This is a genomic window from Nocardia sp. NPDC050718 (assembly GCF_040654235.1).
Taxonomy (GTDB): Bacteria; Actinomycetota; Actinomycetes; order Mycobacteriales; family Mycobacteriaceae; genus Nocardia.
The window spans coordinates 127758-183173 of the sequence record NZ_JBFAHQ010000007.1 but is presented as its reverse complement, the minus strand read 5'-3'; the positions used below and the strand labels follow the sequence as shown (position 1 = coordinate 183173).

The window sequence follows — 55416 nt, the reverse complement described above, 5'->3', positions numbered from 1 at the left end:
TTCGTCGACGCCGTGCACGCGAAGCTACCGGGGATCCGGGTGCAGTCCTGGCTCGGTGACATCGTGCGGCCCGAGTTCGACGGGCTGGACGTGGAATCGGCGCCGTCGCGCGAGCGCGTGGTCGCCTCGGCGCAACGGGTGCTGGACTACGGCTTCGACGGCATCCACTACGACCTGGAGCCGATCCGGTCCGGCTCACCGGGTTTCCTCGCGCTGCTCGACGCGACCAGAGCGGTGACCTCCGCCGCGCGAGTGCCGCTGTCGGTGTCGGCGCCCGTCATCGATCCGCTGCCGGGCCTGCACGCGGTGGGTATCGCGCTCGTCGACCACGGGAAGTGGTGGAGCCAAGCCTATTTCGCCGAGGTCGCGCGCCGCGTCGATCAGGTGGCGGTGATGTCGTACGACACCGCGATGCCCACGCAGGCGCTCTACAGCGGATACCTCGCCCAGCAGACCGAACTGGCCGCGGAAGTCACTCCGTCCGAGGTCGACCTGCTGATGGGCGCGCCCGCATTCTGGGCCGACGATCCCGGCCACGACGGATCCTCGGAGACGGTCGCCGCCGCGATCCGCGGCATCCGCCTGGGCCTCACCCGAACCGACGTCGGCCGCCCCAACTTCGGCGTGGCCCTGTACGTGGATTTCGCCGCCAGACCCCAGGATTGGATCGACTACCGCCAGGGCTGGTGCCGCCTGCCCGAGTGACGCGGCTGTCCCGATCGGTCAGGCCGCGGTCCGGCTCAGCCACGGATGGTCGGGATGGACCATTTCCAGCCACGCGGACAGGCGGGCGCGGCGTTCCTCGGAGAGCAGGGGGAGGGCGCGGTGGAAGTCGGCGTCGTCCTTGGGGCGGTTGGCTTTTGCCTTGAACAGCAGGACTACTTCGGGGATGAGGTAGGGGATGCCGGTGGGGGTGGTGCGGATCAGGTCGGGGTAGGGGAGGGTGATCGTCGGGTCGCGGCGGCAGATCCAGGTGTCGCCGTCGTGGGGTTCGCGGAAGACGTCGAGGTGGAACGCGCCGGTGTAGGGGTCGCGGAGCCAGGTCTGGTGCAGGTCCTCGCGGTGGGCGGCGCGGGCGTAGGGCCAGAGGTGGCCGTCGCCGACGATGTCCCACTCGTATTCGGGGAAGGCGGCGGCGATCTCGGGGAAATCCGCTCGGGGGACGGTGATCTCGATGTCCTCGTGGGCGCGGGAGATCCCGCCCGCGAACAGGTCGACGGCCCAGCCGCCGGCGACGGCCCAGGGCACGGGGCAGGACGCGAGACGGGCGGCGACGACGCTCGGGGTCCACGGGTCCCAGCGGCGGGTGGCTTCGGTGTCGGTGATCGGACGGGCGCCGTCCGGTGAGCTCATCGACCCATCATGTCCACAGGTGCGGGTACCCGCGCAAGGCTGTTGTGGCCGATGGTGATCGAGGTGAGACGGGTTCGTGAGGAAATCAGCGGCGGCGGTCGGTGAGCCAGGCCAGCGGGCGCCGATGGTGCGGCCGCGCCCGGTTCTCCCAGCGCGGGTTGTCCTCGTCGCGCCGGTAGACCGGGATGCGGCCCGCGACGGTGAAACGCAGATCGCGTGCCGTGCCGACGACTTCACCGTCGGCGGCCACCGGGACGGGGAAGTGCAGGGCGATCGACAGCTCGTGCATCTGCCGTTCGCCGTAGACCCGGCTGTGCCCGATCGCGGCCAGCATCAGCGCGATGACGGCCCTGGTGCGGGAGAAGCGGACGTCGGCACGCAGCCAGCGGACGTCGAGCAGGCCCTCGTCGAGCCGGGAGCGGAAGGCGGGGACGGCCCCGTGCGGGTGATACGGACCGTTGCCGACGAACAGGAACCACAGATCGTGCCAGCGGTCGTCGATCCGGATGCGGGTCGGCTCGGCCCGGCGCAGCATGACGATCAGCGCCGCCGCGAACGCGGGCCACTTGCCCCAGCGGTCCTCCCACTTCTCGCGCAGGCGGACCAGATCGGGGTAGGCGCCGACGCTGGCCGTGTTGATCAGGTAGTGGGTGCGCGGACCGTCGGCGGTCTCGAATTCCACTGCGGCGATATCGACTTCGACCGCCTCACCCGCGCCGGTCGCGTCCACGACCTCGCGCAGGTCGTAGACGCCGAGGTCGCGGGCGAAGTGATTGAGCGTGCCCGCCGGGACGACGACGAGCGGCAGCTTGTTGCGCAGGGCGACGGCCGCCGCGGCGGCGATGGTGCCGTCACCGCCCGCCGCGCCCACGGCGACGATCGACGAGTCGATGGCTTCCTGGAGCAGCTCGACGGCGTCGCGGCCGGGCTCGGTGTGCAGCAGGGTGGCCGCGGGCAGTGCCTCGGCGATATCGGCGGTGGGGTCGTAAGTGGAGTCGCCGGAGCGCGGATTGATCAGCAGCAGCAGACCTTTGCCGTCGACCAGCACGGGCACGTCGCGCACCACGTGCGCCTCGGCTTCGTCGGATTCGCGGATCGGCCACCAGCGGCGGGTGGCCAGCGCGACGCCGGTGCCGACCGCTGCGCCGACGAGCACGTCGGACGGCCAGTGCGCGCCGGTGTGGACGCGCGAGTAGGCGACGGCCGCGGCCACCGGCGCGACGGCGAGCGCGGTCCGCGGGCTCTCCAGGGCGACCGCGGTGGCGAAGGCCGCCGCGTTGGCGCTGTGCCCCGACGGGAACGACGACGACACCGGCGCGTCGATCAGGCGCCTGCCGTGCGGCATGAGCTCGGCCGGTGGCCTGCGGCGCGGGATCAGCGACTTCAGCACCAGATTCACCACGAAGCTCGACCCGGCCAGCGCGATCACCCCGCGCATGGCGGCCCGCCGGGGCTGGCCGGGCTTCAGCGCCAGCACCGCCGCCGTGGCCAGCCACAGGCCGCCGGTATTGGCCGACTTGGTCAGCCGCAGCATGCCGCGGTCCACCGGGGACTCCGGGATCCTGGACACCGTCTGGCTCAGCGTCCGGTCCATCCGGGAGACTCTGCGGAACCTGCGGCCGGGCATCTCACTCACGGCCACGACCTTACCGCCGTTGCCCGGCATCGGCTTTCGCCGAAGCCGGAGCCGACCGCCCCGATCGCGACGCCGGGACCGGCGCGGATGCCGGTGCTCGCGCCCGTGCGCGGAGGTTCGCGCGGTTCCGGCCGGGACCGATAAGCTCTCGCCCATGACCGACAACGCGCTGCTCGAGGGCCCCATCCACTCTGTTCACGTCGAGCTCGGAGCCACCTTCGCGCCGTTCGGCGGGTGGGAGATGCCCGTGCAGTACGGCGGCACCGTCGGCGAGCACACCGCCGTGCGCACCACGGTCGGGCTGTTCGATGTCAGCCACCTCGGCAAGGCGACGGTCGCGGGCCCGGGCGCGGCGGCGTTCGTGAACTCGGCGCTGACCAACGACCTGGCCCGGATCCGCCCCGGCAAGGCCCAGTACACGCTGTGCTGCGCGGCCGACGGCGGCGTGATCGACGATCTGATCGCCTACTACGTCAGCGACGACGAGGTGTTCCTCGTGCCCAACGCCGCGAACACCGCGGCCGTCGTCGCCGAACTGCGCAAGGTGGCGCCCGAGGGCGTCACCGTCACCGACGAACACCGCGACTACGCGGTCTTCGCCGTGCAGGGCCCCAAGTCGACCGAGGTACTGGCCGCGCTCGGCCTGCCCACCGACATGGAGTACATGGCCTACGCCGACGCCGATTGGGACGGCCGCCCGGTGCGGGTCTGCCGGACCGGCTACACCGGCGAGCACGGCTTCGAACTGCTGCCCCGCTGGGCCGACGCCGAGGCCGTGTTCCGCGCCCTCACCGCGCAGGTCGTCGCGGCGGGCGGACAGCCGGCCGGGCTGGGCGCGCGCGACACCCTGCGCACCGAGATGGGCTACCCGCTGCACGGCCACGAACTGTCCCTCGACATCACCCCGAACCAGGCCCGCACCGGCTGGGCCGTCGGCTGGAAGAAGCCGGAGTTCTGGGGCAAGGCGGCGCTGGAGCAGGAGAAGGCCGACGGCCCGCGCCGCACTCTGATGGGGCTGAAGGCGCTCGATCGCGGCGTGCTGCGGCAGGGCCAGACCGTGCTGCGCGACGGCGAGCCGGTCGGGGAGACCACCTCGGGGACGTTCTCGCCGTCGCTGAAGGTCGGCATCGCGCTGGCCCTGCTCGACACCACCGCGAAGCTGGAGCCCGGCGACGAGGTGGAGGTCGACGTGCGCGGGCGCAGGCTGCGCTGCGAGGTGGTCAAGCCGCCGTTCGTCGACACCAAAACCAAGTAATTCCGCGCAATGGATAGGATCGCATCATGACAGTCGCTGCACAGTTCACTCGTATTCCGCATCCGGCGCCCGTTTCGGCGCAGCAGCGGGAAGAGGTACTGGCGGCCCCCGGTTTCGGGCGGTTCTTCACCGATCACATGGTGTCGATCGACTACGCCGACGGCGCGTGGGGCAACGCGCGCGTCGAGCCCTACGGCCCGCTCTCGATGGACCCGGCGACCATGGTGTTCCACTACGGGCAGGCGATCTTCGAAGGACTCAAGGCCTACCGGCAGCCCGACGGCAGCATCGCCACCTTCCGGATCGACGCCAACGCGGCGCGCTTCCGTCGCTCGGCCGCCCGGATGGCGATGGCCGAACTGCCGGAGGAGCTGTTCGTCGAGTCCGTGCGTCAGCTGCTCGACGTGGACGCCGACTGGGTGCCCGCCGCCGGCGGCGAGGACTCGCTGTACCTGCGTCCGTTCATGTTCTCCACCGAGGCGGGGCTGGGCGTCAAGCCCGCGGCGGCCTACAAGTACCTGCTGCTGGCCTCGCCGGCGGGCGCGTACTTCCCGCGCGGGGTGAAGCCGGTGCGGGTGTGGCTGTCCACCGAGTACGTGCGCGCGGCTCCCGGCGGCACCGGCGAGGCGAAGGTGGCGGGCAACTACGCCGCCTCGCTGCTGGCCCAGGCGCAGGCCACCGAGAAGGGCTGCGACCAGGTCGTGTGGCTCGACGCCTGCGAGCGCCGCTACGTCGAGGAGATGGGCACCAACAACCTGTTCTTCGTCTACGGCACCGGTTCCGAGGCCCGCCTGGTGACCCCGGAGCTGTCCGGCTCGCTGCTGCCCGGCATCACCCGCGACTCGCTGCTCACCCTGGCCGCCGACTCCGGCTACCCGGTCGAGGAGCGCAAGGTCTCGGTCGAGGAATGGCGTAAGGGCGCCGAATCCGGCGAGATCAGCGAGGTCTTCGCGTGCGGAACCGCCGCCGTGATCACCCCGGTCGGCTGGGTGCGCTCGGCCGACGGCGAGTTCAGCATCGGCGGCGGTGAGCCCGGCGAGGTGACCATGGCGCTGCGCGACACGCTGACCGGCATCCAGCGCGGTACCTTCGCCGACACCCACGGGTGGATGCGCACGGTCTAGGCACTCTCGACATACAAGGAGCGGGTCCCCGAGGGGACCCGCTCTTTTGTTCTGCCGGTCAGCCCGGCATCAACGCTTGCCACTGCTGGAGGGTCTGCGGGCGCAGGACGTAGTTGTTGTCGCGGATCGAGGACAGCTCGGCGCTGGGCTCCTCGGAGTACCAGTGGCCGGGGTAGACGACCGGGTTGCCGTCGAGGGCGGCCAGGTGGCGCAGGCTGCGGAACATCTCGTCGGAGTCGCCGCCGGGGAAGTCGGTGCGGCCGCAGCCGTCGACGAACAGGGTGTCGCCGGAGATCAGGCGGCCGTCGAACAGGAAACACTGGCTGCCCGGGGTGTGGCCGGGGGTGTGCAGTAATTCGATCTCGAGCGCGCCGACCTTCACCTTGTCGCCGTTGTCGTGGCCGGTCAGCTCGCTCGGGGCGATCCCGGTGGTCTGGGCGACCCAGTCCAGTTCGTGCTTGTTCACATGCACCGCGACGCTGGTCTTCTCCAGCAGCTCACGCACGCCGCCGAGGGTGAAGCCGAGCATGGTGCCGCCGACATGGTCGGGGTGGTGGTGGGTGGCGAGGACGCCGGTGACGGTCATGCCGTCGGCGGTCGCGACGTCGACCAGGTCCGATGCCTGGTAGGCGGGATCGATCACGACGGTCTCGCCGGTCTCCCGGTCGCCGATCAGATACGCGAAATTGCGCATCTGCGTGGCGATCGGATCGCCGACGGCGTAATCCCGGCCGGACAGCAGCTGGCGGAAGTAGAGGCGCTCGGAAGACATGTCAACACTGTATTGCCACCGGTGTGCTGGGGGAGCACCCGAGTACCGATGAGCGGACGGTCTGTGCGACCACACAACGGCCGCCGCCCCGAGGTTGTGACCAATGTAGGTTTCACATCCTCGGGCACTGGACTAACCCACGAGCGAGAACCCAACGGCCGCAAGTGAAACAGTGATCTCGACGACAGCGCCGAGCACATCGCCGGACAGCCCGCCGAAGCGGCGGACGCAATGCCGGGTGAGCGGGACCGTCAGCGCGAGCACCGCGACGGCCACCAGCGGGCCGAGCCAGAGGTTGGCTGGGACCGCGAACACCGACACCGCGACCGCCAGGATCGGCCAGCTCAGCACCGGCGCGAGCGGCTGGGTACCCGCTACCAGCGTGCCGAAGCCGGAGTCGGGTGCCGCCGCGATGCCGCGACGGCAGGCGAGCACGACCGCGACCCGGCCCAGGGCCACGGCCAGCACGATCGCGAACCACCGGTGCTCGTCGGCCAGTGCGGCGAAGGCGACGGCCTGAATCGCGATGGCGAAGATCAGCGCCGCCACCCCGAACGGTCCCGCGCCGCCGGACTTCATGATCTGCCTGGCCCGCTCGGGCGGGCCGTAGCTGCCCAGGCCGTCGACGGTGTCGGCGAGCCCGTCCAGATGCATGCCCCGGGTGAGCAGGGCCAGCAGCCCGACGGTGAGCAGACCGGCCAGCAGCGTGGTGAGCCCGGCCGCCACCGACAGGCGCATCGCCGCGGCGGCCAGCCCGCCGAGCAGCAGGCCGACCAGCGGGGCGAGCGCGATGGCGTGCCCCGCCGCGCGGCGGTCGACGGTGTCCGGCCCGGTGATCGGAAGGACGGTGAGCCAGGAGACGGCCAGGCGCACGCTGTTCACGATGTGCCGAGCGGCCGGAGCGAACGGGTGGCCGCCGGGAGTCCGGCTCGGCGATCGCCCGGCGCGCCGGTGCGAGTCGCGAGCCGGTACCCAGCGCGATGGCACGACCGGCTCGGCAGGGACGCCGTCGACGCCGGGTTCACTTGCTCAGGTCGACGGAGTCCGGCTCGTCGGCGGTGCTGACGCCCGCGTCGGCGAAGGTCGACATCTCCGCGAGGGTGGCGACGGCGGCGCGCAGGATCGGCAGCGCGGTGAGCGCCCCCGAACCCTCGCCGAGGCGCATGTCCAGATCCACCAGCGGCTCCAGGCGCAGGTGCTTCAGCGCCAGGTCGTGGGCGGGTTCGGTGGAGCGGTGCCCGGGCAGCCACCATTCCTTGGCGCCCGCGGCGAGGTCCTCGGCGACCAGGGCGGCCGCGGTGACGACGACACCGTCGAGCACGACCGGCGTCCGGCGGTTCGCGGCCTGGGCCAGGAACCCGGCCATGGCGGCGAAGTCGGCGCCCGCGGCGACCCGCAGCAGGTCGACCGGATCGGTGGCGACCGGCCGGGCCCGGCGCATGCCGTCGCGGATGGCGGCGACCTTGCGGATCCAGCCCGCGTCGTCGACGCCGGTGCCGCGGCCGACGGCGGCGACCGGCTCGGTGCCGGTCAGGGTGGCGATCAGGACGGTGGCCGGGGTGGTGTTGCCGATGCCCATGTCACCGGCGATCAGCAGGTCGGCGCCCGCGTCGATCTCCTGGTCGGCGATCGCGCGGCCCGCGGCCAGGGCGGCGGCGACCTCGTCGTCGGTGAGCGCGTCTTCGCGGTCGATCGCGCCGCTGCCGCGGCGCACCTTGTGCTGGGACACCGACGGATCGGTGTCACCGGCGACGGCGATGTCGGCCACCCGGACCGTGGCCCCCGCGACGGCGGCGAGCGCGTTGACGGCGGCACCGCCCGCCAGGAAGTTCGCCACCATCTGCGCGGTGACCTCGCTCGGATACGCCGAGACGCCGTGCTGGGCGACGCCGTGATCCCCGGCGAACACCACGACCCTGGCCCGCTCGAACTGCCGGGGCGGGCACACGCCCTGGCAGGCCGCGATCCAGTTGCCGAGGGTCTCGAGCCGTCCCAGCGATCCGGCCGGTTTCGTGAGCTGCGTCTGACGCTGCTCGGCCGCCGCGCGGACCTGCGCGTCCGGGGCCGCGACCGGTCCGAATCCGTGTGTCACTTGCAAGCCTTTCGACAGGGGTGCCGGGTGTTCGACGCTCATCTTGCCCGGATCACGGTGTGTCGCGCCGACCGACCCGGCTCATTTCAGCCGGACCGGCAGCCCGGCCACGATCAGGAACGCCTCGTCGCAGACCCGCGCCAGGTGCTGGTTGAGCGTGCCGATCTCGTCGCGGAACAGCCGGCCCGAGCGGGTCGCCGGGATGACACCCATCCCGACCTCGGGCGACACGATCACCAGCCGCTGCCGGTAGGACGCCACGGCCGCGACGAGCGCGTCGCAGTCGGGGGCGACGGTGCCGCGCGGTGCGTCCCAGGCGGCGCGGGCGTCGAGGCGGGCGGTGAGCCAGGTGCCGATGTCGTCGAGCAGCGTCGCGGGCGCGGCGGTGGTGAGAACCGTTGCGGGATCGGCGTTCTCGACGGTCGTCCAGTGCGCGGGCCGTCGGTCGCGGTGCCCGGCGATCCGGGCGGCGAAGTCCGCGTCGGCCGGATCGAGCACGGCCGTGGCCAGGTAGCGCACCGTGTCCGCGTCGGCCAGCAGGTTCTCGGCGAAGGCGGACTTGCCGGAGCGGGCGCCGCCGAGGACGAGGGTGCGGACGGGCGCGGCGCTGGCTGACATGCCAGCACGGTAGCAATCAGTGGGCGCCGAGCGCGTCGAGGATCAGTGGGCGGGCGGTGGTGATCGACTGCTGCCAGTACGGCCAGGTGTGGGTGCCGGTGCCGAAATCGACCCGCGCAGCCACGCCGAGCGCGGCGGCGCGTTCGCGGAAGACACTGGCCGCGATCAGCGCGAACGCCTCGATGCCCGCCGCGTTGATCGTGTTGCCGACGCCGTTGGACATGTCCAGCGGGCCGGGGACGCCGTTGCCCGCGGTGACGTAGATCGGCAGCCCGCGCAGCCGCTCGACCTGGACGGTGGCGTCGTTGCGGCTCCACGCGGGATCGCCCGCGGCGCCCCACATGTCGTCGATGTTGTACCCGCCCTCGTCGAGCATGGCGGCGCGCATGGCCTGGTCCCACATCGGGGAGGCGGGGTTGAGGAAGCCGGAGAACGCTCCGGCGAAGCGGAACTGGTCGCGATGATGGGCGGCCAGGGTCAGCGCGGCATTGCCGCCCATGGAGACCCCGACGATCCCGTTGTTCGTGCGCGAGACGCCGTAGCCGGCCAGGAAATCGGGGAGCTCGCGGGTGAGGAAGGTTTCCCATTTGTAGGTCGTGGCTTGCCGATTGGTGCTGCTCGGGCGGTACCAATCGGTGTAGAAGCTGGAGTGCCCGCCGACCGGGAACACCAATGTCACGTCGTCACCGGCGAATCGGCGCAGCACATCGGTGTCGGTGGTCCACTGGCTGTGATCGGCGGGCGCGCGCAGCCCGTCGAGCAGATACAGCGCCGAACTGCCGCCCCGCGCGGCCCACTGCACCTGTACCCGGACCGGTCCCATGCTCGACGGCACCACCAGCTCTTCGAAACCCCCTGCGGGAGCGCGCGTCACCGGCGCGGTGCGCGGTCCGGCGGCGGCCGTGGCCGTGCCGATCGACGACAGGACCACGGCCGCCGTGACGACCGCGAGCGCTCTTCTCAACACCGACCAAGCTGACCAGCCGCACGATCCCGGGGTCAAGCCGATTCCGCAGGTCGACGACTGCGCGGTGCCCGGGACTGTGCGGCCTCACAGCCGCCGGATCAGCCGGTCCGGCGGGCCGAGTGATACGGGCGGCAGCCGGTGATGGTCCGGCCGTCGTCGCTGAATTCGAGGAATACCCGCCAGAGTTGACGCACCCGATGATCGGCCCACAGCCCCCGGGTCGGGGTGATGCGGTAGAACACCTGCTGGCCCTCGTCGGGGAGTTTGACGTTGTCGTAGAGGGACAGGTCGGCCAGCCACGGGAACTGCTCGAAGCTCAGGGTGACCGCCCGCTGGATCTCGGCGGGATCGGTGACCAGGGTCGCCCGGCCCTGGATCTGCACCGAGCGGATCTCGCCGCGCCCGGCGAACCCGCCGGGCGGCAGATGGCTCACGACATAGCCGACATTCGGATTGTGCTGCATCTGCGCGTGTTTGCGATTGAACTGGAAGGTGTGCATGTAGGCGATGAGGCCGTCGGCGGCGATGTGCATGGCGGAGGTCGACGGTGCGCCGTCGGCGTCGACGGTGGCCAGCGCGGCGAGTTCCTCCGTGCGGAGCAGGTCGGTGATGGCGTCCTGGACGGCGGCGACATCGGGTTCGTCGCGGCTCACGGCGCACCGATCCCGAGATCGGCCAGCACGGCGAGGGCGGCGGCCCTGGCCCCGCCGGTGACGCCCTGGCCGGGATGGGTGGACGGCCCGACGAGGTAGAACCCCTCGGCGGGCAGCCGGTAGCCCATGTTCGGCAGCGGCCGGAAGCCCATGAACTGGAACAGCTGGCAGCCGAAGTGGCCGGGATCGCCGTCCACCCACGCCTCGTTGTAGCGGGCCATGTCGAGCGGGCTGTGCACCACCCGGGCCAGGACCTGGTCGGGGCCGATATTGGTGGTCATCGCCGCGAAGGTGGCGAAGACCTCGTCGAAGATCTCCTCCTTGCGGCTGTCCCACTCGCCCTCGGCCAGCTCCATCGGGGCGTAGCCGAGCAGGTAGAGCGTGTGATGGGGAGCGGGCGCCCTGGTCGGGTCCCAGCGGGTGGCGGCCGAGATCGTCGGGATGGTGTGCACCGGCTCGCCGTATTTGAGCTGGTCGAAGGTGCGCAACAGGTCGGGCAGGTCCAGCGCGACCTCCTGGAAGCCGGCGTCGGTGACCTCGGGCCCGGCATGGAACTCGGGCGCCTCGCTCAGTACCAGGTGACCGGCGACGAGGCGGAAGCTCGCCGGCTTGATCCGGTCGACCTTGCGTTCCCACTCGGCGCCGAAGCGGTGCTCGACCAGCGCGGGCAGCTGCTTGATGTTGAGGTCGGCCAGCACGGCGCGGCGCGCGGTGTACTCGCTGCCGTCGGCGCAGCGCACCCCGGTGACGCGGTCGCCGTCGAAGCGGAACCGCTCGACCTTCGCGCCGGTCCGGACGCTGCCGCCGTACTCGCGCAGCGCCGCGGCCAGCGCGTCGGACAGCGACTGCGAGCCGCCGACCGCGAAGCCCATCCCGTAGCGGTGGATGAACGGCACCATCAGCAGCAGGAACGCGCCGGTGCCGCCCTCGTCCGGCGCGATCAGCAGCTCCGAGACCCACCGGCACAGCGCCGCTTTGACTTTCGGATGCTCGAACCATTCGTGGCAGACGTCGAGATAGCTCATCATCAGCACCCGCATCGTCTCCTGCCCGATCTCGGACTGCTCCAGCTGCGCGAACAGCGCGCCCAGCGGTGCGGGTGGGGTGAACATCGCGGGCAGCAGCTGGTCGAGCAGCGGGCTGGCGAATTCGTAGAACCGCACGTAGTTCTCGGCGTCGGCGGGGGAGATCCGCGCGATCGTCTCGGCGGTCTTGTGCACGTCGTGGTGGAAGGCGATGTAGTCGCCGTCGGGGAACACCACCGACATGCTGGGGTCGGGGTAGACGTAGCTCAGGCCGTGCCGGGCGAGCAGGCCCAGTTCGTCGTCGCGGATCATCGGGTTGCCGTGGATGAAGATGTGCGCGGCGGCGTGCAGGTCGTGCCGGTGCCCCGGCAGGGTCACCGCCTCGCTGACGACGCCGCCGCCGATCTCCGGCTTCGCCTCCAGCACAACGACATCCAGACCGGCCTTGGCGAGGTAGGCGGCCGCGGTCAGGCCGTTGTGGCCTGCCCCGACCACGATCACATCGTGTTCAGGCATGCTGGGCCCCCAGTCCGAAGCCGCCGTCGATGTCCCAGATCGAGCCGGTGACGAAACCGGCCCCGGCGGAGTCGAGCAGGGTGAGCACCGGCGCGGCCACCTCGTCGGCGGTCGCGATGCGCTTGATCACGTTCGTGGCGACGACGCCTTGCTCGAGCCCGGGAATCGCCGCGGCGCCCGCCCGGAAGCCAGGCGTCTCGGTGATCCCGGCGCACACGCCGTTGACCCGGATTCCCATCGGGCCCAGCTCACTCGCCCACGTCGGCACCAGATATTGCAGGGCCGCCTTGGTGGCGCCGTAGACGCCGGTGCCCGGCCCCGGCTTGCGGCCGATGGACGACGAGATCACCGCGATCGCGGCCCCGGACTGCTTGGCCAGCGCCGGTGCCGCCGCGGCGACCGTGGCGATGGTGCCGCGCAGGTTGACATCGATGACGCGGTTCACCTCGTCCATGGGCTGGGCGAACACCACCCCGGGAATCAGGATCCCGGCATTGCACACCAGCAGGTCCAGCCCGCCGAATTGCCGCTCGGCGTGGTCGACGGCCCGGTGCGCGGTCGCCGGGTCGGCGATGTCGCCGCTGATCCACGCCGCGGCGGGGCCGAGCGCGCCGGCGGCCTCGGCCAGCGCCTTCTCCCGGCGCCCGGTGAGCACCACCTGCGCGCCCTCGGCGACCAGTGCCGCCGCGATCGCGTAGCCGATGCCTTCGCTCGATCCGGTGATCAGAGCGGTCCTACTGTCGAATCGCATGGTTCTCCTGTGCTGAGCCGGTCCGGCGCCACTGCACGACGCGGCCGTTGTCGGGGGAGGTTCGGAGGGTGAGCAGGCCGTCGGCCAGCTCGGCGAGGCGGACTTGTTCCGCGCCGACCCAGTCGGCGCGCGAGCTGACCAGGATGTGGTGGCGCAGCACGCCGTCGTCGATGCGCCAGCGGCCCGCGTAGCCCATGTAGCCGGGCTCGCCCGGACCGGTGCGCATCATGGCGACCGAGAGATGGCCGCACGCGGTATAGGTCAGGAAGCCGGCGGGTTCGGGGCCGAGCGGGCCCGCGATCGGCGCGCCGCCCGCGTCGGTGTCGTGGAAGGACGCCAGCCGCCAGGTGCCGATCAGGTCGGCGGAGCTGGGCACGGTCTACCGCCAGCCGCGGGGGTCGCGAAATCTGCTGTAGGGCAGCTCGGCCGGCCGCGCCGAGAGCGGCTCGTCCGGCTCGTCACCGGCCAGGAAGGCGACGGCGACGGCCGCGATCACGTCTTCGCTCAACTCGAACCCGGCCTCGGCCGGCGCTGCGTACTCGGACATCGGTGTGCTCCTGAACTACTGGGGTGGGTTGCCGTGTTTGCGGACGGGGGGTTCGGCGTGCTTGGCGCGCAACATGATCAGCGATCGGATGAGGACCGCCCTGGTGTCGGCCGGGTCGATCACGTCGTCGACCAGGCCGCGCTCGGCCGCGTAATAGGGGTGCATGAGCTCGCGCGCGTAGCGGGCGACGAGCTCGGCTCTGGCCGCGGCGGGATCGTCGGCGGCGGCGATCTGCTTGCGGAAGACCACGTTCGCCGCGCCCTGGGCGCCCATCACCGCGATCTCGTTGGTCGGCCAGGCCAGGGCCAGATCGGCGCCGACACTGCGTGAATCCAGCACGATGTAGGCGCCGCCGTAGGCCTTGCGCAGCACGATCGAGATCCGCGGCACGGTCGCGTTGCAGTACGCGTAGAGCAGCTTGGCGCCGTGCCGGATGATGCCGCCGTGCTCCTGCCCGACCCCGGGCAGGAACCCGGGGACATCGAGCAGGGTGATCAGCGGGATGTTCATCGCGTCGCACATCTGGACGAACCGCGCGGCCTTCTCGCTGGCGGCGATGTCGAGCGTGCCCGCCAGGCACTGCGGCTGGTTGGCCACGAAACCGACGGTGTGGCCGTCCATCCGCGCCAGCGCGATGACGACATTGGCCGCCCAGCGCTCCTGGATCTCCAGATACGCGCCGTCGTCGGCGATCTCGGCGATCACCGCGCGGACGTCGTAGGGCGTGGTCCCGGTCTCGGGGACGAGCTCGGCCAGCGCCGGGCAGCGCCGCTCGACCGGGTCGTCGGTCGGCACCACCGGGGGCAGCTCCCGGTTGTTCTGCGGCAGGAACGACAGCAGGTAGCGGACATCGGCCAGGCAGCTCGCCTCGTCGTCGTGCACGAAGTGCGCGACCCCCGAGCGTTCGGCGTGCACGTCGGCACCGCCGAGGCCGTCGCGGGTCACCGTCTCCCCGGTGACGGCGGTGACGACATCGGGACCGGTGATGAACATCTGCGCGGTGCCGCGCACCATCAGCACGAAATCGGTCAGCGCGGGCGAGTAGGCGGCCCCGCCCGCACACGGCCCGAGCATGACGCTGATCTGCGGAATGACCCCCGAGGCCGCGGTATTGCGCCGGAAGATGCCGCCGTAACCCGCCAGCGCGGCGACCCCCTCCTGGATCCGCGCGCCCGCTCCGTCGTTCAGCGAGACCAGCGGCGCGCCCGCGCTGATCGCCAGATCCATCACCTTGTGGATCTTCTCGGCGTGCGCTTCGCCGAGGGCGCCGCCGAAGATCCGGAAGTCGTGGGCGTAGACGAACACGATCCGCCCGTCCACGGTGCCCCAGCCCGCGACCACCCCGTCGGTGTAGGGCCTGCTGTGCTCGAGGCCGAACCCGGTGGCCCGATGCCTGCGCAACGGCTCGAGTTCGGTGAACGAATCCGGATCGAGCAACAGCGCGAGGCGTTCGCGCGCGGTGAGTTTCCCCCTGGCGTGCTGTCGCTCGGTGGCGGTGGGATCCGGGCCGGTCGCGGCCAGCTCCTTGCGTAGGCGCAGTTCGTCGAGCCGGGGGATGTCGCCGTCGCCGGCGGGCAGGAACGGGAGCGTGTATTCCTCGGTCACAGCGGTGTCCTCTCTCCGTCAGGCCGCGGCCCGGTCGAGCAGGCAGGTTTCGAAGAAGGCCAGCGCGCTGGTGTGATACGCGCGGGCCGCCCAGCCCAGGCTGATGTTGTGGCCGGCGCGCGGCACCCTGGTCAGGCCGCGTCGGGGCGCCCCGCGCAGCATCGCGACCAGGTCGGCGAGCGCGGCGTCGTCGGTGCGCCACCACCGTTCCTGCTCGGCGAAGCTGAACCGCACCGGGATCCGGATGCGATCGGCCAGCTCGGCGAAGGTCTGCGGCCAGGCCGCCGCGTCGACCAGTTCCTGGATCGGCGGCGAGTCGACCGTCGCGCCCGCCCGGGCGAAGGTGCCGGGCGGGTAGAGCTGCAGGTCGCCCCAATTGCGTTGCCAGGCCTTCGATTCCAGCGAGTCCTCGGCGTAGAGGTGACCGCAGCCGGAGACGTCGACACCGAGGAAGGTGGTGTCGTCGGTGGCCAGGGTGAGGGCCAGCTTCCCGCCGAAGGAGTGCCCGAGCAGGAAGACGCCGGCCCCGATCTCGTTGCCCGCGGTGAAATCGGCCAGCCCCGCGCGGATCGTCTCGGCCTGCTCGGCCAGCGACTGCCCGTCCGGCAGGGCGTCGGCGGAGTCGCCGTAGCCGGGCCGGTCCAGCGCCAGTACCGCGTAGCCGAGCCGGGTGGCGGTGCTGAGCAGCGAGACGTCCGGATGGGCGCGCCCGTGGAAGTAGCCCGCCGACATCCCCGCCCCGTGCAGGGCGAGGACGGTCGCCCTCGGCAGGGCCAGGGCGGGCGTGCTGAGCAGCCCGGACAGCGGAATCCCGGCCGCGTCCACGGTGATCCGGTGCACGCCGGGGGTCAGGACCGCCGAGCGCGCCTCGGCGGAGCTCATGACCGGTCCTCGGCGAAGGTCTTCGCGTGCCGCAGCGTCGCCAGGCTGTTGGTGCTCAGCGCCCGCTGCACGTACGCCCGCGCGGCGGCGACATCGGCGTCGGGACCGAGCACGGCGGCGATGTTGTCGGTGTTGAGCACCACGCTGTGCTGGGACGACACCGCAACGCCGTCGGCGTGCGGCCGCACGGTCCAGTAGCCGGTGTGCAGCGTCATCAGCGCGGGCATGGTGATCTGCTTGTAGGCGATCGTGTGGTGCGGCAGGACGATCCGGTACGACATGGTGCGGTGCTGGGAACCGTCCACCGCCACGGTGTCCATCGCCAGCGACTGCATGCCGGGCCCCGGCTCGATCAGCTCGACCCCGGCCACGTGCGGCAGCCGCTCCGGCCACAGATGCGCGTCGCTGATGAACCCGAACACGTCCTCGGCGGTGCCGGCGACCGCCACCGTGTCCTCGAACGAGAACGCGGCGTCGGCGCCCGCGTCGCCGAGCTCGATGCTGCGTTTGAGCGCGGCCAGCTCGGTGCGCGAATTGCGGTCGACCACCTGATCGATCCAGCCGAGCTGATCGGCCGAGACCGCCTCGTAGTCGTGCAGCAGCCGCACGTGGCTGTAGTTCTCGGTGAGGGTGTCGACGATCCAGGTGCCGCCCATCGCCGCGATCGGCGGGCTGCTGACCTCCTGCCGGAAGTCGATGCGCCGGTGCTCGGGATCGAGCACCCGCCGCGACACCCAGTGCTTGACGCTGTCGGCCGCGGTGGCCCAGATCCGGATGCGCTGGTCGCGCTCGTCGTTGTCCAGGTAGTCGGCGAAGATGGTGGGCGGGAACAACTGCGGCCAGTTCTGCACGTCGGCCAGCAGGCGGTAGACGGTGTCGGCGGGCGCCGCGATCTCGATCGAGTGCTCGGCGCGGCCGGTGCCGGAGGTGGTCATGATCGTTGCCTCTCAGTAGTTCCCGAGTCCGCCGCAGACGTTCATCGCCTGGGCGGTGATCGACGCGGCGGTGTCGGAGGCCAGGTAGCCGACCAGGCCGGCCACCTCCTCCGGGGTGCAGTAGCGGCCGAGCGGGATCTTGGCGGTGAACTTCGTCATCACCGCGTCCTCCGAGGTCTGCTGCAGCGCGGCGTAGTTGCGCCGGACCTGCTGGGCCATCGGCGTTTCCACATAGCCGGGGCACACCGCGTTGACGGTGATCCCGGTCGGCGCGAGCTCGTTGCCCAGGGCCTTGGTGAAGCCGACGACGCCGTGCTTGGACGCCGAGTACGGCGCGCCGAGGACCACCCCCTGCTTGCCCGCGGTGGAGGCGATGTTGATGATCCGGCCGCGGCTGCGGTGCCGCATCCCGCCGGTGTTGAGCACCTCGCGCGTCATCCGGAAGACGCTGTTGAGGTTGGTGTCGATGACGTTGTCCCAGATCTCGTCGAGCAGATCGGCGGTGACCCCGCCACCGCTGATGCCCGCGTTGTTGACCAGCACGTCGACCGGGCCGAACCGGGTGGTGGCGGCCTCCACGAACTTGCGCACCGAGTCCCCGGAGCGCACGTCGACGGCGCTGCCCGCCACCTCGAGACCGGCTTCGTGCAGCTGCTTGACGGTGGTGGTGACGTTCTCGGCGGTCCGGGCGCCGAGGTAGACCCGGTGCCCGTTCGCGGCGAGCAGCCGGGCGACGGCCAGCCCGATCCCGCTGGTCGCGCCGGTGACCACTGCGTGCGATTGCGACATGACGACTCCTGCTCAGGGGGTGCGGACGGGGACGAGGGCGTTCACCGCGGCCAGGAAGGCGCGCGGCGTGGTGGCTTCGATGACGGTCGAATCGTCGAGCGTCACCCCGAATTCGCGTTCGACGCGGCTTGCGGTCTCGAGCATCGCGAGCGAGTCGTAGCCGAGGTCGTCGAAGGTCAGGTCGAGGATGCCCGTGTCCAGGTCGACGTTCTCGGGCTCGCCGGAGCCTTCGAGCAGGATCCGGGTCAGGTCGTCGAGGGTGAATGTCATGGGAGTGCCCTTCCTTCGGGAGCGGTGAGAACCATGGCGGCGTTGAAGCCGCCGTAGCCGCGGGCCAGGACGAGTGCGGCACGCATCGTCGCGTGCCGCGCCCCTCCGACCACCAGGTCCAGCGGTGTGCCGGAGTTTTGTGCGACGTTGATGGTCGGCGGGATCGTGCCCGCCTCGATGGCGAGCAGCGCGGTGGCGACGTCGAGCGGTCCCGCGCCGGAATACAGCCGTCCGGTCATGGTTTTCGGCGCCGTGACCGGGACGCCGCGGTGGCCGAAGACGGCGGTGATCGCCTCGGCCTCGATCCGGTCGGGCTCGGGCAGGCCCGCGGCGTCGGCGAACACCACGTCGATGTCGTCCGGGCCGAGCCCGGCGTCGGCGAGCGCGCGCTCGATCGCGGCGCGCAGGCCGGGCTCGCGCCCGGTGTGCGGGGCCGGGTCGAAGGTGGCCGCGTACCCGGCGATCTCGCCGTAGCTGCGGGCCCCGCGCGCCGAGGCCGCGTCGGCGGATTCGAGGATCAGGATCGCTCCGCCCTCACCGGGGACGTGCCCGGCGGCCCGCTCGTCGAACGGGAGGTAGGCGGCGGCGGGGTCGGTGCCGGTGTGCAACTGCCCGCTGGTCCACAGCGCCGCCCAGCCCCACGGGCACAGCGTGGCGTCCATCGCGCCCGACACCATCAGCGCGGTCCCGCGCCGAATCTGCCTGCGGGCGTGCGCGATCGCGTCGAGCCCGCCCGCCTGGTCGCTGACCACCACGCCGCTGGGCCCTTTCATCCCGTGCCGAATGGAGATCTGCCCGCTGTTGACCGCGTAGAACCAGGCGAAGGACTGGTAGGCGCTGACGAAGCCGCTGCCCTTGCTCCACAGATTGCCGAGTTCCTTCTGGGCGAACTCGAAGCCGCCCGAGGACGCGGCGGTCAGCACACCCATGTCGAAGTCGGCCAGCGCGGCGGTGTCGACCCCGGCGTCGGCCAGGGCCCACTCCGCGGCGACCAGGGCCAGCCGGGTCACCTGATCGGTCTGCGGCAGTAGCCGATTCGGCAGGTGCGCCTTGGGATCGAAGTCGTCGATCTCGCCCGCCAGGGTGGCCGGATAGCCCGCCGGGTCGAACCGGGTGAGCCGGCCGATACCGCTGTGGCCCGCCCGCACCGCGTCCCAATACGGGCGCGTGCCAAGGCCGTTCGGCGCGGTGATGCCGAGGCCGGTGACGACGGTCCTGGTGTCCTCGCGTACCGCGCCGCTCATGCCGGGTCTCCCGTCGGGGTGGTGAGCACCATGGCGCTCTGGAAGCCGCCGAAACCGCTGCCGACGGTGAGCACCGTGTCGGTGCGGTGCTCACGGGCGGTGAGTGGCACGTAGTCCAGATCGCATTCGGGATCGGGGGTGCGCAGATTCGCCGTCGGCGGCACCACGTCGGCGCCGATCGCCAGCACCGAGGCGGCGATCTCGATGGAGCCGATCGCGCCGAGCGAATGCCCGACCATGGATTTGATCGAGCTCACCGGGGTCGCGTAGGCGTGCGCGCCCAGGCTGCGCTTGAATGCCGCGGTCTCGTGCCGGTCGTTCTGCTTGGTCCCCGAGCCGTGCGCGTTGATGTAGTCGATCGCGTCGCCGGGCAGTCGCGCCTCGCGCAGGGCCACGCGGATGGCCTCGGCCATCTCCACGCCGTCCGGCCGCAGCCCGGTCATGTGATAGGCGTTGGCGCGGGTGGCGTAGCCGGCGATCTCGGCGTAGATGTGCGCGCCGCGCCGCCGGGCGGCCGAGAGTTCCTCGAGCACGAACAGGGCGGCGCCCTCGCCGAGCACGAAGCCGTTGCGCGAGCCGTCGAACGGGCGCGAGGCGGACTCGGGCTCGTCGTGGCGCGGGGTGGTCGCCTTGATGGCGTCGAAGCAGGCCATGGTGATCGGCGAGATCGGCGCGTCCGAGGCGCCGGTGATCATGACGTCCACCGACCCCTCGGCGATGAGCTGGGCGGCGTAGCCGACCGAGTCGAGCCCGGAGGTGCAGCCGGAGGACACCACCGTGGCCGGGCCCTGCGCGCCGACGGCGTGGGCCACCTCGGCGGCGAACGAACCGGGCGACAGATGGTGGTAGAGGTGCTGGTCGGCGTACTTCTGGTCGACCAGGTGCAGCCGTCCGCCGTTGCTGATCACCCGGTAGTCCTGCTCCAGGCGCATGGTCGCGCCGACCGCGCTGCCCAGCGCCACCCCGATCGCGTACGGGTCGATCGCGTCGAGCTCGAGCCCGCTGTCGGCGACGGCGCCGCGCGCGCCGACCACGGCGAACTGCGCCGCCCGATCGAGCCGGTGCACCTCGTGCGGGGTCAGGCCGTGCTGCTCGGGATCGAAGTCGACCTCTGCAGCGACCCGGGACCGGAACTGGTCGGGATCGAAGAAGCTGATCCGCCGGGTGGCGGTGCGGCCCGCGGTGAGCAGTTCCCAGAACTGCTTGGTGCCGACTCCGCCGGGGGCGATCACCTCCATGCCGGTGATGACGACGCGCCGGGTGTTCATCGTGCCTCCCAGTGGTAGAAGCGGTGCGCGACCGCGTCGGCCGGCTTGCGCCAGGTGGCCGGGTCGTATTTGTCGATCAGGGGGTCGAGGTCGTCGCAGATCTGGATGAAGCGCGGGTCGGCCTGCTTCCAGGCCTGCGCGATCACTTCGCCGCCGTCCGGGGTCTCGAAGTCCTGCAGGTGGAAATAGACGCCGCCGCAGGCGAACAACTGCCTGCGCCGGGTGCCCATCCGGTGCGGCACCTCGGTGGTGTCGAAGTCGGCGAACAGCCGGGCGACCCGCGGACGGCGCGCCGGGACGAGCCGGTTCACCACGAGCGTGCTGTACATCGCCGGGTGCACCGGGCCGGGCAGCCAGTGGTAGTACCGCTCGGCCGTCGGCACGGCGGCGTCGAAGACGGTGACCTCGGTGCCGAGATCCGGGCCGTCGGGGATACCGGCCAGCGGTGCGTCGCTGTCGACGACGTGCACGAGCAGGTCGGTGTGATAGTGGAACAGCTGGCGCCGCACGATTTTCGCGTCCGGGGCGGGCGCCGCCGCGTCGTAGTCGGCGTAGGCGGCGGCCAGCCGGTCCCGCGCCGCGGTGGTGGTCGTCCGGGCGACCGTGACTGTCGTATGCATCCGGTGTCGGCTCCTCTGCGTCAGCTGTTCTGGATGCGGCACAGCACGGCGCCGGTGCCGATGCTGCGGCCGATGTCGGTGATCAGGCCGACCACGGTGCCCGCCTTGTGCGCGGTCACCGGCTGCTCCATCTTCATGGCCTCGATCACCGCGATGAGCTGGCCGGAGGTGACCGAATCACCCTCCGCGGCGGCTACTTTCACCAGCGTTCCGGCCATCGGAGCGGTCAGGGAATCGCCGGACGGCGCCGTCGCCGCCGCCCGGGCGACGCGGGCGGCGGGGCGGGTGACGGCCCTGCGGCCGCGCACGGGCAGGGTGACTTCCACGCGCCTGCCCCTGACCTCGAGCACCACCGTCTCGCGCGGCGCCGGGTCCTGGGGCGCCACACCGACACCGTCGAACGGCGCGAGGGTGTTGTCGAAATCGGTCTCGATCCAGCGGGTGTGCACCCGGAACGGCGCGTCGGTGAACGCCGGGTCGGTGACCAGGGCGCGATGCAGCGGCAGCACGGTCGCGATGCCGTCGATGCCGAACTCGTCGAGCGCGCGAGCGGCGCGCTGCAGGGCCTGGGTCCGGTCCTCGCCGGTGACGATGAGCTTGGCCAGCAGCGAATCCCAGTTCGCGCCGACCACGCTGCCCGCCTCGACCCCGGAATCGACCCGGACCCCCGGCCCGCTCGGGGTCCGGTAGCCGGTGATCGTGCCCGGCATCGGCAGGAAGCCGCGCCCGGGGTCCTCGCAGTTGATCCGGAACTCGATCGAGTGACCCCGGCTCGGCGGGTCGGGGTAGTCGAGCAGGCCGCCCGCGGCCAGGCGCAGTTGTTCACGCACCAGGTCGATGCCGGTGACCTCCTCCGAGACCGGGTGCTCGACCTGCAGGCGGGTGTTGACCTCGAGAAACGACAGGGTGCCGTCCGCGCCGACCAGGAACTCACACGTCCCGGCGCCCCGGTAACCGGCCGCGCGCAGGATGGCCTTGGACGCCGTGGCGAGCGCGTCGCGCTGGTCGGGGGACAGAAAGGGCGCCGGCGCCTCCTCGACGAGCTTCTGGTGCCGCCGCTGCAGGGAGCAGTCCCTGGTCGACACCACGACCACGGTGCCTTCGGCATCGGCCAGGCACTGGGTCTCCACATGTCGCGGCGCGTCCAGATAGCGCTCGACGAAGCACTCCCCGCGCCCGAACGCCGCTTCCGCCTCCCGCACCGCCGAGGCGAAGCACTCGGGGATCTCGGCGAGGGTCCGGGCGACCTTCAGGCCGCGACCGCCACCGCCGTGCGCGGCCTTGATCGCGACCGGCAGCCCGTGTTCCTCGGCGAAGCGCACGACCTCCGCGGGATCGGCGACCGGCCCCGGGCTGCCCGGCACGATCGGCGCGCCCGCGGCGACGGCTATCCGGCGGGCGGTCACCTTGTCGCCGAGATCGCGGATCACCGCGGGCGGCGGTCCGATCCAGATCAGCCCGGCGGCCAGCACAGCGGCGGCGAAATCGGCGTTCTCGGAGAGGAATCCGTAGCCGGGATGCACCGCGTCGGCACCCGCGGCCCGCGCCGCGGCGAGCACGGCGTCGATGTTCAGGTAGCTCGTCTGCGCGGTGTCGCCACCGAGTGCGTAGGCTTCGTCCGCGGCGCGGACATGGACGGCGTCGCGATCGGGATCGGCGTACACCGCGACGGCGACGAGGCCGGCGTCCCGGCACGCCCGCGCGATCCGGACGGCGATCTCACCCCGATTGGCGATCAACACTTTTCGCATCGTGTCTCCTGAAAGTTGTTGGCGCTCTTCGGCAATCGTGGACAGCGCAGATCACCACGCGATGAACGGCGATTCCGGGAATCTTCAGGAGCTGTGCCCGGACCCGCCCGATTCCGGCGGATCTCGTCCAATTCCTCCCGGCTCGTTCAGATTCGGCTCCGCCCGGTTGCCCGCGCGTGCCGCCGGCCGTACCATCGCGCGCCGTCGTGCGGCCGGTCGGGCGTTCGCCAGCGGTCGCCAATACATGGCTTGCCATGTATTCTGGCGGTAGCCGCAGATCAATGACGATGGAAGGTGGGAATGGAACCGCTCGAGACGCTACCGATGGATCGGAGCACCTCCCTGGGGTACGTGATCAACCATCTCGCGCGGCTCATGGAACAGGCGCTGCGCGACCGCATCGCCGGGCACGGTGTGGTGCCGGGGCAATTCGCACAACTGCTCGCACTGTACGAGGAGGAGGGGATCTCGCAGCTCCAGCTCTGCGAGAAGGTTCGTATCGACCAGTCGACGATGGCCCACACGCTCAAGCGGATGGAACGTGACGGCCTCATCGAACGCACCGCCGACCCCGAGGACGGCCGGCGGGCGCTGATCTACCTCACCGACCGGTCCCGCCGGCTCCGCACCGCGCTGATCGCGGCCGCTCGGGAGGTGAACGACATCGCGACCGCGGGATTTCCGGATGTTCGCGGGGACGACTTCATCCGCATGGTTCGACAGGCGATCGGCAACCTCGAGGCCGATCGGACCACATGACCATCGAAGAGAGGTAAACCATGCTCTCCCGCATCCATCCCATCGCGGGCACGATCGGATTGCTCACCATCCTCACCTTCTGGACCTCGACAGTGGTGACCGAGCTCAGCGGGTCGAAGGACGCGATCATCGCGGTGAAGCAGGCCATCCCGTGGGCCCTGCCCATCCTGGTCCTCGCGCTCGCCGCCACCGGCGGCACCGGGTTCCGGCTCGGCGGGAAGTCGACGATGCCCGCCATTGTCGCGAAGAAGCGGCGGATGCCGTTCATCGCGGGCAACGGGTTGCTCGTGCTGATCCCGTCGGCGATCACCCTGGCCGTGCTGGCGGGCCGCGACGAGTTCGGGCCGCTGTTCTACAGCGTGCAGGCGCTCGAACTCGTCGCGGGCGCGGTCAATATCGTCCTCATGTCACTCAATATCCGCGACGGCCTGCGCATCACCGGCCGTTTCCGGTCACCGGATCAGGTGACCTCGAACGCTACCGTTGGTAGCGACGAATCTCAGGGATAGAAAATGAACGACACCAGTCTCCGTGCCGAACTCGAAGCCTTGCGCGCGGAAGTCCGGGAATTGCGCGACCATCGAGAAATCGCCGCGCTGTTCGACACCTTTTTCTTCTTCGAAGATCGTAAATCCATGGATGACGCCTGGGCGGAATCCATTTTCACCGACGACGTATTGCTCGAATTGCCGCCCGAGGATTATCGCGGCATCGCGGGCATCGCCGCGCACATGACCTATGTCGTGAATCTCTTCGGTCCGACCCATCACACCACCACCGATTGTCATGCCGATATCGACGGCGACACCGCCGCGGTCCGGCTGAACCTGACCGCGACGCACAAGCACGTCGTCGCGGGGGAGCCGCCGCTGCTGGTCTGGGGCTATCTCGACGCCGACGTCCGGCGGACCGCCGTGGGCTGGCGGATCGCCAGGATGAAGTTCATCAAGGTGCTGCGCACCGGCGAGGCCCCGCCCGGATTCGCCTTCGACGAGAACCTCAACGTGGTCGCGGTGAGCTGACCAGACGGAAGCCGCCGGCTCGATCCGAGCCGGCGGTTTTCGCCGTGCCCGGCTCAGTCCAGCGGCATCAGCTTGAAGCCGACGCCACGCACCGCCACGATCCAATCGCTGGCGCCCAGCTTGGCCCGCAGGCTGCTGACGTGCGTGTCCACGGTGTGCTGCGACCAGGACCCGTCCCAGACCTCGCCCAGGATCTGCTTGCGCGCCACCACGATTCCCGGCCGCCGCGACAGCATCAGCAGCAGGTCGAACTCTTTTCTGGTGAGCGTCAGCTGGCGGCCGTGCAGCGTGGCCTCCCTGGCCGCCGCGTCGATGCGCAAGGCGCCGCAGCGGGTGGCGGGCGGCGCGCTCTCGGCCTGAGGGCAGGCCCGCCGCATGAGCGAATCGATCCGCGCGACGAGTTCCCTGATCCCGAACGGCCTGGCCAGGTAGTCGTCGGCGCCTGCGCGCAGGCCGAGCACGCAGTCCAGTTCGGAATCGCGGTCGGTGACCACGATGATCGGGACCGGGTGGCGGGCCCGGATCGAACGGCAGACCTCGAACCCGTCGTAATCGGGGAGATCGGGGTCGAGCAGGACCAGATCGGCGCGGTCGAACAGTTTCAGCGCCATTCTTCCGGTATCGACGGTGGCGACTTGATGGCCGTAGCGGGGAAGTTCGCTGTCGAGTGTGCCGACGGCATCCGAACCCGCCGCGATGAGAATTCGCCAGGACCGTTCCACCATCATGTGCCGGGGTTCGGGAAAACTGGGCGCGAGGTCGATATCGGTTTCCCGAAGGTCACTGCTACGCATGGCTCGAATACCCCCACCGTCCTGGGCATCGAAATGCCGCACCGACGACCACACTGCTACGGGCGGCCGGTATTTCACCTGTCCTTGTCAGGGTAGCCGACTCTATGTGTTCGCGCACTGTGGCGTTCGGCGCCATTCTTTCGAAAAAGTGCCCGGATCGGTATTCCACAAATCCGATAACGGACGGTCGTTCAAGTCGTGGCGCCGAAGCGGCGGCGATATTCGGTCGGGGCGATACCGACCTGGCGCTGGAAGTGGTGCCGCAGCAGGGCGCCGGAGCCGAAGCCGGACTGGTCGGCGATGCGCTCGAGCGGCATGTCGGTGGCCTCGAGCAGGTGCTTGGCGAACAGGACGCGCTGGGTGGTGAGCCACTTGACCGGGGTGGTGCCGGTCTCGGCGGCGAAGCGGCGGGCGAAGGTCCGGGTGGACATGCTCGACCTGGCCGCCAGCTCGTCGACGGTGTGCGGATGCGCGAGGTTCTCGGCGAGCCAGCTCAGCGTGGCCGACAGGCCCTCGGAGCGGCATTCGGGCACCGGCTGCTCGATGAACTGGCGCTGGCCGCCGTCGCGCTGCGGCGGCACGACCATCCGGCGGGCGATGCCGTTGGCCGCCGCGGTGCCGATCTCGCGGCGCACCAGGTGCAGGCAGGCGTCGATGCCCGCCGCGGTGCCCGCGCTGGTGATCAGGTTGCCCTCGTCGACGAACAGCACGTCCGGGTCGACGGTCGCGGCGGGGAACTGCGCGGCCAGGATGTCGACATAGCGCCAGTGGGTGGTGCACTTGCGCCCGTCCAGCAGCCCGGCCTCCCCGGCCAGGAAGGCGCCGGAGCAGACGGTCAGCACGATCGCGCCCGCGTCCGAGGCCGCGCGGACCGCCTCGACGACCCGCTCGTCGTAGCTGTGGCCGAGGGTGAAGGGGAAGGCGGGGATGGCGACGAGATCGGCGTGCACCAGTTCGTCGAGGCCGTACTCGGGCGTCACCGAGACGCCGGGGGTGGTGGAGCGCAGCGGCTTGCCCGGCGTGGCCCCGCAGACCTTGAAGTCGAAGCCGGGCAGGCCGTCGGCGGTGCGGTCGAGGCCGAAAACCTCACAGACGACGCCGAATTCGAACATGGCGAGCTTGTCGTTGAGGACGACGGACACCGTGGACAGCATCACTCCATGCTATCTGGCCGAATCTTTACGCACAATGACAGAACAGCCACTTTCGGCCGAAAACGGACGAGCGCAAAATTTCTGCCATGGTTACTTTCTTGATCGTCCTCGCCGCCATCATCGGACTCGGCGTTCTCATCGGTCGCGGCACCGCGGGCTCGACCGGCGTCGTCGACCGCGACGTCCAGCGCGTCGAAGCCGAGCTCGCCGCCATCGCCGGCTACGCCACCAACATCCGGCCCGGTCTGCACTGAACGCGCGAATGCCGCCCCACCCGCGGGTGGAACGGCATTCGTGACAGGGGGAGAACTCAGACGGCGTCGCCGGGGCCGACCCGCGGCTTGGGGGCGCGCATCTTGCGGATCTGCGAGGCGCGCACGAAGGCGTACCAGCCCAGCTTGAAGCCGGTGTCGGTGGTGTCGGGGAACCGCTCGATCACCCGGTTGTTCACGATCTTGCCGAGCACGAAGCCCTCGATGATCATGAACACCATCATCACCAGCATCGCCAGCGTCACGATGGTCTGCAGCCCGGGGGCCACGAACATCGACATGATCAGCACCAGCGCCATCGGCATGAACAGGCCGACCAGATTGCGGCGGGCGTCGACCAGATCGCGCACGTAGGCGCGGACCGGGCCCTGATCGCGGGGCAGCAGGTATTTGTCCTCGCCGGCCAGCATCCGGGCGCGGCGATCCTGCACGGCGGCGCGGCGGTCGGCCGCGGCGGCCTTGCGGTCTTCCTTGGAGCCCTTGGCGGCCTTGCGGCGGGCGCGGGCCTCCTTGGCGGTCATCGGGGCGGGCGCGACCGGGCCGCGCCGTTTGCCTTCGGCCTCACGCCTTTTCGGGGTCGGGCGACCCTTGCCCGGGGTGGTGGAAGCGGGTGCGGTGGCGGTCTGTTCGACGTCCGGCACCGAGGGGTCGACGGACTCGTCGATGGTGCTGGACTCGTCGCGACGGAACAATTTCACGTTCACCAGGCTATTCGATGGGCCCGAGCATCGGGAAATGCGGTCCGCTGTCCGGTGCTCGCGGTCTCATCGGCGCCCGGAGTGCGACCTGGGTCACGCCTCGGCGGCGCGTACTGTGGGGTGAACCACCCAGGTCGAATCCACGCTGCGTGGCGGGGGTGGCAAAATAGGAATAGCAGCCGCCGCGATGGTGTTGAAATCAGTCGTGCGCTGTGCACCTGAGGTCCGTTCCGCGGGCCGGCCGACTTAGGAGTGTCCATGACTGTGCAGAACGAGACCGCCACCGAGACCCACGGTGCGACGCTGACCGACGCTGCCGCCGCCAAGGCGAAGGCGCTGCTCGACCAGGAAGGTCGCGACGACCTCGCCCTGCGCATCGCCGTCCAGCCGGGTGGCTGTGCCGGCCTGCGCTACCAGCTCTTCTTCGACGACCGCGTCCTCGACGGTGACATCGTCGTCGAGTTCTCCGGCGTGAAGCTCGCCGTCGACCGCATGAGCGCCCCCTACATCCAGGGCGCCTCGATCGACTTCGTCGACACCATCGAGAAGCAGGGCTTCACGATCGACAACCCGAACGCCACCGGCTCCTGCGCCTGCGGCGACTCGTTCAACTGATCTTTCGCGGCCACGCCACGACACGGTGTGGTTGCGCTGAGGTGAACCACCGGGGGTAGCGGCTTGCTACCGTTGAAGTCCGGGATCTGACGATCCCGGACTTCTTGCTTTCCGCGCCTAGTGTCGAAGGGGCCTCGCCTCGTGTCTGTTGCTGTGTCCGCGTCCATCGCCACCGACCACCTCATGCGTTTTCCCGGTAAGTTCGCCGATGTGCTGCTCGCCGATCAGCTCGATCATGTGTCCCTGAGTTTCCTCGTCGACGACCTGCAGATCCGTCGCGGCGGCGTGGCGGGCAACATCGCCTACGCGATGGGCCTGCTCAAGCAGCGGCCCGTGCTGGTCGGCGCGGTGGGCGCCGACTTCGCCGAGTACCGGCAGTGGCTGGAGTCCAACGGCGTCGACTGCTCGGCCGTGCACATCTCGGACAAGGCGCACACCGCGCGGTTCGTCTGCACCACCGACGAGGCGATGGCGCAGATCGCCTCCTTCTACCCGGGCGCGATGAGCGAGGCGCGCGACATCGATATCGCCGCGATCGCCGGCGCGCACGATGTCGACCTGGTGCTGGTCGGCGCCAACGACCCCGAGGCGATGGTGGCGCACACCCGCCAGGCCAAGGCCCAGGGCATCGCCTACGCCGCCGACCCGTCCCAGCAGCTGGCCCGCCTCGACGGCGAGCAGGCGGCCGAGCTGGTCGACGGCGCCGCCTACCTGTTCACCAACAAGTACGAGTGGGCGCTCCTACAGCAGAAGACCGGGCTGAGCGAAGCGGAGATCACCGCCAAGGTCGGCATCCGGGTGACCACCCTGGGCTCCGAGGGCGTCCTGGTCGTCGACGCCGACGGCACCGAGGTGCGCGTCGGCGTGGTGCCCGAGGTGTCCAAGGTCGACCCGACCGGTGTCGGCGACGGCTTCCGCGCCGGTTTCCTCACCGCCCACCGCGCCGGCCTGAGCCTGGAGCGCTCCGCCCAGCTCGGCTCCCTGATCGCCGTGCTGGTCCTGGAGACCACCGGCACCCAGGAGTGGACGCTCAGCAAGGACGAGGCCGTCGAGCGCCTCACCAAGGCCTACGGCGCCGACGCCGCCGACGAGCTGTCGGTGCTGCTCTAGGCACGCAGAACCGAACGCCCCCTCGATCTTTCGATCGAGGGGGCGTTCGTCTGTCTCAGGGGACTACAACGAGACCGGGTAGACCGGCTCCTGGATCTCCGGCTTGATCCGGTCCTCGACGAAGATGCCGTGCCAGACCATGAAGACCAGCAGGGTCCACAGGCGGCGGCTGTGGTCGGACACACCCGCCTTGTGGTCGCGCAGCATCTGCAGGACGGCCGCCTTGTCGATCAGATGGTCGGTCTGCGACTCGGCGATCTGGGTCTGCGCCCAGTCGTAGAGCTCGGTGCCGCGCAGCCAGTGCCGCAGCGGGACCGGGAAGCCGAGCTTGGCGCGGTTCAGGACGTGGTCGGGGACGATCCCGTCCAGGGCCTGGCGCAGCGCGTACTTCGAGGTCTCCTTGGTGATCTTCTGGTCGTAGGGCAGACCCTGGGCGACCCGCATGACCTCGTTGTCCAGGAACGGCACACGCAGTTCCAGCGAGTTGGCCATGGTCATCTTGTCGGCCTTGACCAGGATGTCGCCGCGCAGCCAGGTGAACAGGTCCAGGTGCTGCATCCGGGCCACCGGGTCCCAGCCCGCGGACTGGGCGTAGATCGGCGCGGTGACGTCCTGGTGGGTCCACTCGGGGCGGAACTCGCGCAGCACCGCGCGCAGCTGCGCGTCGTTGAAGCTGCGGGCGTTGCCGTAGTAGCGGTCTTCCAGGGTGAGCGAGCCGCGCTGCAACAGCGACTTGCCGCGCCTGCCGTCGGGGATCTTGTCGCCGAGCTTGCCGACCAGCTTGCGCAGCCCGGCGGGCAGGTACTCGAACGGCTTGAGCGACAACGGCTCCCGGTAGATGGTGTACCCGCCGAACAGCTCGTCGGCGCCCTCGCCGGAGAGCACCACCTTGACGTGCTTGCGGGCCTCCTTGGCCACGAAGTACAGCGGCACCAGCGCCGGGTCGGCGACCGGGTCGTCGAGGTACCAGACGATCTCGGGGATGGCGGCGGCGAACTCGGCGGGCGAGACCACCTTGACGATGTGGCGCGCGCCGATCAGCTCGGCGCTCTCGGCGGCCACGTCGACCTCGGAGTAGCCCTCGCGCTCGAACCCGGTGGTGAAGGTGATCAGCTTCGGGTTGTGCCGCATGGCCAGCGCCGCGATGGCTGTGGAGTCGATGCCGCCGGACAGGAACGAGCCGACGGTGACATCGGCGCGCATGTGCTTGGCGACGGAGTCCTCGAGCGCGGCCGCGATCTCGGCGTAGCGGGCCTGGGCGGCCCCCTCGGCGAACGGCCGGACCCGGAAGTCGGGACGGAAGTAGCGGGTGGCCTGCGGCGCCTGCCCGACCTTGACGGTGGCGTAGGTGCCGGATTCGAGGCGGCGGATGTTGCGGTGCAGCGACTCGGGCTCGGGCACGTACTGCAGCACGGTGTAGTGCTCGAGCGCGCGCGGGTCCAGCTCGTCGGAGACGCCGAGCGGGCTCAGCAGCTCCAGCACGCTCTTCTTCTCGCTGGCGAAGGCGGTGCCGCCGGGGCCGCTCGCGTAGAACAGCGGCTTGATGCCGAACGGGTCGCGCGCCAGGAACAGCTCCTGGGTCTCGGTGTCCCAGATCGCGAAGGCGAACATGCCGCGCAGCTTGCGCACGGCCTCGGGGCCCCAGAAGTGGAAGGCGGCCACGATCGACTCGCCGTCGCCGTCGGTGGCGAAGATCTTGCCCTCGGGGAACTCGGCGCCGTGCTCGGCGGCCAGCTGCTCGCGCAGTTCGAGGTAGTTGTAGATCTCGCCGTTGAAGGTCATCGCGTAACGCTGCGGATTGTCCGCCGGGCCCCAGCGCAGCGGCTGGTGCGAGTGCTCGATATCGATGATGGAGAGGCGGTTGAAGCCGAAGATCATGTGATCGTCGTGCCAGGTGCCCTTCTCGTCGGGGCCGCGGTGCCGCTGGCAGTGCAGCGCGTCGTACACCTGATCGACCACCTCGGTCGTCGCCGTATCAGCTGTCAGGAATCCGAGCAGTCCGCACACGGTGTCGGCAACCTTCTCTCGTTCGATGATGGGGTGGCCACTACTCGGGCCGAAACGCTGTGTCCGAGTATGCCGCACACCCGCACGACGCGCCGCGCGCAACCCGTCGCAGCACCGTCGCGCACCCGCCGTTGGCGGCAAACCGCAGGTCGCCGCATCCGGTGCGGTCACAGCGGAGTGTCGAACACGACCCCGCGACAAGACAGCGCCCGCTTTGGTCTACGCTGCGTAGTACTCAGGTCCTTCTCAGGTGTGCAGGCGTCACAGCGGCAATACTCGAGGGCGGCCTGAAACGTGCTTGAAAGCGGTGTCGGAACGGGCGGATCGCGGCCCGGACGACGCAATGTGTCGGAATGTGTAGCGACCAGGAAGGCGTGAGCGTGGCGCACAAGGCGAGCGAAGAGATCGGGGCACGACCCGTTCGGGGTCGGCAGGGCCGTATCCTTCGACGGGCCGGGCTGGCGGTGTCCTTGGGGATCACTGCCGTCCTCGTCTCGGGCTGCTCGATCGACAATGTATGGCTGCGGTTCGGCTGGCCCTCGGGCATCACGCCGCAGGCCACCCGGATGCGGGAGCTGTGGACCTGGTCCGTGCTGGCCGCGCTCGCGATGGGCGTGCTGGTCTGGGGTCTGACCTTCTGGACCGTCATCATGCACCGCAAGCGCAAGGACTCCCCGGAGTTCCCGCGCCAGACGGGCTACAACGTGTCGCTGGAGCTGACCTACACGGCGATCCCGTTCGTGATCATCGCGGTGCTGTTCTACTTCACCGTGGTCGTGCAGAACTACGTGCACGAGAAGACGGACAACCCGGATGTCACCGTCGACGTGACCGCGTTCCAGTGGAACTGGAAGTTCGGCTACCGCAACATCAACAATGTCGGCGGGCTGACCTGGAACGGCATCGACTCCGAGCGTGAGCTGGCGAACGAAGAGCAGCTCGCGCAGTACGAGGAGCGCAAGAACGAAGAGGGTCACCCGCAGCCGGGCCCGGTGCACGGCAAGCCGGCCAACGACATCCTCTCGTACCTGCACTACGACAAGGTCGAGACCATCGGTTCCAGCACCGAGATCCCGGTCCTGGTGCTGCCGACCGGCAAGCGCATCGAGTTCCAGCTCGCCGCCGCCGACGTGATCCACGCCTTCTGGGTGCCGGAGTTCATGTTCAAGCGCGACGTGATGCCGAACCCGAAGGAAAACCAGTCCGACAACGTCTTCCAGATCTCCGAGATCGAGAAGGAAGGCGCGTTCGTCGGCCGCTGCGCCGAGATGTGCGGCACCTACCACTCGATGATGAACTTCGAGGTCCGCGCGGTCGCGCCGGAGAAGTACGCCAAGTACATGCAGGCGCGCATCGACGGCAAGACCAACGGCGAGGCGCTCGAGTCGATCGGCGAGTCGCCGGTGGCCACCTCCACGTACCCCTTCAACACCAAGCGTGACAGCAAGAGCGCTTCGGTGAACGAGAGCAAGTGAGGATTCTGATATGAGGATCGAAGCGCGGATCTTCGAACTGCTCACGGCGTTCTTCATCCTGGTGGGCATCGTCTACGGCTTCTTCACCGCGCAGTCGCGCACCGGCATCGAATGGGCCGGTACGACCGCGATCGTGCTGACCGCGGGCCTGTCGCTGATCATCGGCACCTACTTCCGGTTCGTCGCGCGCCGCATCGACCTGCGGCCCGAGGACTACGAGGAGGCCGAGATCGTCGACGGCGCCGGTGACCTGGGCTTCTTCTCGCCCGGCAGCTTCTGGCCGATCACCCTGGCCGCCGCTGGTTCGGTCACCGCGCTGGGCCTGGCGTTCTTCCAGTTCTGGCTGATCGGCCTCGGCGTGGTGCTCGTGCTCGCCGCCGCGGCGGGCCTGGTGTTCGAGTACTACATCGGCGCCGAGAAGCACTGAGCGACAGCTACACAGACACAGCTCCACGAATACACAGGAAAGGCCCCACCGGAATCCGGTGGGGCCTTTCCTGTCGGGCTGTGGGCTAGACGCTGTAGCGCAGCGCCTGCTCCGAGCGGCAGATGTCGTCGATGCCGGAGACGATCTCGCGCAGCTGCTCCGACGGCAGCGCGGAGGGACGCAGGCGGCAGGTGAAGGTGATCAGGCCGTAGTCGGCAGGCGACAGGCCGCGCGCGGCGGCCTCGGCCCGCAGGTACGGGGAGCGCACGCCGTAGGTCATCGCGGAGATGACGGTGAAGCAGCCGGTGCGTTCGCGGTGGGCGGCGAACAGGTCGTGCAGGCCGTAGAAGACCGAGCCGTAGTTGGCCAGCGGGGCGAACACGCCGACCCGGTAGGCCGGGCCGCGCTCCGACGAACTGATGACGGTGTCGGCCAGGTACTCCGCGTCGCGCATGGTGAGCACCTTCGGCGCGAACATCAGCGCGCCCGCCGCGGCGTTGCGCACCGGCATGCCCGCGCGCCCGCCCGCCGCCGAGGCGATGGCGCCCAGCGACTTGCGGGTGCGGGTGCCGACCTCGCGCCGCGCCCGCAGGCCACGGGTGGGGGCGGTGGGGTACAGGCTCGACCACTGGCCGAAGCGCACGGCGCCGAGGGTCACCTGGCCGGTGCCGACCGGGCGGGCCACCTTCAGCGGCGCGGTGTCGACCCAGCGGCCGACCTGCAGCGCCGCGCTGCCGGGGTTGGTGATCTCGGTGGTGGCGTGCTCGACGAAGGAATCGAAATCGAGGAACCGGTCGGCGTCGGTGGTCAGCCAGGTGTGGTCCTTGTCGACCTCGACGACATCGAGGGTCAGCGCGGTGATGATGCCCGCGCGCCCGCCCGCGCCGAGGATGCGGTGGAACCGCTCGGTGTGGTGGCCGCGCCCGCAGGTGCCGATCCGGCCGTCGGGGTCGACGTACTCGAGGTCGACGATCTGATCGATGAACATGCCGTAGCGGTGCGAGGCGGTGCTGACGCCACCGACGGAGGCGAAGCCACCCGCGGTGATGTCGCGATGGTCGCCGACCACCGGCAGGCCGAGACCGTGCGCACCGAGGCGGCGGTCGATCTCGGAGAGCTTGGCACCCGCCTGCACCCGGACCGTCCGCCTGCCCAGGTTGATGTCGAGCACCGAATTCATCTTGCGCAGCGAGAGCACCGCGCGCTGATCGGTCAGGCCATAGGACTCTTCGGTCTGCTCGCCGCCGCGAACCGTCAACCGTTCCGAACGATCGCGCGAATCACGTACAGTGCGAACGACATCCGCGGTGTCCCGGGGGAGATATTCTTCGGAGATGACGGAGTGCGGCGTGCCCATGACCGCATAGCTAACCACAGCTCGGCGATTCTTGCGCACGGTACCTCGGAGCTACTTCCGCGTAGGCGCGAGTCGCTTCGTGAACAGGACTTTCCCGGTCGCGTCGCACAGGTCGACGGTCAGTTCGCCGGAGCGCCCGTCGATGCGGACCTCGCCGAAATGCTGGTACTGCGCGTCCAGCGGCGAGGTGTTCGGCGCGGGCGGCGCGTGCACGAAGACCGCCTCCGGCCCGAAGGTCGGATCGAGCTCGTTCGGGCCGAACGCCCCGGCGTTGAGCGGACCCGAGACGAACTCCCAGAACTCGTCGAAATCGGTGAAGGCGGCGCGCGCCGGCGAATAGTGGTGTGCCGCCGTGTAGTGCACGTCGGCGGTGAGCCAGACGACGTCGGTGACCTTGTTCGCCTTGATCGCCGAGAGCACCCGCGCGATCTCGGTCTCGCGGCCGCTGGGCGCGCCGGGGGCGGCGTTGGCCGGGCCCTCGAAGGCGGTCTTGCCGTCGGGGACGATCAGGCCCAGCGGCAGGTCGGCGGCGACGATCTTCCAGGTGGCCTTCGAATCCCGCAGGCTGTCGCTGAGCCAGCTGGTCTGCGCGGCGCCGAAGATGGCGCCCTGCGCCGCGGTGTTGGCGCCGTTGGCGTCCTTGTAGGCGCGCATGTCCAGGACGAAGACGTCCAGCAGCGGGCCGTAGGAGATCTTGCGGTACAGGCGGCCGTCGACGGCTTCCCTCGGCTCCAACGGCATCCACTCGTGGAAGGCCTGCCAGGCGCGCGTGGCCAGGGTGTCCATGCTGCGCTCGGTGTAGCCCTTGTCGGCGGCCACGGTGCCGCCGGGGTACCAGTTGTTGGTGGTCTCGTGGTCGTCCCACTGGACCACCTGGGCGACGGCGGCGTTGAAGCGGCGGTAGTTGTCGTCGGTGAGGTTGTAGGCGTAGTTGCCGCGGAACTGGTCGAGGGTCTCGGCGGGGGCGTTCTTGGCCTCGGCGGTGATGTTCTTCCAGACCCGGCCGTCGGGCAGGGTGACCGATTCCTTCAGCGCGTTGTCGGCGTAGACGCAGTCGCCGGAGTGCAGGAACAGGTGCGGGTCGCGCGCGGCCATCGTCGCGAAGACCTTCATGCCGCCCAGCTCGGGGTTGATGCCGAAGCCCTGGCCCGCGACATCGCCGGACCACAGCAGGCTGATGTCGGCGGCCGCGGTGGGCGCGGTGCGGAAGACGCCGGTCAGGGTGTCCGAGCTCGCGCCGTCCTCGCCCTCGAGGCGCACCCGGTAGTGCACGACCTGGCCCGCGGGCAGGCCGTTGACGCGCACCCGGCCGGTGCCGTCGGTGGCCGGGGTGAGCAGGGGGCCGGTGAATCGCTTGACGTCGCTGAACTTCTCGGTCGCCGCGGTCTCCACGATCAGCGTCGCGGGGCGGTCCGAGCGCGCCCAGATCAGCGCGCCGTCGCTGCGCGGGTCACCGACGGCGACGCCGTGGGTCAGCGCGGGCCTGGCCGTGACCAGGCCGGGACCGTCGCCGCACGCCGCCAGCGCGGGCGTGGTCGCCAGACCGAGGGCGGTGGCGCGCAGCAGCGTGCGCCGGGACATCGCGAAATCCGAACCTGCCATGGCTGTCACGGTGCATCGCCGGTCGGAACGCCGGGACGCGGGCGTGGCAACGCCACATGAACGGTGTCGTACGGTCGGCTAACGGTCTTGCGTGCCGGGGCGGTCAGACGAGCAGGTCGAGCGGCAGCGGGTAGGCGTCGGCGGTGGTGTTGTCGTCGGTCAGCATCCGGGCGGCGGCGGCCTGCCAGTAGTCGAGCAGCGTGCGGTCACCGGTGCCGCGGCGGATCGGGGCGCTGAAGGCCAGGCCGCGCGCGATCTCGACGGTGAGCAGGGCGATGCGCGGGAAGTCGGGATGGGCGGCGATCTCGGGACCGAACAGCTGGGCGAGCTGGGTGCGCAGCTTGGCGCTGATCCGTTCGACCAGCGGGACGAGGGTGGCGTGCAGCGCGGGGTTGGTGCGCGCGGCGGACCAGAGCTCCATCTCGGCGAGAAAGTCCGGGCCCGAGAACAATTCGCGCACGGCCGCGATGGCGGCGGCGAGCCGGTCGGCGGGCGGGTCGGCGTCGAAGCCGTCGATGATCCGCTGGGCGCGGACGGCGCGGCGCGCGACGAGTTCCTCGATGGTCGCGGTGAGCATGTCCTCGCGGGTGGGGAACTGGAACAGCAGCGAGCCGCGCGAGATGCCGGATTCGGCCTGGACGGCGCGCGTGGTCAGGGCCGTGTAGCCGCCCGCGGTGAGGATGGCGATGGCGGCATCGATGACGGTCGCGCGAGCTCGCTCCCCGCGCGTCGGGCTCGTCACGGTGCTGCCTCCCTCGGTTCCGGTCGGGTCGTGCTCGGTCCACCCTAGCGGTCGGCCGCGCGGGTCCCGGTCGAGAACGAATTTACTAGGACATCTGGACTATAAGCGTGACCGATGGTGAAATGTGTCACTAGTCCACATGGACTACATTGGTCTCGACGAGGAGTCAGATGTTGCTGTCCGAAACCGACGCCCCCACCCCGCGACCCGAACTGCTCTACGACTTCGTCGAACGGTGGGCAGTGCGCACCCCCGACGCCACCGCCGTGTCCTACGGCGAGCGGAGCTGGACCTGGGCGCAGTGGTGGGACCGCATCCGGCGCGCCGCGGGGGGCCTGCGCGCGGCCGGGGTGCGGCCCGCCGACCGCATCGCCTACCTCGGCAAGAACCATCCGGCGTGCCTCGAGCTGACCTTCGCCGCGGCCGCGCTCGGCGCCGCCACCGCGGTGGTGAACTGGCGCCAGGCCGGCGACGAACTGGCCTACGTCCTCGACGACTGCGCGCCGCGGGTGCTGGTCGTCGACGACGAACTGCTGCCCGCGCTGACCGCCATCCGGGACCGGCTGACACCCGGGCTGACGGTGCTCGTGCTCGGCGGCGAGCACGACGAGTACGAATCCTTCCTGGCCGCCGCCACCCCGGTGACCCCCGACCCGGACCTGTCCGACACCGCCGACGCGTTGCTGATCTACAGCTCGGGCACCACCGGACGCCCCAAGGGCGTGGTGCTCGGCCAGCGGGCCCTGGTGGTGCACACCGAGAATATCCAGTCGATCTTCCCGGTCGACTCCGGCGACGTGAACCTGGTCGCGATGCCGATGTTCCACGTCGGCGGAATCTGCTACGCGTTCCTGGGGATTCGGGCGGGCATCGCCAGCATCGTGCTGCGGGAACCGGACGGTCCCTCGCTGCTGGCGGGGCTGGCCGCCGGGGCGACCCACGCCTTCTTCGTCCCGCCGGTCATCGCCAGGCTGCTCGCCGTGGGCGAGCCCGCGATCGGGGCGGTCGCGCGATTGAAGTACCTGGGCTACGGCGCCGCCCCCATGCCGCTGCCGCTGCTGCGCGCGGCGCTGGCGGCCTGGCCGGACCTGGGCTTCGTGCAGGTCTACGGGCAGACCGAGCTGTCCGGGGTGGTCTGCGCGTTGCGGGCGGCCGAGCACCGCGATCCCGACCGGCCCCAACTGCTGCTGTCCGCGGGCCGGGCCTACCCGAACGTCGATGTCCGTGTGGTCGACCTGGTCACCGGCGCCGAGGCACCCGTCGGCGAGCAGGGCGAACTGTGGTTCCGTGGCGCGCAGCGGATGACCGGGTACCTGCACCGCCCGGAGGACACCGCCGCGACCGTCACCACCGACGGCTGGCTGCGCACCGGCGACATCGGCCGCGTCGACGCGGACGGCTACGTCTACATCGAGGACCGGCTCAAGGACATGATCATCACCGGCGGCGAGAACGTCTACGGCCCCGAAGTCGAACGCGTCCTGCTCGATCACCCCGCCGTGATCGACGCCGCGATCATCGGGGTCCCCGACGAGCACTGGGGCGAATCGGTGAAAGCCGTGGTGGTCGCGGACGGTTCGATCGACGGCGCCGCCCTCATCGCCTTCTGCCGGGAGCACCTGGCCGGCTACAAGTGCCCGCGCACCGTCGATTTCACGGCCGAACTCCCGCGCAACGCCAGCGGCAAGATCCTCAAACGCGAACTCCGGCAGCCCTACTGGGACAACCGCGACCGCGCGATCTGACCGGCCGTCCGGACGCGCGCCGCGCTCACAGGCCGACCGCGGCGGCCGTGTCGGGGTACCAGCGGGTGCACTCGGCGCGGAGGGGGACCTCGGTCTGGAGCTGGCACAGGACGGCGACGCCGCCGAGGAAGGAACGCAGGATGGGGGTGTGGCCGGGCGGCATCGTCAACTGGCGCAGCACGTTCGACAGGCGCAGGTCGGTCGCGAGGCGGACCTGTTTGCGCAGCCAGTCGGCGGAGAGCGGGTAGGTGGGCGACAGCAGGGCGTCGCGCACCGGTTGCAGGCGGGCCGCGACGGTGGCGATGTCGAGCTCGCGGCCCGGGGCGACGAAACCGTGGCGGCGAATGGCGACCTCGAGATCGGCGGGGGAGTCGGCGATCACCGCGGCGCCGACATCACCCGCGACATCGAGGAAGGCGGCGGGCCACGGCGTGCACGCGCCGAAGTCGACGACGCCGAGGCGGCCGTCGGGCATGCGCAGGAAGTTGCCCGGGTGCGGGTCGCCGTAGACGAGGCCGGCGCGGGCGGGCGCGGAGAACAGGAAGCGCAGGATCAGTACGCCGAGGCGGTCGAGCTCGGCCGCCTCGCCGCGCACGATCAACCGCGACAGCGGGACACCGTCGAGCCATTCGGTGACCAGCACGTCACCGCGCTGGGCGATCACCCGGCTCAGCACCACGTCGGGATCGTCGGCGAAGGCGGCCGCGAACACCCGCTGATTGGCCGCCTCGCGGGCGTAGTCGAGTTCGGCGTTGATCTCCTCGCACAGCGCCTCGATCACCGGCCGGGTATCCGCGCCGGGCAGCAGCGCGGTGAACAGCGGGGTGGCGCGGCGCAGGGCCTGCAGGTCGGCCAGGACGGCCCGGCGCGCACCGGGATACATCACCTTGACCGCCACCGGGGTGCCGTCGTGCCAGCGGGCGCGGTGCACCTGGCCGACCGAGGCGGCCGCGGAGGCGCGGTCGTCGAATTCCAGGAACAGCGAACGCCAGTCGGGGCCGAGCTGGGCGGCCAGTTCGGTGTGCACGGCGGCGGGCAGCATGGCGGGCGCGGAATCGTGCAGCCGTGCCATCGCCTGGCGGAACGGTTCGGCCAGATCGGGGGCCAGGCCCAGTTCGAGCAGGCCGAGCAGCTGACCCAGTTTCGCGACGCAGCCCTTGAGTTCGCCGAGCACCTGGAACAGATGCTCGGCGGTCCTGGCCCGGATATCGCGGTCGACGTCCTCGGGCGCGCGCCCGATCGCCTTCTTGCCGAACCCGGCGATGCGCCGCCCGGCGTAGGCGACCGGCACCGCGGCCAGCCGGGCGCTGCGCACGACCTTGCCGGTGGGGGGATGGCCGACGCGGGTGTCCGGAGCGGAGCGGGCGAACGGCAGCACCCGGCCCTCGGGGTCGCGACCGACCATGTCCACCTCACTGCCCCGCCGGAATGAGTCGACGCCTACCCGGCGCCGTGTTCCTGTGAGGCTATCAACCGGGTGCGGGGCGCGTCGCGGGTCGGCGCGGGTAGCTCAGCCGAGCGCGCCGAGCCCGTGCAACGTGCGATGGATCTCGGCGGTCCAGTCGTGCTGCGCCAGGCGCGCGTAGTCGACCCAGAAGGTGCCGATGCCGTCGCGATCCTCGTGGAACCAGCCGCCCTCGATATCGGCTTCCAGGACGACGCTCATGCCGTGCTCGGCGGCGACGAAGGTGAGCTCGAGCTGATTCACCCGGGGAAAGTGGTGCGAGCGACCGAACTCGATCTCCTGATAGAACGGCAGCCGCTGCGGCGTGCCCGCGATGGTGCCCGCCTCCACATCGGTGCGGTGCAGCCCGAAACCCATGCGCCGCACGGCATCGAGCACGACGTGCTGGGCGGGCAGTGCCCCGATGCCGAGCGGATCGGTGTCGGTGGCATCGACGGCGCCGTGGATGTCGACCACGGTGCGCAGCGCGACACCGGCGCCCGGCAGGTGCTGACCGTCGAAGAAGGTGATCGGTGTCTCGAGGGGAACCGGTGCGGCGAAGCGCAATTCGGCCACCGTGCCGGCGAGGAGGGTGAACGGACCGGCCACCCCGGCCCGGCCGAAGCCGTGGTCGGTGACGTGTTCCTCGCCGTCGGCGTACTCACGCTCGACGCGGGTGACGAACTCGACGGCCACGTGCCCGATCGACTGGTCGACGCGGCCGCCGCGCAGCCGGACCACTCCCTCGACCACGCCACCCGGTTGCGCACCGGGGGTGAACAATTCGGTTTCCACTTCGGCGCCGCCGACACCGGCCGCGGCCAGCAATTGCTTGAACATGCGAGCAGTCTGGCCGACGGCGCTTACGATCCGCTTGCCGTCGGCCGGTGCTGTGGGTCAGCTCATCGCGGCGCAGGGCGCCGCGGGACGAGTCAGCTGGCGGCGGTGTCGGGGATGCGGGTGGCCTCGAGCTGGCGATCGGTGGGGGCGACGCCCTTCTTGAGGCTGTGCGCGTAGACGTCGACGTATTCCTGGCCGGTGAGACGCATCAGCTCGTACATCACCTCGTCGGTGACGGCGCGCTCGACGAAGCGGTTACCGCTCATCCCCTCGTAGCGGGAGAAGTCCAGCGGCGCACCGAACTTGAGGGTGACCCGCTGCCGACGCCACTTGAACGGTCCGGGCGGGCTCACCTTGTCGGTGCCGATGACGGCGACCGGGATGACCGGGACGCCGGTCTCCAGCGCCAGCCGCGCCATGCCGGTCTTGCCCTTGTACAGGCGACCGTCGGGGGAGCGGGTGCCCTCCGGGTACAGGCCGACCAGCATGCCCTTGTCGAGCAGCTTGCGGGCCGCGTTGAGCGCGTCCTCGGCGGCCGAGGCGCCGCTGCGGTCGATCGGGTACTGGCCGGTGCCGCTGAAGAAGAACTTCTGCAGGCGGCCCTTGAGGCCGGGGGTGGTGAAGTACTCGGCCTTGGCGAGGTAGCTGATCCGGCGCGGGCTCAGCAGCGGCGCGAACAGCCAGTCGGAGAACGAGAGGTGGTTGCCGGCCATGATCGCCGGCCCGTCGGTGGGGACGTTCTCGACGCCCTCGACCACGGGTCGGTTGTATAGGTGCATGAACGGTCCCGGGAAGACGAACTTGAGCAGCCAGTAGAACATGGCGTCCTTTCCTCGGAACCGGGATCGTGGGGTGCAGCCTCGTCGGAAACCGACTTTACCGCTGGTCGCAGGTCACAACCAACCCGAGACGGTAGCCGCATCACAGGGTTGTGACGCTCATCTCCCGCTCCGGCCCGCCACCGGCGTGTCGACCGCGGCCCTGGCCAATTCGGCCGCGCCGATCATGCCCGCCGCCTCGCCGAGCTGGGTGGTGCGCAGGCGGGCAAGGGGCCGGTGCCCGGCGCCGGTGACCGCGCGCGCGTAGTGCTCGCGGGCCTCGTCGAGGAACAGCGGCGCCGAACTGCTCACGCCGCCGGCGATCACCACCAGATCGGGATCGAAGATGTCGCTGACGAAGGCCAGGCCGAGCCCGAGCCAGCGCGCGAAGTCGGCCATCACCCGGACCGCGAGCGGATCGCCGTCCTGGGCGGCGCCCGCCACCCGGCGGCCGGTCAGCGAGCCGGGATCGCGGATGACGTCCCCGGCGAGCACCGAGCGCACCGGATCGGTGGCCAGCAGTTCGATCGCGGTGTCGGCCAGCGCGGTGCCACTGCAGTAGCGCTCCCAGCAGCCGCGTTTGCCGCAGGCGCAGGCCCGGCCCTCCGGCACCACCTGCAGATGCCCGAGTTCGGGCGCGACGCCGTGGCTGCCGCGATAGAGCTTGCCGTCGATGAGCAGGGCGGCGCCGATGCCGGTGCCGATCGCGACCAGGACCACGGTGTGCCCGCCCGCGGCCGCGCCGAAGCGGTACTCGGCCCAGCCCGCGGCGTTCGCGTCGTGCTCCAGGATCACCGGCAGGCCGAGGCGGGCGGTCAGCCGCTGCGCGACCGGGGCGTCCTGCCAGGGCAGGTGCGGCGCGAACCGGACCGTCGAGCGGTCCTCGGAGATGAAACCGGCGACGGCGAGCCCGACCGCGGCGATCGGATGCCTGCGCGCGAGGTCGCGGACCGCGCGGTCGATAGCGTCCTCGAGCGCGCGGGCCGCGTGCGGCGTCGGGGCCTGCACGGAATCGAGCACCTCGCCCTCGGCGTCGACGACCGAGGCGCGGATGTTCGTGCCACCGACATCGATGCCGACGGTGAGCAGGTGTTGACGGTCGATCCCCTGGGTCATCCCCGGATCGTCACCGGAATGTCGACATAACGCGAGCGTGGCGCGCGGGTGGGACGGGATCGGTCGCCGTGGGGACGCTCGGCGTGCTCGGGCTCGGTCGGCGCCTGCGTGGCGAAACGGCCGGTGCCGGATCCGGTGTCGGCCGGGACCTGCGCGGCGGCGCCGGGGCGTGCCGGTGCGCCCTGTGGCCGGGGCGCGGCGAATTCGTCGACCCGGCGGGGGCGCGGGGTGCCGTCGGGACGGGCCGAACCCCAGCGCAGGCGGGAGCGGGTCGCCGTGTCGGCGGGGGATTCGTCCGCGGCCGGGAACGTGTCGCGGGCGTGCGCGGCGGTGCTGTCCGGCGCCGCGCCGGAACCCGGTGCCGCCGTGGTGTCTTCCTGCTGCGCACCCGGGCCGGGCGTGCTGTGACCGGACGCTCCGTCGTGGCTGTCCGCGTCCGGCCGGTCCCCGGTGGCGCCGTCGTGGTGGGCCCACCCGGACTCGTGCGAATCATGGTGTCCGGCGGCGTATTCGGCCCACTCGGGCGGCAGCACCGGCTCCACGGGGACGCCGGCGAGCGCCTCGCGCAGCACCGTCACCATCGAGGTGCCGTGCTCGGCGAGGGCGGCGACCACGTCGTGGTGTTCGCCGCGCATCAGGGCCGCGGCCGCGCAGACCGGGCACCAGGCGCAGCCGCCGAGATCGGCCTGGCCGTCGGCGGCGGTGCGGCGCAGCACGGGTTCGACTCTGGCCAGCAGCACTTCGGCCAGCAGCCGCAGCTCCTCGGTGAACTCGGCAAAGCCGTCGGGGTGGTGGCCGCGGCGGTCGGACTGGGAGTCACTGCTCATCTGCGGTGGCCTTCGTGTAGTTCGGATCGGCGGGCCAGACCTGCGGATCGGGCCGGAAGCGGACCACCAGATGACCGTCGTCGAGCTCGGCGCCCGCCACCGTGCAGCGTTGCAGCACCGGCGCGAGCCGGACGCGTGTGCGTACCCCGTCGGCTCCCACGATCAGATCGTCCTCCACTCGGCCCAGCCGCAAGGTGCCGGGATCGACCACCGGCAGCCGCATCCGCATCGCGTACACGGAGTCGACACCGGAGCCGGACTCCCATCGAACCATCGGTTCGCCCGAATGCGCGCTCTGAGCGTGCGGGCCGGGCAGCGTGTCGACCGCGTAGGAGAACGCCGACAGCGCGCTCAGCCCCACCGGTTCGGCGCCCGCGTGCTGGGCGATCAGGATCGGGACGTCGGTGAGCTGCTCGTGCAGCCGCGCCACCACCTCGAGCTGCTCGGCGCGGCGGTTCAGGTACCAGTGCACGGCCGGATGGGCGCTCTCGCCGGGCGAGGGCACCGGCGGCAGCACCTTGTTCACCACCACCGCGTCCAGCCGCAGGCCCAGCAGCGCGGCCGCCGACCGCACGCGCCGGGACTCGGCGACGGCCACCTGCTCGGGACCGGTGATCAGCCGGGCGCCGGTGCGGGTGCGGTCGGCGAGCAGGTCGCGGACCCCGCCCACCGCGGTGACGATCCGCTCGACCGTGGCCGCCAGCACCGCCTTGCGCAGGTCGGGGCCGATCGCGCTCATCGAGCGGGCGTGCCGCGGCCAGAGCCGTTCGAGATAGGTGAGCAGCGTGTCCGGCGCGGTGACCAGGCGCAGCATGTCGGCCGAGGGCGGGCAGTCGACGACGATGACGTCCCAGTCGTCCTCTTCGGTGTACTGGGCGATCTCCACCAGCATCAGCAGTTCCTGCACGCCCGGCAGCCCGGTCAGCTCGGCCGGGTCGATCGCGGTCAGGTCGACGCCGTGGTCGTGGCCGCCGCCCTTGGCCAGCATCCGCACGACATCGCGGAACCGGTCCTCGAGCAGCGCGAGGGAATCGATCTCGATCACCTCGAGCCCGGGCGCCACCCTGGCCACCCCGGCGACGGTGCCCGGATCGTGCGGGAAGCGGAAGCCGAGCGCGTCACCGAGCGAATGCGCCTGGTCCAGCGAGGCGATCAGCACCCGCTGCCCGGCGCGGGCGTAGGCCATGGCCGTCGCGCAGGCCAGAGTCGTCTTGCCGACCCCGCCCTTACCGACGAACAGTTCGACGCGGGTACCGCCCGGGGCGCTCAGCCCTCGACCCGCTTCTTCAGTTCCTTCAAGGCCGTATCGGTGATCACCTTCTCGGCCTTCCGCTTGAACATGCCGATCATCGGGATGTTCAAGTCGACGGTCAGCTCGTAGACGACCTCGGTGCTGCCGTCGGGCCGGTCGCGCAGTTCGTAGCTGCCGTCCTGAGCCTTCTGCAGGTCACCGCTGAGCAGCCGCCAGCTCACCGCGTGGCCGTCGGCGCGCCAGGTGTAGGCCAGCACGTAGGTGTCCTTGACGACGCCGGCGTCCAGCACGAACCGGGCGGTCGCCGCCCGCCCTGCGGCGTCGGTGTCGAGCACCTCGACCGATTGCGCGGCCGCCACCCATTCCGGATAGGACGCCAGGTCCGCGATGACGGCCATCACCTGCTGCGACGGCGCCTCGATGACGATCGATCTCTGGGTCCGGTCGGCCATGGCGGACAACGGTTCCTTTCGTGCGGGACGAGCAGTCGGGGCCTACGGCGTCAGGACGCCGCGGCGGCCGCCGGCGCGACGCCCGCGGGTCGACCGGCCTCGAGCCGTGCCTTCAATTCGAACGACATGTGCTTGCCCGCCACCCGGCGGGCCCGGTTCGCCGCGGCCAGCGCGCGCGGCGTCATCGGCTTGGCCGCGGTGGGCTCGGCATGCAGGAAGTAGTGCAGGATGGCGCCCTCGGGGACGGCCTCCAGCCATACCTCCATGGTCCCGTCCAGCGGGCCCGCCACCGTCCAGCGGATGCCCTTGTCGCCGCGATCCTCCCGGACGTCGAGACGGAGATCGGGCCACCAGCGGCGCCAGTTGTTCGTGGCGCTCAGCACGTCGGCGATCGCGGCGGGCGGCGCCGCGAGAAAGGTCTGATCTGCGACCTGGATACTGCTCACCTCGCTGAGCGTAGTGGACGCCACACCGGACGCGGCCGGGGTGTCACCGCAGCAGCTGCCGCAGCCGGGCGCCCTGGCGGTCCCAGTGCCAGTTCTCCTCCACCCACACGCGGCCCGCGGCGCCCATGGCGGCCGCCTTGTCGCGGTCGGTGAGCAGCTCGACGAGGGCGTCGCTGATCTGCTCGGCGGAGCGTCCGTGCACCACCAGCCCGGTCTCGCCCTCGCGGACGGTCTCGGGCGCGCCGCCGGAGCTGCCCGCCACCACCGGCACGCCGGTGGCCGAGGCCTCCAGGTAGACGATCCCGAGGCCTTCGACGTCCAGCCCGGCGCCGCGGGTGCGGCACGGCATCGCGAAGACGTCGGCGATGGTGTGGTGGGCGGCCAGCTCGCCCGAGGGCACGCGGCCGGTGAACACCACGGAATCGGAGACCCCGAGCGCCTCGGCCAGCCCGCGCAGCCGGATCTCGTAGGGGCCGCCGCCCGCGATCACCAGGACCGCGCCGTCGACGCGTTCGCGGATCTCGCTCATCGCCACGATCAGCATGTCCTGGCCCTTGCGCGGGACCAGCCGCGACAGGCACAGCACGGTCGGCCGGTCACCGAGGCCGTAGCGGGCGCGCAGTTCGGCGCGCGCGCCCGGGTCGGGCCGGAACTCGGCCGGGTCGACGCCCGGCGGCAGGTACTCCAGCGCGGCGCGCGGCCCGAAGGCCGAGGCGAACCGGCCCCGGGTGTACTTGCTGACGTAGGTGACGACGTCGGTGTTCTCGCCGATCGAGCGCAGCACCTGCCGCGCGCCGGGCAGCATCGACCAGCCGACCTCGTGGCCGTGGGTGCTGGCCAGGATGCGTTCGGCGCCGGCGCGGCGCAGCATCGGCGCCATCGCGGCCAGCGGCGCGGCCGCGCCGAACCACACGGTGTCGCAGCCGTGTTCGCGCAGCAGGTTGCCCGCGCGCTTGAGCACGCCGGGCGTCGGCAGCATGAGCGTCGTCGGATGCCGAACCACGCGGAACTTCTGCGCGGCGTCGAACTTCTCGTGGCTGTCACCGCGCCAGCGCGGCGCGTAGACGACCAGGTCGTCCGGCGGCAGCTGATCGGCCAGCGCGTTGAGATAGGACTGGATGCCACCCGGCCGAGGCGGGAAATCATTGGTAACCAGCAGAGTTCGGGCCATAAGTGAACAACCTAATAGGTCAGCGTCACGATGTGACTCGGCGAGGGGGCGGTCGGGAGGCGGTCGGTGGTCAGACGGCGCGGCCCCGTAACCAGGCGCGCCAGCCGTCGAGCAGGTCGGCGCGAGAGGCGCCGAGCACGGCGGCGAAGGCCGCGTCCTGGGCCGCGGCGGACTGCGGGCCGGTGGCGAGCTTCTTGTACAGCGTTTTGAGGGCGGCCGGGCCGTAGCGGTCGGCGAGGAAGGCGCACGCGCTCCAGGCCGATTCGTAGGCGTAGGGGGCGTCGGTGCCGGTGAAGTCGGCGTCGCCGATCAGCTCGGTGGGCAGGGTGCCCGCGCGCAGGCGGGTGGTGAGCGTCGGCGCGATCTGGGAGAACGTGGTGGCCCCCGCGCGCTGGGCGACGTATTCGGCGTAGCCCTCGACCAGCCACAGCGGCGCGCCGTCGGCGGTGGCCGCCCTGGTCGCGACGTGGGTGAGTTCGTGGCGCAGCAGGGTCGCCATGCCCTCGTCGCCGACCCGGCGGCGGGCGTCGGGGTTGAACACGATCCGCTGGTCGGTCGGCCGGGTGCCGGGCGCGTAGGAGCCGGTGAGCGAGACCGCGGCAACGTCGGCGCCGGTGGCGGCGCCCGCCGCCCTGGTCAGCGCGGTGAACTCGGTGGGCGTGCCGGCGACGACGAGCACCGGCGCGCGATTCCAGTCGGTGCCCCAGGCGGCGCTCACGTCGGCGATCGCCGGGGCGAGCTGTTTCTCCAGGACGTCGATATCAGCACGGTGGCCGGAATGGGCGACCACGAGCGCGTCGGCCTCGCCGCCCGCGGCGACCCGGCGCACCAGGATCGGCCCGAACGGCTGGAGTTCGCGGCGCACGGGGGTCAGCCGGGGGTCGTCGATGCCCACGGTGGTGTCGAGCACCTCGGCCTCGTCGGTGGCCAGTTGCAGCGGACCGGCGTTGCGCGGTACCAGGATCAGTGCGACGCACGCCCCGGTCAACAGGGTGACCGAGGCGAGCGTGAGCGCGAATTCGAGGCGGCCGTTGGCCGAGAACCAGGAGCGTAGGCCGGACGCGCGGCGGGACGGATCGGTCACCGCCGGCTCAGTATCGCCGGGCCGAGTGGAACGGGGTGGTGTTGATCGGCGCGACGGCGACCGGGACACCGAAGGTGGAGGCGTGCACCATCATGCCGTTGCCCGCGTAGATCCCGACGTGCGAGATCTCGGGGTAGAACAGCACGACGTCGCCGGGCTGCAGGTCGTCCTTGGCCACCGGGGTGCCGTAGTTCGCCTGCTGGGAGCTGGTGCGCGGGACGTTCTTGCCGACCTGCTTGAAGGCCCACTGCACCAGGCCGGAGCAGTCGAACTGGTCGGGGCCGGTGGCGCCCCAGACGTACGGGTCGCCGATGCGGGTCAGGGCGGCGGCCAGCGCGCTGGTTCCGCTGCCGGGGACCAGGCCCTGCAGCAGGGAGTCGCGATCGAAGCCGGGCGGGAAGGGCGAACCGGCCAGCGTCGACTTGTCCTTGGCCGAGAGCGCGCCCCAGGCCTCGACGACCTGGGTGGTGGCCACGGTGAGATCGGTGCGCTTGCGGTCGACGTCGGCGCGCACGGCCTCGGCGGCCGCGGTCGCGGCGCGGGCGGTGTCGGCGGCCGCGCGGGTGACCGATTCGGCGGCGGTGGCCGCGTCGGCGGCCTTCTTGAACTGGCGCACGCTGTCGGCGGTCTGCTGCGCGAGCACGTCCAGCGTGGACATCTTGTCCAGCAGCTGCTGCGGTGAATTGCTCGACAGCACCGCGAACATGCGATCGGTGCGCGCGCCGGTGTACATGGCGATCGCGGTGCGATCGATCATCGGCTGGAACTTGCGGACCTCGGCGCGGGCGGCGACGGCGACGGCGGTGCTGGCGGCCAGCTTGTCGTCGGCCTCGCGCTGGACGGCCCATTTGGCGTCGAGATCGGACTGCGCGTCGAGCGAGGCCTGGTTGAGGGCCTCGGCCTGCCGGGAGAGGTCGATCATCCGGGCGATCGCGTCGCCCGCGGTCGTCGGCAGGGCGATCGGATCGGCGAGGGCGGGGCCCGCGGCATAGGTGGCGCACACCAGGATCGCGGCGGACATGGCTCCGGCGATGCCACGCGCGACGCGTGGGTTCCGGTGGTGGTCAGTCACAGTGCGCCGTGCCCCGTTCTCTCGATGTCCGCCGATGCAGCGCCTTTACCCGAACCGGACCCTCTCGTCCGCTGAGAAGGTCTCGATCAGGTTACGGAACCGCGTGTGCCCGTGTCCAGTAGGCCACGGAGGGGTCACGGTGCGCCCTTCCCCGCGAACGACGCACCGTACCCGTCGATCAGAAGCGGCGAGCGCCCGCGAACGGCATCGAGGAGACCGAGGCGACGTGCACCGGGCTGCCCGAGGTGGCCGCGTGCACGACATTGCCGTCGCCCGCGTACAGGCCGGAGTGGCCGCCGCCGTAGAACGACACCAGGTCGCCGGGACGCAGGTCCTCGAAGGCCACCGGGGTGCCAGCGCCGAGCTGGGCGCCGCTGGTGCGCGGCAGCTCCATGCCCGCCTGGCGGTAGGCCCACTGGACCAGGCCCGAGCAGTCGAAGGCGTCCGGGCCCGCGGCACCGTAGACGTAGGGGGACCCGACCTTGCTCAGCGCGGCATCGAGGGCGATGTCGGCGGCGGTGGCGCGCGGCGCGGTGAAGGTCTGCGGGACCGACGGGGTCTCGATGCCGGGGATACCCTGCGGCAGCGGGATCTCGTTGGGCACCTCGAAGGTGCCGATACCGGGGACAGTGACCGGCGTCGCCGACGCGGGAGCGGCCGGCAGGAGGAACGCGCCGATGGTGGCAGCGCCGACGGCTCCGGCGGCAACGGCTCGCTGCGCCTGACGCTTGACGGTGTTGGTCGCCATGATGCGGGTACTTCCAATCTGCCCCACGACGCCGGGTCCGTATGACGCGGCGGGCTTCATCCCGTTGAACCGTTCGTGGCCGAGGGGACTCCGTGAGGTCTCGAAAAGGTTACGAAGGCATCACGGTGGTTTGTAAAGTCGGACATCGGTCCGAAAGGCAATTCGGGAGATTCACCCGAACATTCCGTGCGAGCTGCGTCACACCAATCACGAAACGATAACGCCAGGTCGGCTCCGAGGAGCTTCCCGGTCGCTACCCGGCGCGTCGCGGACGGCTTCTTCGCGGCCTATTGGTCTACCTCTGGGGGTGAATCCCCAGGTCGTCTCCGCGCGTCGACTCATGAACCGGTCGGTCGCCCAGTCGTGCCCGCGGGCGGCGTGCCGGGCGCTCCGGCGGCCGTCGAGCGGTAATCGGTCTTACCCGATGGAATTCGGTCCAGTCATGTGATCTTCGGCAAACTGTGAGCCCGGTCTCATTCGGGTCTGCTCGGGGTCATTTTGTTCGCATCGGAACGAAAGTCTCGCGGCGAATTGCCGGGGGCGAGTGGGACGGTGGGCCCGGGTAGCGGAGGTCCCGGTAGGCGGGACTGGAGGTTTCCGGTTCCGCGAAACCTGGTGCGGCGGTTAGGGTACGGCCGAATGTTCGCAGTTCGAAGGGGGCGCGGGTGGCCGACGACCAGGTATTGACCGATTTGCTCACGATGGTGGAGCGCAGCCCGGAGGTGCTCGCGCTGCGCGTGTGCGTCATCGAGCTGTATCTCGACCGCGGCCGCTACGCCGACGCGCTGGCCCACTGTGGCGTGGCCCTCGGCCACCATCCGGGAAACGCGCAGGTCCTGGCCTTGATGACGCGCTGCACGACCGCACTGTCCGGCGGCTCGCCCGCGCCGGTGGCCACACCGGCACCCGCGGCAGCTCCGGTCGCCGGTGCCGCGGCCGACTACGACTGGGCCGCCGCGGAGAACCAGGTCGGCGACATCATCGAACCGGCCTTCGTCGACACCCCCACCGAGTACGTCACCGACGACGACGCCGCCACCGTCGAGCGCCCGACCCGGCGACTGGCCGATGTCGGCGGCATGGACGAGGTGAAGCGGCAGCTGGACCTGACCCTGCTCGCCCCGCTGCGCAACCCGGAACTGGCCAAGGCCTTCGGCACCTCGGCGCGCGGCGGCCTGCTGCTCTACGGCCCGCCCGGCTGCGGCAAGACCTTCCTCGCCTCGGCCGTCGCCGGCGAGCTCGGCGCCAATTTCTATCCGATCGAGATCACCGACATCCTCGACATCTACACCGGCGCCAGCGAGCGCAATGTGCACAGCATCTTCGAGATGGCCCGGCGCAACGCGCCCTGCGTGCTGTTCCTGGACGAGGTCGACGCGCTCGGGCACAAGCGCAGCCAGATGCACGGTTCCTCGACCATGCGCACCGTGGTCAACCAGCTGCTCACCGAGCTGGATTCGGCCACCCACAGCAACGAGGGCGTCTTCGTGCTCGGCGCGACCAACCATCCGTGGGACGTCGACGTCGCCCTGCGCAGGCCGGGCCGGTTCGACCGGATGATCTTCGTCGGCCTGCCCGACGCGGCGGCGCGGCGCGCGATCCTGCACTACAACCTGCGCGATCGCCCGGTGGCGGGCATCGACCTGACCGCGCTGGCCGCGCGGACCGACGGACTGTCCGGCGCCGACCTCGCCCACGTCTGCACCTCGGCGACCCAGCTGGCGATGGCCGACTCGATGCGCTCCGGTGAGGTGCGCCCGATCGGCATGGCCGATATCCAGGAGGCGCTGGCGCAGATCCGGCCGAGCACCGGCGCCTGGTTCGAATCCGCCCGCAATGTGGTCGAATTCGCCAACGGCGACGGCAGCTATGACGAGTTGGCGCTGTATCTGAAGCGGATGAAGCAGCGCTGACGCCCGCGCCGATGAGCGAACACCATCTCGACCGCGCCGCCGCCCTGATCGACCTCGGCCGCTTCGAGGCCGCCAGGGCGGAGCTGGCGCCCCTGCTGGCCGCCGAGCCCGACAACGGCGACGCCCACGCCCAGCTGGCCTATTCCTGGCTGCGCTCCGGTGACACCGCCACCGCCGCCGAGTCCGCGCGCACGGCGCTGCGCCTGGACCCGGAGAACGTCTTCGCGTGGAAACTGCTGGCCCTGAGCGAGCACGGGCTCCTCGGCGAGCTCTACGAATCCGACCGGCCCGCCGCCCTCGCGCACGAGGACGCGGCGACGCGGGCGGCGTCGCGGTGCGTCGAACTGGATCCCTGGTCGGCCGAATGTCATCGGATCCTGGCGACCGTCGTGGTCCATCGCGACCGCAAGGCCGCCATGGCCGCCATCGACACCGCGGTCGAGCTCGAGCCGGCGAACGCGGTCCTGCACGTGGTGCGCGGCCGGGTGCTCTGGCAGGGCGCCAAGGTGGCCTCCCAACGGGCCGCGGCGGGCCGGGCCGCGCTCGCGGAGGCGCTGCGGCTGGACCCGGACAATGTCGAGGCGTTGTTCCTGCTCGGCAGCCACGCCGTGCAGCGGCGGCGCTGGGCCGAGGCCGAGACGTGGTTGCGCCGGGCGGCCGAGCTCGATCCGTCCTACGCGCCGGAGGTGCGTGAGCTGCTGGCGCGGATTCCCGATCCGGCGGCGGACCGCGCGTCCTCGCCGGAGCGGGAATCGTCGACCTCGCCGCCCGCTCCGGCGCTCGCGGCGGCGGCATACCCACCGATGCCGCCTGATCCCGCGTGGCGCCAGGAATACCTGGGTGCGCGCGGTTCCGGCGGCGGCGCCGGTGGGTGGGCGGTGATCGGCGTCGTGGTCCTGCTCGTGATCCTGGCCGCGCTGGGTGCCACGACCGAGAACCCCGATTCCCCGTCGACCGGTCCGGCCTCGCGCACGCTGCCCTCGTACTACCGGCCGCCGTCGTATATCCCGCTGCCGCGCACCTTTCCGCAGTTCCCGGCGGATCGCCTGCCGACCGGATACCCCTGGCCGACCACGCGCCCCCGCGTCACCCTGCCGCCGAACTGGGTGCCGCCGACGGGCAACTGAGTTCGGCACGGCGAGCATGTCGGACCCCCGTCCTACGCTCTCGCCGTGCCCGATCCCGTTCCGCTCCCGGCTGCCGCGCGTCAGCTGGCCTTCGACGAACTCGACACACCGCTGTACGACACCACCTTCGTCGTCGTCGACCTGGAAACGACCGGGACCAGCCCGGACGGGGACTCGATCACCGAGATCGGGGCGGTGAAGGTGCGCGGGGGAGAAGTGCTGGGGGAGTTCGCGACCCTGGTGAATCCGGGGTTCGCGATCCCGCCCGCGATCGTGCAGATCACCGGGATCACCACCGCCATGGTGTACGAGGCGCCGCGGATCGAGGCGGTGCTGCCGGGTTTCCTCGAATTCGCGGCGGGCGCGGTCCTGGTGGCGCACAACGCCCGCTTCGACACCGCGTTCCTCAAGGCCGCCGCCGCCCGGCAGGACATCGCCTGGCCGAATCCGCAGGTGCTGTGCACGGTCAAGCTCGCGCGGCGGGTGCTGACCCGCGACGAGGCGCCCTCGGCGCGGCTCGGCGTGCTCGCGCAGATCCTGGGCGCGTCGACCACGCCGACGCACCGCGCTCTCGACGACGCCCGCGCCACGGTCGACGTGCTGCACGCGCTGATCGGCCGGGTCGGTAACCAGGGCGTGCACAGCCTGACCGAGCTGCTCGACTATCTGCCCGGCGTGACCGGGACCCAGCGCGCCAAGCGCACCTTCGCGGGCGATCTGCCGTCCGCGCCGGGTGTCTATCTGTTCCGTGGACCGTCCGACGAAGTCCTCTATATAGGGACCGCGGTCAACCTGCGCCGTCGCGTCCGTACCTACTTCACCGGTTCGGAGACCCGTGGCCGGATGAAAGAGATGGTGGCCCTGGCGATCCGGGTCGACCACGTGGTGTGCGCGCACGGACTGGAGGCGGGGGTGCGCGAGCTGCGGCTGCTGGCCGCGCACGCGCCGCCCTACAACCGCCGCTCGAAGTTCCCCCGGCGCGGCTGGTGGCTCACCCTCAGCGACGAGGCCTTCCCCCGGCTCACCGCGGTGCGGACGCCGACGCGAACGGCGGTGGGGCCGTTCGGTTCCCGCACCGACGCCGTCGACGTGGCCCTGACGATCGCCGAGTTCGCCGGGCTGCGGACCTGCGCGACCCGCCTCACCCGCACGGCCCGGCACACCTGCCCGCCCGCGGTGGTCGGCGGCTGCCCGGCCGCGCGCCCCGACGACCTGGACGTCACCGGCTACGCCCCGGCCGTCGACGCGGTCCGCGAGCTGCTCACCGGCCGCTCCGACGCGGTGCTGCGGGACATGCTCGATCGCATCGAAACCCATTCCACCGCAGAGCATTTCGAGGCAGCCGCCCGATTGCGGGATCGCACCGCCGCCGTCGTCACCATGCTGCACCGCACCCAGCGCCTCGCCGCCCTGGCCCGGCTCGCGGAACTGATCGTCGCCCTGCCCGACGGCGCGGGCGGCTGGGAGTTCTCGGTGATCCGCTACGGCCGCCTCGCCGCCGCGGGCACCGCGCGGCGCGGCACCCCGCCGATGGCGATCGTCGACCAGATCGTTGCCGCCGCCGAGACGGTCGTCCCCGATCTGGGCGATGCGGTCGACGACATTCCCCCCTTGCGCGGCGCCCCGCCCGAGGAGGTCGGCGTCATCGCCCGCTGGCTGGGCAAGCCCGGCGCCCGCATCGTCCGCACCAGCGACGGCTACCACGAACCACTGCACGGCGCGGCCCGCTGGAAGGGCTGGGCCGAGCTGGCCCGCACCGCCGCCACCACCCTCAGCCCGGAGGAGCGCTACCTGGCCGAACGGTGACCGCGCGCCCGGAGGATCATGGAAGCGCCTGTCACATCCGGTGGCGGCGGGAGAAAGGGCGAAGGCGCGAATGTTCGTGAAGGTGTGCGGCCTGACCACCGAGGAGCAGATCGACTGGGCCGTCGAACTGGGGTACTCCGCGATCGGCGTCATGGTCACGCCCAAGAGCAAGCGCTACCGCACGCCCGCGCAGGCCCGCGCCCTGGCCGACTACGCGCGCGGCCGGATCACCACCTTCGCGGTGGCCCTGACGGCGGCCGAGGTCGCCGAGGTGGCCGACGCCTTCGACGTCGTGCAGCTCTACCAGTGGGCCGACCTGCCGAACCTGGCGTTCTGCTCGTCCAACCCGCCCGCACCCGAGCAGACCAGCGAATACTTCTTCTACGACGCCAGCGCCGGCTCCGGGATCTTCGAGGAGTTCCCCGACTGGGTGCGCGCGCTGCCCGGCAAGGTCGTGCTGGCGGGCGGGCTCGACGCCGACAATGTCGCCGACACCATCGCCCGGCACCGCCCCTACGGCGTCGACGTGTCCAGTTCGGTGGAATCGGCGCCCGGCGTGAAGAGCCTGGACCTGATGCGCAGGTTCAAAGCGGCCACCGAGCGACCCGAAGTTCTAGGCTGATCCCATGATTACCGCGATCGTGCTGATCCAGGCCGAGAACTCTCGTATCCCCGAGACCGCGCAGGCCCTCGCCGACACCGCAGGCGTCGCCGAGGTGTACTCCTGCGCCGGTGACGTCGATCTGATCGCGATCGTGCGGGTGCGCGATCACGAGCGCATCGCCGAGGTGGTCACCAGCGGCATCGACAAGGTGCCCGGCGTGGTGCGCACCACCACGCACATCGCC

57 protein-coding genes (2 of these 57 running past the window's edge) are annotated in these 55416 nt (G+C 70.9%); 17 read left to right on the top strand and 40 right to left on the bottom strand.

Annotated elements, in window-relative coordinates:
* Positions 1 to 705, top strand: partial view of a hypothetical protein gene (locus tag AB0H54_RS28165; RefSeq protein WP_357349331.1) — the 3' portion only. The gene continues 330 nt to the left of window position 1, outside the view; only the last 705 of its 1035 coding nucleotides appear in the window; its start codon lies off the left edge, out of view; the stop codon is at positions 703 to 705.
* 18 nt (positions 706 to 723) lie between these two features.
* Here AB0H54_RS28165 and AB0H54_RS28160 read toward each other — a convergent pair whose 3' ends face one another.
* Together AB0H54_RS28160 and AB0H54_RS28155 are read right to left on the bottom strand one after the other, a co-directional pair.
* A complete protein-coding gene (locus AB0H54_RS28160; protein WP_357349329.1) occupies positions 724 to 1353 on the bottom strand; it encodes a hypothetical protein in 630 nt (209 codons plus the stop codon).
* Positions 1354 to 1438: 85 nt separating this feature from the next.
* Positions 1439 to 2980, bottom strand: coding sequence for a phosphatase PAP2 family protein (locus AB0H54_RS28155; RefSeq protein ID WP_355280176.1), 1542 nt, complete (start codon positions 2978 to 2980; stop codon positions 1439 to 1441).
* Positions 2981 to 3143: 163 nt separating this feature from the next.
* On the opposite strand from AB0H54_RS28155, the gene gcvT reads away from it, so the two are divergent.
* Both gcvT and AB0H54_RS28145 read left to right on the top strand, forming a co-directional pair.
* Complete coding sequence (gene gcvT / locus AB0H54_RS28150; RefSeq protein WP_357349328.1) at positions 3144 to 4244, top strand: glycine cleavage system aminomethyltransferase GcvT; 1101 nt, start codon at positions 3144 to 3146, stop codon at positions 4242 to 4244.
* A gap of 26 nt (positions 4245 to 4270) precedes the next feature.
* Positions 4271 to 5368, top strand: coding sequence for a branched-chain amino acid aminotransferase (locus tag AB0H54_RS28145; RefSeq protein WP_218717140.1), 1098 nt, complete (start codon positions 4271 to 4273; stop codon positions 5366 to 5368).
* Positions 5369 to 5426: 58 nt separating this feature from the next.
* On the opposite strand, the gene AB0H54_RS28140 is transcribed toward AB0H54_RS28145, so the two are convergent.
* The 19 genes from AB0H54_RS28140 to AB0H54_RS28050 all read right to left on the bottom strand — a co-directional run bounded on the left by AB0H54_RS28140 (position 5427) and on the right by AB0H54_RS28050 (position 22673).
* The gene (locus tag AB0H54_RS28140; RefSeq protein ID WP_355279993.1) at positions 5427 to 6140 is read right to left on the bottom strand and encodes an MBL fold metallo-hydrolase; all 714 of its coding nucleotides are present in this window, start codon (positions 6138 to 6140) and stop codon (positions 5427 to 5429) included.
* A gap of 132 nt (positions 6141 to 6272) precedes the next feature.
* Entirely contained in the window at positions 6273 to 7022 is a 750-nt protein-coding gene (locus AB0H54_RS28135) for an adenosylcobinamide-GDP ribazoletransferase (protein WP_357349325.1), read from the bottom strand.
* A 139-nt stretch (positions 7023 to 7161) separates the two neighbouring features.
* Positions 7162 to 8274 (bottom strand): nicotinate-nucleotide--dimethylbenzimidazole phosphoribosyltransferase, encoded by a 1113-nt coding sequence (gene cobT, locus AB0H54_RS28130; RefSeq protein ID WP_357349323.1) that lies wholly within the window; start codon positions 8272 to 8274, stop codon positions 7162 to 7164.
* Positions 8275 to 8313: 39 nt separating this feature from the next.
* Positions 8314 to 8850 carry a bifunctional adenosylcobinamide kinase/adenosylcobinamide-phosphate guanylyltransferase gene (locus AB0H54_RS28125; RefSeq protein WP_357349321.1) on the bottom strand — a complete coding sequence of 179 codons (537 nt, stop codon included), beginning with the start codon at positions 8848 to 8850 and terminating at the stop codon, positions 8314 to 8316.
* Positions 8851 to 8866: 16 nt separating this feature from the next.
* Entirely contained in the window at positions 8867 to 9814 is a 948-nt protein-coding gene (locus AB0H54_RS28120; RefSeq protein WP_357349319.1) for an alpha/beta hydrolase family protein, read from the bottom strand.
* 101 nt (positions 9815 to 9915) lie between these two features.
* Positions 9916 to 10470 carry a pyridoxamine 5'-phosphate oxidase family protein gene (locus AB0H54_RS28115; RefSeq protein WP_357349318.1) on the bottom strand — a complete coding sequence of 185 codons (555 nt, stop codon included), beginning with the start codon at positions 10468 to 10470 and terminating at the stop codon, positions 9916 to 9918.
* Positions 10467 to 12011, bottom strand: coding sequence for an NAD(P)/FAD-dependent oxidoreductase (locus AB0H54_RS28110; protein ID WP_357349316.1), 1545 nt, complete (start codon positions 12009 to 12011; stop codon positions 10467 to 10469). Before AB0H54_RS28110 ends, AB0H54_RS28115 begins: the two co-directional genes overlap by 4 nt.
* On the bottom strand, positions 12004 to 12762 hold the full coding sequence (locus AB0H54_RS28105; protein ID WP_357349314.1) for an SDR family oxidoreductase: 759 nt from the start codon (positions 12760 to 12762) through the stop codon (positions 12004 to 12006). The genes AB0H54_RS28110 and AB0H54_RS28105 overlap by 8 nt, the downstream gene beginning before the upstream one ends.
* Positions 12746 to 13138 carry a lipocalin-like domain-containing protein gene (locus AB0H54_RS28100; RefSeq protein ID WP_357349312.1) on the bottom strand — a complete coding sequence of 131 codons (393 nt, stop codon included), beginning with the start codon at positions 13136 to 13138 and terminating at the stop codon, positions 12746 to 12748. Before AB0H54_RS28100 ends, AB0H54_RS28105 begins: the two co-directional genes overlap by 17 nt.
* A 3-nt stretch (positions 13139 to 13141) precedes the next feature.
* A complete protein-coding gene (locus tag AB0H54_RS28095; protein WP_355280018.1) occupies positions 13142 to 13309 on the bottom strand; it encodes a hypothetical protein in 168 nt (55 codons plus the stop codon).
* Positions 13310 to 13324: 15 nt separating this feature from the next.
* Positions 13325 to 14914, bottom strand: a complete 1590-nt coding sequence (locus AB0H54_RS28090) for an acyl-CoA carboxylase subunit beta (protein WP_357349310.1) — start codon at positions 14912 to 14914, stop codon at positions 13325 to 13327.
* 18 nt (positions 14915 to 14932) lie between these two features.
* Positions 14933 to 15796, bottom strand: coding sequence for an alpha/beta fold hydrolase (locus AB0H54_RS28085; protein WP_355280023.1), 864 nt, complete (start codon positions 15794 to 15796; stop codon positions 14933 to 14935).
* The gene (locus tag AB0H54_RS28080; RefSeq protein WP_355280026.1) at positions 15793 to 16731 is read right to left on the bottom strand and encodes an aromatase/cyclase; all 939 of its coding nucleotides are present in this window, start codon (positions 16729 to 16731) and stop codon (positions 15793 to 15795) included. The genes AB0H54_RS28085 and AB0H54_RS28080 overlap by 4 nt, the downstream gene beginning before the upstream one ends.
* 12 nt (positions 16732 to 16743) lie before the next feature.
* Complete coding sequence (gene fabG, locus AB0H54_RS28075) at positions 16744 to 17520, bottom strand: 3-oxoacyl-ACP reductase FabG (protein WP_357349308.1); 777 nt, start codon at positions 17518 to 17520, stop codon at positions 16744 to 16746.
* 12 nt (positions 17521 to 17532) lie between these two features.
* Positions 17533 to 17790, bottom strand: coding sequence for an acyl carrier protein (locus tag AB0H54_RS28070; RefSeq protein WP_357349306.1), 258 nt, complete (start codon positions 17788 to 17790; stop codon positions 17533 to 17535).
* Positions 17787 to 19034, bottom strand: a complete 1248-nt coding sequence (locus AB0H54_RS28065; RefSeq protein WP_357349304.1) for a ketosynthase chain-length factor — start codon at positions 19032 to 19034, stop codon at positions 17787 to 17789. The genes AB0H54_RS28070 and AB0H54_RS28065 overlap by 4 nt, the downstream gene beginning before the upstream one ends.
* Positions 19031 to 20302, bottom strand: a complete 1272-nt coding sequence (locus tag AB0H54_RS28060) for a beta-ketoacyl-[acyl-carrier-protein] synthase family protein (protein ID WP_357349302.1) — start codon at positions 20300 to 20302, stop codon at positions 19031 to 19033. The genes AB0H54_RS28065 and AB0H54_RS28060 overlap by 4 nt, the downstream gene beginning before the upstream one ends.
* Positions 20299 to 20922 carry a TcmI family type II polyketide cyclase gene (locus AB0H54_RS28055; protein ID WP_357349300.1) on the bottom strand — a complete coding sequence of 208 codons (624 nt, stop codon included), beginning with the start codon at positions 20920 to 20922 and terminating at the stop codon, positions 20299 to 20301. Before AB0H54_RS28055 ends, AB0H54_RS28060 begins: the two co-directional genes overlap by 4 nt.
* Positions 20923 to 20942: 20 nt before the next feature.
* On the bottom strand, positions 20943 to 22673 hold the full coding sequence (locus tag AB0H54_RS28050; protein WP_357349297.1) for a biotin carboxylase N-terminal domain-containing protein: 1731 nt from the start codon (positions 22671 to 22673) through the stop codon (positions 20943 to 20945).
* A 300-nt stretch (positions 22674 to 22973) separates the two neighbouring features.
* Here AB0H54_RS28050 and AB0H54_RS28045 point away from each other — a divergent pair, with 300 nt between their 5' ends.
* Genes AB0H54_RS28045 through AB0H54_RS28035 form a run of 3 tightly spaced genes read left to right on the top strand, consistent with a single transcriptional unit; the run spans position 22974 to position 24454 of the window.
* A complete protein-coding gene (locus tag AB0H54_RS28045; protein ID WP_357349295.1) occupies positions 22974 to 23432 on the top strand; it encodes a MarR family winged helix-turn-helix transcriptional regulator in 459 nt (152 codons plus the stop codon).
* 20 nt (positions 23433 to 23452) lie between these two features.
* Positions 23453 to 23941, top strand: coding sequence for a hypothetical protein (locus AB0H54_RS28040; RefSeq protein WP_357349293.1), 489 nt, complete (start codon positions 23453 to 23455; stop codon positions 23939 to 23941).
* 3 nt (positions 23942 to 23944) lie between these two features.
* Positions 23945 to 24454, top strand: coding sequence for a nuclear transport factor 2 family protein (locus AB0H54_RS28035; protein WP_357349291.1), 510 nt, complete (start codon positions 23945 to 23947; stop codon positions 24452 to 24454).
* 53 nt (positions 24455 to 24507) lie between these two features.
* Here AB0H54_RS28035 and AB0H54_RS28030 read toward each other — a convergent pair whose 3' ends face one another.
* Together AB0H54_RS28030 and AB0H54_RS28025 are read right to left on the bottom strand one after the other, a co-directional pair.
* Positions 24508 to 25248 (bottom strand): response regulator transcription factor, encoded by a 741-nt coding sequence (locus AB0H54_RS28030; RefSeq protein ID WP_357349289.1) that lies wholly within the window; start codon positions 25246 to 25248, stop codon positions 24508 to 24510.
* A 191-nt stretch (positions 25249 to 25439) separates the two neighbouring features.
* Positions 25440 to 26402, bottom strand: coding sequence for a helix-turn-helix domain-containing protein (locus AB0H54_RS28025; RefSeq protein WP_357349287.1), 963 nt, complete (start codon positions 26400 to 26402; stop codon positions 25440 to 25442).
* An 86-nt stretch (positions 26403 to 26488) separates the two neighbouring features.
* On the opposite strand from AB0H54_RS28025, the gene AB0H54_RS28020 reads away from it, so the two are divergent.
* Positions 26489 to 26656 carry a hypothetical protein gene (locus tag AB0H54_RS28020; RefSeq protein ID WP_357349285.1) on the top strand — a complete coding sequence of 56 codons (168 nt, stop codon included), beginning with the start codon at positions 26489 to 26491 and terminating at the stop codon, positions 26654 to 26656.
* 56 nt (positions 26657 to 26712) lie between these two features.
* On the opposite strand, the gene AB0H54_RS28015 is transcribed toward AB0H54_RS28020, so the two are convergent.
* Positions 26713 to 27315: a DUF3043 domain-containing protein gene (locus tag AB0H54_RS28015; RefSeq protein ID WP_357349475.1), complete on the bottom strand. Its 603-nt coding sequence runs from the start codon at positions 27313 to 27315 to the stop codon at positions 26713 to 26715.
* 315 nt (positions 27316 to 27630) lie between these two features.
* On the opposite strand from AB0H54_RS28015, the gene erpA reads away from it, so the two are divergent.
* Positions 27631 to 27987, top strand: coding sequence for an iron-sulfur cluster insertion protein ErpA (gene erpA, locus AB0H54_RS28010; protein WP_067496006.1), 357 nt, complete (start codon positions 27631 to 27633; stop codon positions 27985 to 27987).
* Positions 27988 to 28128: 141 nt separating this feature from the next.
* On the top strand, positions 28129 to 29097 hold the full coding sequence (locus AB0H54_RS28005; RefSeq protein WP_355280061.1) for a carbohydrate kinase family protein: 969 nt from the start codon (positions 28129 to 28131) through the stop codon (positions 29095 to 29097).
* Between the two features lie 63 nt (positions 29098 to 29160).
* Here the strand turns inward: AB0H54_RS28005 and asnB are convergent, their stop codons facing one another.
* Positions 29161 to 31104 (bottom strand): asparagine synthase (glutamine-hydrolyzing), encoded by a 1944-nt coding sequence (gene asnB / locus AB0H54_RS28000; RefSeq protein WP_357349283.1) that lies wholly within the window; start codon positions 31102 to 31104, stop codon positions 29161 to 29163.
* Positions 31105 to 31484: 380 nt separating this feature from the next.
* Here asnB and AB0H54_RS27995 point away from each other — a divergent pair, with 380 nt between their 5' ends.
* Together AB0H54_RS27995 and AB0H54_RS27990 are read left to right on the top strand one after the other, a co-directional pair.
* Positions 31485 to 32579, top strand: coding sequence for a cytochrome c oxidase subunit II (locus AB0H54_RS27995; RefSeq protein ID WP_357349473.1), 1095 nt, complete (start codon positions 31485 to 31487; stop codon positions 32577 to 32579).
* Positions 32580 to 32589: 10 nt separating this feature from the next.
* On the top strand, positions 32590 to 33006 hold the full coding sequence (locus AB0H54_RS27990; protein ID WP_342801330.1) for a cytochrome c oxidase subunit 4: 417 nt from the start codon (positions 32590 to 32592) through the stop codon (positions 33004 to 33006).
* Between the two features lie 85 nt (positions 33007 to 33091).
* On the opposite strand, the gene AB0H54_RS27985 is transcribed toward AB0H54_RS27990, so the two are convergent.
* From AB0H54_RS27985 to AB0H54_RS27975, 3 genes are all read right to left on the bottom strand, one after another.
* On the bottom strand, positions 33092 to 34363 hold the full coding sequence (locus tag AB0H54_RS27985; RefSeq protein ID WP_355280066.1) for an FAD-binding oxidoreductase: 1272 nt from the start codon (positions 34361 to 34363) through the stop codon (positions 33092 to 33094).
* Between the two features lie 51 nt (positions 34364 to 34414).
* Entirely contained in the window at positions 34415 to 35965 is a 1551-nt protein-coding gene (locus tag AB0H54_RS27980; RefSeq protein WP_357349280.1) for an alkaline phosphatase D family protein, read from the bottom strand.
* Positions 35966 to 36068: 103 nt separating this feature from the next.
* A complete protein-coding gene (locus AB0H54_RS27975; protein WP_357349278.1) occupies positions 36069 to 36707 on the bottom strand; it encodes a TetR/AcrR family transcriptional regulator in 639 nt (212 codons plus the stop codon).
* Between the two features lie 170 nt (positions 36708 to 36877).
* Between AB0H54_RS27975 and AB0H54_RS27970 the strand changes: the two genes are divergently transcribed.
* On the top strand, positions 36878 to 38452 hold the full coding sequence (locus AB0H54_RS27970; protein WP_357349276.1) for an AMP-binding protein: 1575 nt from the start codon (positions 36878 to 36880) through the stop codon (positions 38450 to 38452).
* 25 nt (positions 38453 to 38477) lie between these two features.
* Here AB0H54_RS27970 and AB0H54_RS27965 read toward each other — a convergent pair whose 3' ends face one another.
* The 12 genes from AB0H54_RS27965 to AB0H54_RS27910 all read right to left on the bottom strand — a co-directional run bounded on the left by AB0H54_RS27965 (position 38478) and on the right by AB0H54_RS27910 (position 49722).
* Positions 38478 to 39857 (bottom strand): AarF/ABC1/UbiB kinase family protein, encoded by a 1380-nt coding sequence (locus AB0H54_RS27965; RefSeq protein WP_355280077.1) that lies wholly within the window; start codon positions 39855 to 39857, stop codon positions 38478 to 38480.
* A 105-nt stretch (positions 39858 to 39962) separates the two neighbouring features.
* Positions 39963 to 40736, bottom strand: a complete 774-nt coding sequence (locus tag AB0H54_RS27960; RefSeq protein ID WP_357349274.1) for a sporulation protein — start codon at positions 40734 to 40736, stop codon at positions 39963 to 39965.
* A 92-nt stretch (positions 40737 to 40828) separates the two neighbouring features.
* Positions 40829 to 41557: a lysophospholipid acyltransferase family protein gene (locus AB0H54_RS27955; RefSeq protein WP_355280083.1), complete on the bottom strand. Its 729-nt coding sequence runs from the start codon at positions 41555 to 41557 to the stop codon at positions 40829 to 40831.
* Positions 41558 to 41674: 117 nt separating this feature from the next.
* On the bottom strand, positions 41675 to 42670 hold the full coding sequence (locus AB0H54_RS27950; RefSeq protein ID WP_355280085.1) for an ROK family protein: 996 nt from the start codon (positions 42668 to 42670) through the stop codon (positions 41675 to 41677).
* Entirely contained in the window at positions 42667 to 43497 is an 831-nt protein-coding gene (locus tag AB0H54_RS27945) for a hypothetical protein (protein WP_357349271.1), read from the bottom strand. Before AB0H54_RS27945 ends, AB0H54_RS27950 begins: the two co-directional genes overlap by 4 nt.
* The gene (locus AB0H54_RS27940) at positions 43487 to 44737 is read right to left on the bottom strand and encodes an ArsA family ATPase (protein WP_357349471.1); all 1251 of its coding nucleotides are present in this window, start codon (positions 44735 to 44737) and stop codon (positions 43487 to 43489) included. Before AB0H54_RS27940 ends, AB0H54_RS27945 begins: the two co-directional genes overlap by 11 nt.
* Positions 44738 to 44763: 26 nt before the next feature.
* Positions 44764 to 45201 carry an SRPBCC family protein gene (locus AB0H54_RS27935; RefSeq protein WP_355280090.1) on the bottom strand — a complete coding sequence of 146 codons (438 nt, stop codon included), beginning with the start codon at positions 45199 to 45201 and terminating at the stop codon, positions 44764 to 44766.
* Between the two features lie 50 nt (positions 45202 to 45251).
* A complete protein-coding gene (locus AB0H54_RS27930) occupies positions 45252 to 45647 on the bottom strand; it encodes a polyketide cyclase / dehydrase and lipid transport (protein ID WP_355280092.1) in 396 nt (131 codons plus the stop codon).
* A 43-nt stretch (positions 45648 to 45690) separates the two neighbouring features.
* A complete protein-coding gene (locus AB0H54_RS27925; protein WP_357349268.1) occupies positions 45691 to 46818 on the bottom strand; it encodes a glycosyltransferase family 4 protein in 1128 nt (375 codons plus the stop codon).
* 70 nt (positions 46819 to 46888) lie between these two features.
* Positions 46889 to 47902 (bottom strand): hypothetical protein, encoded by a 1014-nt coding sequence (locus tag AB0H54_RS27920; RefSeq protein WP_357349266.1) that lies wholly within the window; start codon positions 47900 to 47902, stop codon positions 46889 to 46891.
* 7 nt (positions 47903 to 47909) lie between these two features.
* Entirely contained in the window at positions 47910 to 48923 is a 1014-nt protein-coding gene (locus AB0H54_RS27915) for an NlpC/P60 family protein (RefSeq protein ID WP_357349264.1), read from the bottom strand.
* Positions 48924 to 49152: 229 nt separating this feature from the next.
* Positions 49153 to 49722 carry a C40 family peptidase gene (locus tag AB0H54_RS27910; protein WP_355280102.1) on the bottom strand — a complete coding sequence of 190 codons (570 nt, stop codon included), beginning with the start codon at positions 49720 to 49722 and terminating at the stop codon, positions 49153 to 49155.
* A 665-nt stretch (positions 49723 to 50387) separates the two neighbouring features.
* On the opposite strand from AB0H54_RS27910, the gene AB0H54_RS27905 reads away from it, so the two are divergent.
* The 5 genes from AB0H54_RS27905 to AB0H54_RS27885 all read left to right on the top strand — a co-directional run.
* Positions 50388 to 51635 (top strand): ATP-binding protein, encoded by a 1248-nt coding sequence (locus AB0H54_RS27905; protein WP_357349262.1) that lies wholly within the window; start codon positions 50388 to 50390, stop codon positions 51633 to 51635.
* 11 nt (positions 51636 to 51646) lie between these two features.
* Complete coding sequence (locus tag AB0H54_RS27900) at positions 51647 to 52762, top strand: tetratricopeptide repeat protein (protein ID WP_357349260.1); 1116 nt, start codon at positions 51647 to 51649, stop codon at positions 52760 to 52762.
* Between the two features lie 45 nt (positions 52763 to 52807).
* The gene (locus tag AB0H54_RS27895; RefSeq protein WP_357349258.1) at positions 52808 to 54568 is read left to right on the top strand and encodes a DEDD exonuclease domain-containing protein; all 1761 of its coding nucleotides are present in this window, start codon (positions 52808 to 52810) and stop codon (positions 54566 to 54568) included.
* A 70-nt stretch (positions 54569 to 54638) separates the two neighbouring features.
* Entirely contained in the window at positions 54639 to 55190 is a 552-nt protein-coding gene (locus AB0H54_RS27890; protein ID WP_357349256.1) for a phosphoribosylanthranilate isomerase, read from the top strand.
* Positions 55191 to 55194: 4 nt separating this feature from the next.
* A protein-coding gene (locus AB0H54_RS27885; RefSeq protein ID WP_218717263.1) for an Lrp/AsnC ligand binding domain-containing protein crosses the window boundary here: on the top strand, positions 55195 to 55416 show its 5' portion. 54 nt of this gene lie beyond the right edge of the window; only the first 222 of its 276 coding nucleotides appear in the window; the start codon lies at positions 55195 to 55197; its stop codon lies off the right edge, out of view.

Excerpts from the sequence above, each read along its gene's own strand:
- gcvT (WP_357349328.1), top strand. The coding sequence starts at position 3,144 with ATGACCGACAACGCGCTGCTCGAGGGCCCCATCCACTCTGTTCACGTC.
- AB0H54_RS28020 (WP_357349285.1), top strand. The coding sequence starts at position 26,489 with ATGGTTACTTTCTTGATCGTCCTCGCCGCCATCATCGGACTCGGCGTT.
- AB0H54_RS27900 (WP_357349260.1), top strand. The coding sequence starts at position 51,647 with ATGAGCGAACACCATCTCGACCGCGCCGCCGCCCTGATCGACCTCGGC.
- AB0H54_RS28050 (WP_357349297.1), bottom strand. The coding sequence starts at position 22,673 with ATGCGAAAAGTGTTGATCGCCAATCGGGGTGAGATCGCCGTCCGGATC.
- AB0H54_RS27955 (WP_355280083.1), bottom strand. The coding sequence starts at position 41,557 with ATGTTCTACTGGCTGCTCAAGTTCGTCTTCCCGGGACCGTTCATGCAC.
- AB0H54_RS28070 (WP_357349306.1), bottom strand. The coding sequence starts at position 17,790 with ATGACATTCACCCTCGACGACCTGACCCGGATCCTGCTCGAAGGCTCC.
- fabG (WP_357349308.1), bottom strand. The coding sequence starts at position 17,520 with ATGTCGCAATCGCACGCAGTGGTCACCGGCGCGACCAGCGGGATCGGG.
- AB0H54_RS28125 (WP_357349321.1), bottom strand. The coding sequence starts at position 8,850 with ATGTCAGCCAGCGCCGCGCCCGTCCGCACCCTCGTCCTCGGCGGCGCC.
- AB0H54_RS28030 (WP_357349289.1), bottom strand. The coding sequence starts at position 25,248 with ATGCGTAGCAGTGACCTTCGGGAAACCGATATCGACCTCGCGCCCAGT.
- AB0H54_RS28145 (WP_218717140.1), top strand. The coding sequence starts at position 4,271 with ATGACAGTCGCTGCACAGTTCACTCGTATTCCGCATCCGGCGCCCGTT.
- AB0H54_RS27890 (WP_357349256.1), top strand. The coding sequence starts at position 54,639 with ATGTTCGTGAAGGTGTGCGGCCTGACCACCGAGGAGCAGATCGACTGG.
- AB0H54_RS28085 (WP_355280023.1), bottom strand. The coding sequence starts at position 15,796 with ATGAGCTCCGCCGAGGCGCGCTCGGCGGTCCTGACCCCCGGCGTGCAC.
- erpA (WP_067496006.1), top strand. The coding sequence starts at position 27,631 with ATGACTGTGCAGAACGAGACCGCCACCGAGACCCACGGTGCGACGCTG.
- AB0H54_RS27985 (WP_355280066.1), bottom strand. The coding sequence starts at position 34,363 with ATGGGCACGCCGCACTCCGTCATCTCCGAAGAATATCTCCCCCGGGAC.
- AB0H54_RS27965 (WP_355280077.1), bottom strand. The coding sequence starts at position 39,857 with ATGGTCGGTCGCGACCCCGAGGGCCGGGTGCTGCCGTTCGCCCGCTCC.
- AB0H54_RS28110 (WP_357349316.1), bottom strand. The coding sequence starts at position 12,011 with ATGCCTGAACACGATGTGATCGTGGTCGGGGCAGGCCACAACGGCCTG.
- AB0H54_RS28080 (WP_355280026.1), bottom strand. The coding sequence starts at position 16,731 with ATGACCACCTCCGGCACCGGCCGCGCCGAGCACTCGATCGAGATCGCG.
- AB0H54_RS28065 (WP_357349304.1), bottom strand. The coding sequence starts at position 19,034 with ATGAGCGGCGCGGTACGCGAGGACACCAGGACCGTCGTCACCGGCCTC.
- AB0H54_RS28155 (WP_355280176.1), bottom strand. The coding sequence starts at position 2,980 with ATGCCCGGCCGCAGGTTCCGCAGAGTCTCCCGGATGGACCGGACGCTG.
- AB0H54_RS28095 (WP_355280018.1), bottom strand. The coding sequence starts at position 13,309 with ATGTCCGAGTACGCAGCGCCGGCCGAGGCCGGGTTCGAGTTGAGCGAA.
- AB0H54_RS27935 (WP_355280090.1), bottom strand. The coding sequence starts at position 45,201 with ATGGCCGACCGGACCCAGAGATCGATCGTCATCGAGGCGCCGTCGCAG.
- cobT (WP_357349323.1), bottom strand. The coding sequence starts at position 8,274 with ATGAGCGTCGAACACCCGGCACCCCTGTCGAAAGGCTTGCAAGTGACA.
- AB0H54_RS28055 (WP_357349300.1), bottom strand. The coding sequence starts at position 20,922 with ATGCATACGACAGTCACGGTCGCCCGGACGACCACCACCGCGGCGCGG.
- AB0H54_RS28025 (WP_357349287.1), bottom strand. The coding sequence starts at position 26,402 with ATGCTGTCCACGGTGTCCGTCGTCCTCAACGACAAGCTCGCCATGTTC.
- AB0H54_RS27980 (WP_357349280.1), bottom strand. The coding sequence starts at position 35,965 with ATGGCAGGTTCGGATTTCGCGATGTCCCGGCGCACGCTGCTGCGCGCC.
- AB0H54_RS27990 (WP_342801330.1), top strand. The coding sequence starts at position 32,590 with ATGAGGATCGAAGCGCGGATCTTCGAACTGCTCACGGCGTTCTTCATC.
- AB0H54_RS27915 (WP_357349264.1), bottom strand. The coding sequence starts at position 48,923 with ATGTCCGCCGCGATCCTGGTGTGCGCCACCTATGCCGCGGGCCCCGCC.
- AB0H54_RS28060 (WP_357349302.1), bottom strand. The coding sequence starts at position 20,302 with ATGAACACCCGGCGCGTCGTCATCACCGGCATGGAGGTGATCGCCCCC.
- AB0H54_RS27960 (WP_357349274.1), bottom strand. The coding sequence starts at position 40,736 with ATGTTCAAGCAATTGCTGGCCGCGGCCGGTGTCGGCGGCGCCGAAGTG.
- AB0H54_RS28140 (WP_355279993.1), bottom strand. The coding sequence starts at position 6,140 with ATGTCTTCCGAGCGCCTCTACTTCCGCCAGCTGCTGTCCGGCCGGGAT.
- AB0H54_RS28105 (WP_357349314.1), bottom strand. The coding sequence starts at position 12,762 with ATGCGATTCGACAGTAGGACCGCTCTGATCACCGGATCGAGCGAAGGC.
- AB0H54_RS28040 (WP_357349293.1), top strand. The coding sequence starts at position 23,453 with ATGCTCTCCCGCATCCATCCCATCGCGGGCACGATCGGATTGCTCACC.
- AB0H54_RS28035 (WP_357349291.1), top strand. The coding sequence starts at position 23,945 with ATGAACGACACCAGTCTCCGTGCCGAACTCGAAGCCTTGCGCGCGGAA.
- AB0H54_RS28045 (WP_357349295.1), top strand. The coding sequence starts at position 22,974 with ATGGAACCGCTCGAGACGCTACCGATGGATCGGAGCACCTCCCTGGGG.
- AB0H54_RS28160 (WP_357349329.1), bottom strand. The coding sequence starts at position 1,353 with ATGAGCTCACCGGACGGCGCCCGTCCGATCACCGACACCGAAGCCACC.
- AB0H54_RS27925 (WP_357349268.1), bottom strand. The coding sequence starts at position 46,818 with ATGGCCCGAACTCTGCTGGTTACCAATGATTTCCCGCCTCGGCCGGGT.
- AB0H54_RS27950 (WP_355280085.1), bottom strand. The coding sequence starts at position 42,670 with ATGACCCAGGGGATCGACCGTCAACACCTGCTCACCGTCGGCATCGAT.
- AB0H54_RS27945 (WP_357349271.1), bottom strand. The coding sequence starts at position 43,497 with ATGAGCAGTGACTCCCAGTCCGACCGCCGCGGCCACCACCCCGACGGC.
- AB0H54_RS27970 (WP_357349276.1), top strand. The coding sequence starts at position 36,878 with ATGTTGCTGTCCGAAACCGACGCCCCCACCCCGCGACCCGAACTGCTC.
- AB0H54_RS27910 (WP_355280102.1), bottom strand. The coding sequence starts at position 49,722 with ATGGCGACCAACACCGTCAAGCGTCAGGCGCAGCGAGCCGTTGCCGCC.